The organism is Streptomyces sp. NPDC102451 (genome assembly GCF_044765485.1).
Lineage (GTDB): Bacteria > Actinomycetota > Actinomycetes > Streptomycetales > Streptomycetaceae > Streptomyces.
In genome coordinates, this window is sequence record NZ_JBIWKD010000017.1 from 57,284 (window position 1) to 114,954 (window position 57,671).

46 protein-coding genes and 3 pseudogenes (2 of these 49 running past the window's edge) are annotated in these 57,671 nt (G+C 70.8%); 38 read left to right on the top strand and 11 right to left on the bottom strand.

Going from position 1 to position 57,671, the window contains the following annotated elements:
• A protein-coding gene (locus ACIRD8_RS29710; protein WP_403998173.1) for a TetR/AcrR family transcriptional regulator crosses the window boundary here: on the top strand, window positions 1–437 show its 3' portion. 130 nt of this gene lie to the left of the window's left edge; 437 of the gene's 567 nt are visible here — the last part of the coding sequence; its start codon lies off the left edge, out of view; its stop codon occupies window positions 435–437.
• A 175-nt stretch (window positions 438–612) separates the two neighbouring features.
• Here ACIRD8_RS29710 and ACIRD8_RS29715 read toward each other — a convergent pair whose 3' ends face one another.
• Complete coding sequence (locus ACIRD8_RS29715) at window positions 613–834, bottom strand: hypothetical protein (RefSeq protein ID WP_403998176.1); 222 nt, start codon at window positions 832–834, stop codon at window positions 613–615.
• Window positions 835–1,075: 241 nt separating this feature from the next.
• Between ACIRD8_RS29715 and ACIRD8_RS29720 the strand changes: the two genes are divergently transcribed.
• The 5 genes from ACIRD8_RS29720 (at window position 1,076) to hflX (ending at window position 7,990) form a co-directional block, all read left to right on the top strand.
• On the top strand, window positions 1,076–1,513 hold the full coding sequence (locus ACIRD8_RS29720) for a hypothetical protein (protein WP_403998421.1): 438 nt from the start codon (window positions 1,076–1,078) through the stop codon (window positions 1,511–1,513).
• A 68-nt stretch (window positions 1,514–1,581) separates the two neighbouring features.
• Window positions 1,582–2,454 (top strand): diaminopimelate epimerase, encoded by an 873-nt coding sequence (dapF, locus tag ACIRD8_RS29725; RefSeq protein WP_403998179.1) that lies wholly within the window; start codon window positions 1,582–1,584, stop codon window positions 2,452–2,454.
• 136 nt (window positions 2,455–2,590) lie between these two features.
• On the top strand, window positions 2,591–4,738 hold the full coding sequence (locus tag ACIRD8_RS29730) for a RelA/SpoT family protein (protein WP_403998182.1): 2,148 nt from the start codon (window positions 2,591–2,593) through the stop codon (window positions 4,736–4,738).
• Window positions 4,739–4,844: 106 nt separating this feature from the next.
• A complete protein-coding gene (locus ACIRD8_RS29735; RefSeq protein ID WP_403998185.1) occupies window positions 4,845–6,335 on the top strand; it encodes a M1 family metallopeptidase in 1,491 nt (496 codons plus the stop codon).
• A 134-nt stretch (window positions 6,336–6,469) separates the two neighbouring features.
• Window positions 6,470–7,990, top strand: a complete 1,521-nt coding sequence (hflX, locus tag ACIRD8_RS29740) for a GTPase HflX (RefSeq protein WP_403998188.1) — start codon at window positions 6,470–6,472, stop codon at window positions 7,988–7,990.
• 158 nt (window positions 7,991–8,148) lie between these two features.
• On the opposite strand, the gene ACIRD8_RS29745 is transcribed toward hflX, so the two are convergent.
• Window positions 8,149–9,360 (bottom strand): trypsin-like serine peptidase, encoded by a 1,212-nt coding sequence (locus ACIRD8_RS29745; RefSeq protein WP_403998191.1) that lies wholly within the window; start codon window positions 9,358–9,360, stop codon window positions 8,149–8,151.
• Between the two features lie 340 nt (window positions 9,361–9,700).
• Here ACIRD8_RS29745 and ACIRD8_RS29750 point away from each other — a divergent pair, with 340 nt between their 5' ends.
• From ACIRD8_RS29750 to ACIRD8_RS29770, 5 genes are read left to right on the top strand one after another with little or no spacing between them, the layout of a single operon-like run.
• The gene (locus ACIRD8_RS29750; protein WP_403998194.1) at window positions 9,701–11,092 is read left to right on the top strand and encodes a diaminobutyrate--2-oxoglutarate transaminase family protein; all 1,392 of its coding nucleotides are present in this window, start codon (window positions 9,701–9,703) and stop codon (window positions 11,090–11,092) included.
• Between the two features lie 28 nt (window positions 11,093–11,120).
• On the top strand, window positions 11,121–13,028 hold the full coding sequence (locus tag ACIRD8_RS29755; protein WP_403998197.1) for an IucA/IucC family protein: 1,908 nt from the start codon (window positions 11,121–11,123) through the stop codon (window positions 13,026–13,028).
• A 31-nt stretch (window positions 13,029–13,059) separates the two neighbouring features.
• Window positions 13,060–13,779 carry a GNAT family N-acetyltransferase gene (locus tag ACIRD8_RS29760; RefSeq protein WP_403998200.1) on the top strand — a complete coding sequence of 240 codons (720 nt, stop codon included), beginning with the start codon at window positions 13,060–13,062 and terminating at the stop codon, window positions 13,777–13,779.
• A 60-nt stretch (window positions 13,780–13,839) separates the two neighbouring features.
• A complete protein-coding gene (locus tag ACIRD8_RS29765) occupies window positions 13,840–15,699 on the top strand; it encodes an IucA/IucC family protein (RefSeq protein WP_403998202.1) in 1,860 nt (619 codons plus the stop codon).
• A gap of 50 nt (window positions 15,700–15,749) precedes the next feature.
• Window positions 15,750–17,717 (top strand): ATP-dependent DNA helicase, encoded by a 1,968-nt coding sequence (locus ACIRD8_RS29770; RefSeq protein ID WP_403998204.1) that lies wholly within the window; start codon window positions 15,750–15,752, stop codon window positions 17,715–17,717.
• 131 nt (window positions 17,718–17,848) lie between these two features.
• Here the strand turns inward: ACIRD8_RS29770 and lexA are convergent, their stop codons facing one another.
• Window positions 17,849–18,646, bottom strand: coding sequence for a transcriptional repressor LexA (gene lexA / locus ACIRD8_RS29775; RefSeq protein WP_362888740.1), 798 nt, complete (start codon window positions 18,644–18,646; stop codon window positions 17,849–17,851).
• 535 nt (window positions 18,647–19,181) lie between these two features.
• Here lexA and nrdR point away from each other — a divergent pair.
• Together nrdR and ACIRD8_RS29785 are read left to right on the top strand one after the other, a co-directional pair.
• Window positions 19,182–19,697 (top strand): transcriptional regulator NrdR, encoded by a 516-nt coding sequence (nrdR, locus tag ACIRD8_RS29780; RefSeq protein WP_329419658.1) that lies wholly within the window; start codon window positions 19,182–19,184, stop codon window positions 19,695–19,697.
• A gap of 156 nt (window positions 19,698–19,853) precedes the next feature.
• Window positions 19,854–22,763, top strand: a complete 2,910-nt coding sequence (locus ACIRD8_RS29785; RefSeq protein ID WP_403998209.1) for a vitamin B12-dependent ribonucleotide reductase — start codon at window positions 19,854–19,856, stop codon at window positions 22,761–22,763.
• Between the two features lie 91 nt (window positions 22,764–22,854).
• Here ACIRD8_RS29785 and ACIRD8_RS29790 read toward each other — a convergent pair whose 3' ends face one another.
• Both ACIRD8_RS29790 and ACIRD8_RS29795 read right to left on the bottom strand, forming a co-directional pair.
• Window positions 22,855–23,532, bottom strand: coding sequence for a response regulator (locus tag ACIRD8_RS29790; protein ID WP_403998212.1), 678 nt, complete (start codon window positions 23,530–23,532; stop codon window positions 22,855–22,857).
• On the bottom strand, window positions 23,529–24,686 hold the full coding sequence (locus ACIRD8_RS29795) for a sensor histidine kinase (protein ID WP_403998215.1): 1,158 nt from the start codon (window positions 24,684–24,686) through the stop codon (window positions 23,529–23,531). Before ACIRD8_RS29795 ends, ACIRD8_RS29790 begins: the two co-directional genes overlap by 4 nt.
• A 202-nt stretch (window positions 24,687–24,888) precedes the next feature.
• Between ACIRD8_RS29795 and ACIRD8_RS29800 the strand changes: the two genes are divergently transcribed.
• Together ACIRD8_RS29800 and ACIRD8_RS29805 are read left to right on the top strand one after the other, a co-directional pair.
• Window positions 24,889–25,104 carry a hypothetical protein gene (locus ACIRD8_RS29800; RefSeq protein ID WP_403998218.1) on the top strand — a complete coding sequence of 72 codons (216 nt, stop codon included), beginning with the start codon at window positions 24,889–24,891 and terminating at the stop codon, window positions 25,102–25,104.
• Window positions 25,105–25,109: 5 nt separating this feature from the next.
• Window positions 25,110–27,296 carry an MMPL family transporter gene (locus ACIRD8_RS29805; protein WP_403998222.1) on the top strand — a complete coding sequence of 729 codons (2,187 nt, stop codon included), beginning with the start codon at window positions 25,110–25,112 and terminating at the stop codon, window positions 27,294–27,296.
• A gap of 44 nt (window positions 27,297–27,340) precedes the next feature.
• On the opposite strand, the gene ACIRD8_RS29810 is transcribed toward ACIRD8_RS29805, so the two are convergent.
• Window positions 27,341–27,871 (bottom strand): TerD family protein, encoded by a 531-nt coding sequence (locus ACIRD8_RS29810; RefSeq protein WP_403998225.1) that lies wholly within the window; start codon window positions 27,869–27,871, stop codon window positions 27,341–27,343.
• Window positions 27,872–28,073: 202 nt separating this feature from the next.
• On the opposite strand from ACIRD8_RS29810, the gene ACIRD8_RS29815 reads away from it, so the two are divergent.
• The 6 genes from ACIRD8_RS29815 (at window position 28,074) to ACIRD8_RS29840 (ending at window position 34,016) form a co-directional block, all read left to right on the top strand.
• Window positions 28,074–28,679 carry a YdbC family protein gene (locus ACIRD8_RS29815; protein WP_403998228.1) on the top strand — a complete coding sequence of 202 codons (606 nt, stop codon included), beginning with the start codon at window positions 28,074–28,076 and terminating at the stop codon, window positions 28,677–28,679.
• 114 nt (window positions 28,680–28,793) lie between these two features.
• Window positions 28,794–29,453 carry a histidine phosphatase family protein gene (locus ACIRD8_RS29820; protein ID WP_403998231.1) on the top strand — a complete coding sequence of 220 codons (660 nt, stop codon included), beginning with the start codon at window positions 28,794–28,796 and terminating at the stop codon, window positions 29,451–29,453.
• Between the two features lie 12 nt (window positions 29,454–29,465).
• Window positions 29,466–30,377, top strand: coding sequence for an ADP-ribosylglycohydrolase family protein (locus ACIRD8_RS29825; protein ID WP_403998233.1), 912 nt, complete (start codon window positions 29,466–29,468; stop codon window positions 30,375–30,377).
• A 270-nt stretch (window positions 30,378–30,647) separates the two neighbouring features.
• Window positions 30,648–32,411: a DUF4153 domain-containing protein gene (locus ACIRD8_RS29830; RefSeq protein ID WP_403998236.1), complete on the top strand. Its 1,764-nt coding sequence runs from the start codon at window positions 30,648–30,650 to the stop codon at window positions 32,409–32,411.
• A gap of 182 nt (window positions 32,412–32,593) precedes the next feature.
• Complete coding sequence (locus ACIRD8_RS29835) at window positions 32,594–33,304, top strand: ribonuclease HII (protein ID WP_403998238.1); 711 nt, start codon at window positions 32,594–32,596, stop codon at window positions 33,302–33,304.
• Window positions 33,305–33,371: 67 nt separating this feature from the next.
• Window positions 33,372–34,016, top strand: a complete 645-nt coding sequence (locus ACIRD8_RS29840; RefSeq protein WP_403998424.1) for a hypothetical protein — start codon at window positions 33,372–33,374, stop codon at window positions 34,014–34,016.
• Window positions 34,017–34,086: 70 nt separating this feature from the next.
• Here the strand turns inward: ACIRD8_RS29840 and ACIRD8_RS29845 are convergent, their stop codons facing one another.
• Entirely contained in the window at window positions 34,087–34,719 is a 633-nt protein-coding gene (locus ACIRD8_RS29845; protein WP_403998241.1) for a hypothetical protein, read from the bottom strand.
• A gap of 453 nt (window positions 34,720–35,172) precedes the next feature.
• On the opposite strand from ACIRD8_RS29845, the gene ACIRD8_RS29850 reads away from it, so the two are divergent.
• The 10 genes and pseudogenes from ACIRD8_RS29850 (at window position 35,173) to ACIRD8_RS29895 (ending at window position 46,429) form a co-directional block, all read left to right on the top strand.
• On the top strand, window positions 35,173–37,332 hold the full coding sequence (locus ACIRD8_RS29850; protein ID WP_403998243.1) for a RecQ family ATP-dependent DNA helicase: 2,160 nt from the start codon (window positions 35,173–35,175) through the stop codon (window positions 37,330–37,332).
• Window positions 37,333–37,382: 50 nt separating this feature from the next.
• A pseudogene (locus tag ACIRD8_RS29855) lies at window positions 37,383–37,586 on the top strand (SMI1/KNR4 family protein); the annotation flags it as partial.
• 14 nt (window positions 37,587–37,600) lie between these two features.
• Entirely contained in the window at window positions 37,601–37,852 is a 252-nt protein-coding gene (locus ACIRD8_RS29860; protein ID WP_403998439.1) for a hypothetical protein, read from the top strand.
• Window positions 37,853–38,006: 154 nt separating this feature from the next.
• Entirely contained in the window at window positions 38,007–38,387 is a 381-nt protein-coding gene (locus ACIRD8_RS29865; protein ID WP_403998245.1) for an FKBP-type peptidyl-prolyl cis-trans isomerase, read from the top strand.
• Window positions 38,388–38,499: 112 nt separating this feature from the next.
• A complete protein-coding gene (locus ACIRD8_RS29870; RefSeq protein WP_403998248.1) occupies window positions 38,500–39,840 on the top strand; it encodes a DUF4192 domain-containing protein in 1,341 nt (446 codons plus the stop codon).
• Window positions 39,841–39,899: 59 nt separating this feature from the next.
• Window positions 39,900–40,664 carry an NUDIX domain-containing protein gene (locus ACIRD8_RS29875; protein ID WP_403998250.1) on the top strand — a complete coding sequence of 255 codons (765 nt, stop codon included), beginning with the start codon at window positions 39,900–39,902 and terminating at the stop codon, window positions 40,662–40,664.
• Between the two features lie 146 nt (window positions 40,665–40,810).
• Window positions 40,811–42,547: an ATP-binding cassette domain-containing protein gene (locus tag ACIRD8_RS29880; protein ID WP_403998252.1), complete on the top strand. Its 1,737-nt coding sequence runs from the start codon at window positions 40,811–40,813 to the stop codon at window positions 42,545–42,547.
• A gap of 181 nt (window positions 42,548–42,728) precedes the next feature.
• Entirely contained in the window at window positions 42,729–43,595 is an 867-nt protein-coding gene (locus ACIRD8_RS29885) for a FadR/GntR family transcriptional regulator (RefSeq protein ID WP_403998427.1), read from the top strand.
• A gap of 324 nt (window positions 43,596–43,919) precedes the next feature.
• Window positions 43,920–45,467 carry an RNA polymerase sigma factor gene (locus ACIRD8_RS29890; protein WP_403998254.1) on the top strand — a complete coding sequence of 516 codons (1,548 nt, stop codon included), beginning with the start codon at window positions 43,920–43,922 and terminating at the stop codon, window positions 45,465–45,467.
• A gap of 131 nt (window positions 45,468–45,598) precedes the next feature.
• Window positions 45,599–46,429: a S1 family peptidase gene (locus tag ACIRD8_RS29895; RefSeq protein ID WP_403998256.1), complete on the top strand. Its 831-nt coding sequence runs from the start codon at window positions 45,599–45,601 to the stop codon at window positions 46,427–46,429.
• A gap of 113 nt (window positions 46,430–46,542) precedes the next feature.
• On the opposite strand, the gene ACIRD8_RS29900 is transcribed toward ACIRD8_RS29895, so the two are convergent.
• On the bottom strand, window positions 46,543–46,776 hold the full coding sequence (locus ACIRD8_RS29900) for a hypothetical protein (protein ID WP_014153643.1): 234 nt from the start codon (window positions 46,774–46,776) through the stop codon (window positions 46,543–46,545).
• A gap of 432 nt (window positions 46,777–47,208) precedes the next feature.
• Here ACIRD8_RS29900 and ACIRD8_RS29905 point away from each other — a divergent pair, with 432 nt between their 5' ends.
• The 6 genes and pseudogenes from ACIRD8_RS29905 (at window position 47,209) to ACIRD8_RS29930 (ending at window position 53,572) form a co-directional block, all read left to right on the top strand.
• Complete coding sequence (locus ACIRD8_RS29905) at window positions 47,209–49,335, top strand: type IIA DNA topoisomerase subunit B (RefSeq protein ID WP_403998258.1); 2,127 nt, start codon at window positions 47,209–47,211, stop codon at window positions 49,333–49,335.
• 120 nt (window positions 49,336–49,455) lie between these two features.
• Window positions 49,456–49,995: a DUF1453 domain-containing protein gene (locus ACIRD8_RS29910; protein WP_403998261.1), complete on the top strand. Its 540-nt coding sequence runs from the start codon at window positions 49,456–49,458 to the stop codon at window positions 49,993–49,995.
• Window positions 49,992–51,156: pseudogene (locus tag ACIRD8_RS29915) on the top strand (sensor histidine kinase). Before ACIRD8_RS29910 ends, ACIRD8_RS29915 begins: the two are co-directional and overlap by 4 nt.
• 32 nt (window positions 51,157–51,188) lie before the next feature.
• Window positions 51,189–51,413, top strand: a pseudogene (locus ACIRD8_RS29920) (response regulator transcription factor); the annotation flags it as partial.
• Between the two features lie 96 nt (window positions 51,414–51,509).
• Window positions 51,510–51,983, top strand: coding sequence for a DUF485 domain-containing protein (locus tag ACIRD8_RS29925; RefSeq protein WP_403998264.1), 474 nt, complete (start codon window positions 51,510–51,512; stop codon window positions 51,981–51,983).
• Window positions 51,980–53,572, top strand: a complete 1,593-nt coding sequence (locus ACIRD8_RS29930) for a cation acetate symporter (protein WP_403998267.1) — start codon at window positions 51,980–51,982, stop codon at window positions 53,570–53,572. Before ACIRD8_RS29925 ends, ACIRD8_RS29930 begins: the two co-directional genes overlap by 4 nt.
• A 54-nt stretch (window positions 53,573–53,626) precedes the next feature.
• Here ACIRD8_RS29930 and ACIRD8_RS29935 read toward each other — a convergent pair whose 3' ends face one another.
• Window positions 53,627–54,304, bottom strand: coding sequence for a response regulator (locus tag ACIRD8_RS29935; protein WP_403998270.1), 678 nt, complete (start codon window positions 54,302–54,304; stop codon window positions 53,627–53,629).
• A complete protein-coding gene (locus ACIRD8_RS29940) occupies window positions 54,301–56,025 on the bottom strand; it encodes an ATP-binding protein (RefSeq protein ID WP_403998273.1) in 1,725 nt (574 codons plus the stop codon). The genes ACIRD8_RS29935 and ACIRD8_RS29940 overlap by 4 nt, the downstream gene beginning before the upstream one ends.
• Window positions 56,026–56,198: 173 nt before the next feature.
• Here ACIRD8_RS29940 and ACIRD8_RS29945 point away from each other — a divergent pair, with 173 nt between their 5' ends.
• Window positions 56,199–57,206: a LacI family DNA-binding transcriptional regulator gene (locus ACIRD8_RS29945; protein WP_403998276.1), complete on the top strand. Its 1,008-nt coding sequence runs from the start codon at window positions 56,199–56,201 to the stop codon at window positions 57,204–57,206.
• A 29-nt stretch (window positions 57,207–57,235) separates the two neighbouring features.
• Here the strand turns inward: ACIRD8_RS29945 and ACIRD8_RS29950 are convergent, their stop codons facing one another.
• On the bottom strand, window positions 57,236–57,671 hold the end of the coding sequence (locus tag ACIRD8_RS29950) for a citrate/2-methylcitrate synthase (RefSeq protein ID WP_403998279.1). 881 nt of this gene lie beyond the right edge of the window; the window shows 436 of its 1,317 coding nt (coding positions 882–1,317); its start codon lies off the right edge, out of view — the gene reads right to left on this strand; the stop codon is at window positions 57,236–57,238.

A 57,671-nucleotide genomic window follows, 5' to 3' on the forward strand; every position in this document is an offset into this window, starting at 1 on the left:
CCCGCGCGGGTGTGGCCGACAGCAGCATCTACCGCAGGTGGGGCGGCCTGGAAACCCTGCTCACCGACGTGGCCCTCACCCGCCTCAACACGCAGTCACCGATGCCCGACACGGGGAGCCTGGCCGGCGACCTGCGTACGTACGCAGCCCAAGTGGCCCGCGAGATCACCGGCCCCGACGGCCTGGCGGTGGTGACCCTGGCCGTCGCCCTGTCCAGGAGCGGCCCCCAGGGCCTGAAGGCGCGTGACGACCTCCTCGCCGAGCGCACCCGGCAACTGCAGTCCATGCTCGACCGCGCCACCGAACGCGGCGAGCGCGCACCCGACGCACTCGACGTGCTGGACCACGTCATGGCCCCGATGTACGTACGCGTCCTGCTCGGCGTCGGACCGCCCACCCCGGACTACGTCGACGGGCTGGTCGACCGATTGCTGTGACCTCACCCGGTCCCCCGGGATCAGCCCTCGGCCGCGATGTCAGGGCTCCGTAAGGTGCGAGTGCGCCCCGGAGCCGGAGACGTCGCCCGGTCGCCGCTCACGTGCTGCCGGTGGGGCCGCGCTCACGCGCGAACCATGCCTTCGCGTACTCCTCGAAGGCCATCTCGCCGAGGGTTTACCGCTGTTCGGTGATGGTCCACGGTGTGGTCCTGCGGGCCGTGCAGAGCCCGGTCAGGCGTTCGATGGCGGCGTCCTGGGTGGGGAAGCCGGACTCCTCGGACTGCTCGCCCCGGGTGTTGCGGAAGCGGATCGTGCAGAGGTGCGCGCAGCCCGATGGCCGGCGGCATTCGCAGGGCTTGAAGAAGCTCCCCCTACCCCGCGCAAGCTTGTTCGGCACGGTTCCTTTTCTGGCTGGTCGCGAGCGGTCAATCCGCCGCTGACCTGCGGCTATTGCTGACCTCTTGCTGACTCGCCGACGAGCAGCAGGTGCCTGACCTGCATAGACCTTCAAGGGGGGCTATAACAGCCTGATCACGTGATGGCATCGGGAAGCTCCGCCCGTCATTTCGGCGGCCGGGGCCGTGCCATCATCGAGCATCGATCGACCAGTGGAGTCCGAGTTGGGAGGGCGCGTGGCGATGGAGGCCGGCCCTCGCGACACAGACAGAGACGCACCGGACACGCAGCACCTGGCAGGACGCCTGAGCCCTGACGGGCCGGACGAGCTCGATGTGGCCCCCGAGGTCGAGGTCGAGCTCCGCCCCGCCCGGCGGCTGCGGATCTGGCAGCTCGCACCCATCGTGGTGCTGGCGGCGGTCGGCTCCCTGATGTTCGCCTTCCCGCTCGCCTTCGAGTTCGGCGGCGGCGGCGCCGTCGTGGCGATGCTGGGACTGCTGATCAGCTGCTGCGCCGCGGGCTGGGGCATGATGGCCGCGCGTCGTGTCGGCCACACCTGGCCCGGCCTCCCGGCCAGGGGGTCCAGCGAACGCCCCGACTGGCGCGTGGCCACGCTGTACGTGGCCGTCTGCGTCGTCCTGGTGGCCCTGGCCGTCTGGCGCGTGGCCCGCCTCCGCTGACCGGCGCCCCGGGCCCAGGACATGGCCCGGCCCCGCCGGCTGTCGGCGGAGCCTCGTACAGTTGCCTCGTGAGCACTTCGCGGATCACCTTCCTCAAGGGTCATGGCACCGAGAACGACTTCGTGATCGTTCCCGACCCGGACAACGCCCTCGACCTGCCGGTCCCCGTCGTCGCCCGGCTCTGCGACCGCCGGGCGGGCATCGGCGGCGACGGGCTGCTGCACGTCGTGCGGTCCGCCGCGCACCCCGAGGCGCGGGCGATGGCCGAGCAGGCCGAATGGTTCATGGACTACCGCAACGCGGACGGCTCGGTCGCCGAGATGTGCGGCAACGGGGTGCGTGTCTTCGCCCGCTACCTGCAGCGCGCCGGATTCGTCGCCGAAGGCGATCTGGCCGTCGCCACCCGGGGCGGTGTCAAGCTGGTGCACATCGCCAAGGACGGCGCCATCACGGTCTCCATGGGGCGCGCCCTGCTGCCCGAGGACGGCGTCACCGTCACCGTGGACGGCCGCAGCTGGGAGGCCCGCAACGTGAACATGGGCAATCCGCACGCCGTCGCGTTCGTCGAGGACCTGGCCCACGCCGGAGAGCTCCGCTCCGTACCGCCGTTCGGCCCGCAGTCCGTCTATCCCGACGGGGTCAACATCGAATTCGTCGCGGACCGCGGGCCCCGCCACGTCGCGATGCGCGTCCACGAGCGCGGTTCCGGCGAGACCAGGTCCTGCGGCACCGGCGCCTGCGCGGTCGCCGTCGCCGCCGCCCGCAGGGACGGTGTGGACCCGGCCCGGACCGGCTCCCCGGTGTCGTACACGGTGGACCTGCCCGGCGGCACCCTGGTGATCACCGAACACCCCGACGGTGGGATCGACATGACCGGGCCCGCCGAGATCGTCGCGGAAGGCGTGATCGACCCCGACTGGCTCGAAACGATGATCGGTTAGAGCTTCGCTCGAATGGGTGATCCGTTTCACGCTGGGCGAGAGCTGGACTGTGCCACGTGGTGGGGTCGATAGCATCAAGCACCGGCTCGGGGGTGTATCCGCACTCACCGCCGGTCGACGTTGCCGGAGGTGCCCCATGAGCGCAGAGGCCACCAATCCAGGTGCTCCCCTTCGCAAGCGCGGTCGTCCACGGATCGACCTGCGCAGGCTGGGCCGTGTCGCCCTGCTCGGGCCGGTCTCCCGTGACCGGCTGCCCGACGCCATCGGGCATGTCGCCGAGGCCCATCGGGCGCACTACCCGGACGCCGACCTCGCCATTCTGCACAAGGCGTACGTCCTCGCCGAGACCTCCCACCGCGGCCAGATGCGCAAGAGCGGCGAGCCGTACATCACCCATCCCCTGGCGGTGACCCTGATCCTCGCCGAACTAGGCGCGGAGACGACGACCCTGACGGCCTCGCTCCTCCACGACACGGTCGAGGACACCGAGGTGACCCTCGATCAGGTGCGGGAGGAGTTCGGCGACGAGGTCTGTTACCTCGTCGACGGAGTCACCAAGCTGGAGAAGGTCGACTACGGGGCCGCCGCCGAGCCCGAGACCTTCCGCAAGATGCTCGTCGCCACCGGGAACGACGTGCGGGTCATGTCGATCAAACTGGCCGACCGGCTGCACAACATGCGGACACTCGGCGTCATGCGTCCCGAGAAGCAGGCCAGGATCGCCAAGGTCACCCGGGACGTGCTCATCCCGCTCGCCGAACGCCTCGGCGTGCAGGCCCTCAAGACGGAGCTCGAGGATCTCGTCTTCGCGATTCTGCACCCCGACGAGTACGCGCGCACCGAGGCCCTGATCTCGTCCTGGAGCGGCGCGCAGGACCCGCTCACCGACATCGCGGACAGCGTCAGATCGACCCTGCGGGAAGCCGGCATCAGCGCCGAGGTGCTCATCAGACCGCGCCACTTCGTCTCGGTGCACCGGGTGCGGATCAAACGCGGAGAGATGCGCGGCACCGACTTCGGACGGCTGCTGGTGCTGGTCGGGGAGGACGCCGACTGTTACGGGGTCCTGGGGGAGCTGCACACCTGTTTCACCCCGGTCATCTCCGAGTTCAAGGACTTCATCGCGGCCCCCAAGTTCAACCTCTACCAGTCGCTGCACACGGCGGTCGTCGGGCCCGAGGGCGCCGTCGCCGAAGTGCTGATCCGTACGCACCGGATGCACAAGGTCGCCGAAGCGGGTGTCGTCGCACTCGGCAACCCGTACACCCAGGACGGCACCACCGCCGTGCACCAGGCCGAGCCCGCGGACGGTGAGCGCGCCGACCCGACCAGGCCCGGCTGGCTCTCCCGACTCCTGGACTGGCAGGAGTCGGCCACCGACTCCGACCAGTTCTGGGCCACGCTCCGCGCCGACCTCGCGCAGGACCGGGAGATCACCGTCTTCCGCACCGACGGCGGGACGCTCGGCCTCCCCGCGGGCGCCAGCTGCGTCGACGCCGCCTACGCGCAGTACGGCGACGAGGCGCACGGCTGCATCGGAGCCCGGGTCAACGGCCGGCTGGCCACCCTGAGCACCGTGCTGAACGACGGCGACACCGTACAGCTGCTGCTCGCCCAGGACGCCTCGTCCGGGCCCTCCCCGGAGTGGCTGGACCACGTGCGTACCCCTGCCGCCCGGATCGCGATCACGGCATGGCTCGACACCCATCCGGACGGCACACAGGGGCCCCACAAGAGCCGGCCGGACGCACCGAGACCGCAGACCCAGCCCGTCGACGACGCGTCGGGCAGCCGGGGCAGGACGGCCGGGCGGCCGCCCATCGTGGCGGTGGACACGCCGGGCGCCCCCGTCCGGCTCGCCGGCTGCTGCACCCCCGTCCCGCCGGACGGCATCATCGGCTTCACGGTGCGCGGCGGGGCGGTCACGGTGCACCGCGAGGAGTGCCCGGCGGTGGCCCGGATGCGGGCGATCGGCCGCGAGGCCGTCGGGGCACGCTGGAACGACCCGGGAGACCGGAGCGGCACCCCCGACTACCGGGTCACCCTCGTCGCCGAGTCCTTCGGGCGCCCCCGGCTCCTCGCCGACCTCACCGAAGCCATCGCGACCGCGGACGCCGCCATCGTCTCGGCGACCGTCGAGCCGCCCAGCGAACAGCGCGTCCGGCACACCTACACACTGCAGCTGCCGGACGCGGCGGGGCTGCCGAGCCTCATGCGGGCGATGCGTGACGTACCCGGCGTGTACGACGTGAGCCGCGCCCAGCAGCCCGCCGCCACGGGCTGACCGGCCGCCCCTCCCGGGCCGCTCCCTGCCGCTCCCCGGCGACCCGTTCGGGTGGTGCGGCGCGCGCCACCCCCGCGTGGACGGGACGCGCTGGTAGCCGTAGTCCATGCCGCTCACCTCCCGCCGACTGCGTGCCGCACTGCTGGCCACCGCGTCGGTCACCCTCGTCGCCGCCACGCTGCCCGCCCCCGGACCGCTCGGCATCGGCGACCGTCTCTTCCCTCACCTCGGCAACCCGGGCTACGACGTCCTCTCGTACGACATCTCGCTCACCTACAAGGGCCGTAACACCGAGCCCCTCGACGCCGTCACCACGATCGACGCGCGCACCACCGCGCCGCTGGAGCGGATCAACCTCGACTTCGCGCGTGGCGCCGTCCGCTCGGTCGAAGTCGACGGTCTGACGTCGCGCTTCGCCACCGCGGGCGAGGACCTGATCGTCGACGCGCCCTTCCGGCTCCCGGCCGGGGTGCCCGTGCGCATCACCGTCCGGCACACGAGCGACCCCTCGGGCGACACGGCCGTCGGGGGCTGGGTACCGACCGCAGACGGTCTCGCGATGGCGAACCAGGCCGATGCCGCGCACCGGGTCTTCCCCGGCAACGACCACCCTGCAGACAAGGCGTTCTTCACCTTCCGGGTGACCGCGCCGAAGGACCTCACGGTCGTGGCGGGCGGCCTTCCCGCAGGGAAGCGGAACCATGCGGGCACGACCACCTGGACCTACCGCACCGAGCACCCCATGGCGACGGAGCTGGCCCAGGTGTCCATCGGCCGTTCCGCCGTCCTCCACCGCACCGGACCGCGTGGACTGCCCGTACGCGACGTGGTGCCCGCGGCCGACCGCGAGAAGCTGGAGCCCTGGCTGAAGAAGACCCCGGCGCAGCTGGACTGGATGGAGAAGCAGGTCGGCCCATACCCGTTCGAGACGTACGGACTCCTGGTCGCGGACACCGAGACGGGCTTCGAACTGGAGACACAGACCCTCTCGCTCTTCGAACGCTCCCTGTTCACCGGGACCGGGTACCCCGAGTGGTACGTCGACTCGGTCATGGTGCACGAGCTCGCCCACCAGTGGTTCGGCAACAGCGTCTCCCCGGGGTCCTGGTCCGACCTCTGGCTCAACGAGGGACACGCCACCTGGTACGAGGCCCGTTACGCCGAGGAGCACGCGCAGAAGCCGATGGAGCGGCGGATGCGCGAGGCGTACGCCCGCTCCGACACCTGGCGCGCCGCGGGCGGCCCGCCCGCCCACCCGGACCCGCCCACCCCCGACCACAAGATCAGCCTGTTCAGGCCGGTCGTGTACGACGGGAGCGCGCTCGTCCTGTACGCGCTGCGCGCGGAGATCGGACAGGCCGCCTTCGACCGCCTGGAGCGGACCTGGGTCCGTGTCCACCGGAACGGCTCCGCGACCACCCGGCAGTTCACGGACCTGGCGTCGAGGATCGCGGGCCGGGACCTGACGGCGTTCTTCGACGGGTGGCTGTACGGGAAGAAGACCCCGCCGATGCCGGGCCACCCGGACTGGCGCACCGAGACACCCCGGAACGCGGTGCCCGCGCAGGGGCCTGCGCGGGCACCGAAACCCGAGTGACGATCCGGGCGGGGACATGCCACTATCGACGCGTCGGCACGGCGGCCGGCCGGTGGACCCCCTTCCCCGGGAATCTTCCGGCGGGATCACGCGTTGTGACTGACGTATCGGACTTCTATCGACGTAAGGATCCAATGACCTCCTCTTCTTCCCTTCCCCAGGACGCGCAGGACGCGCAGAGTGCCACGGAAGCCACCTCCGAGAGCCTCACCGAGAGCCTTCGGGCCGACGCCCTGATGGAAGAGGACGTCGCCTGGAGCCACGAGATCGACGGAGAGCGGGACGGCGAGCAGTTCGACCGCTCCGAGCGTGCTGCGCTGCGCCGCGTGGCAGGTCTCTCCACCGAGCTCGAGGACGTCACCGAGGTCGAGTACCGGCAGCTGCGCCTGGAGCGCGTGGTTCTCGTCGGTGTCTGGACATCGGGGACCGTCCACGACGCGGAGATCTCCCTCGCGGAGCTCGCGGCCCTCGCCGAGACGGCGGGTGCCCAGGTGCTCGACGCCGTGTTCCAGCGGCGCGACAAGCCCGACCCGGCCACCTACATCGGTTCGGGCAAGGCGCTGGAGCTGCGCGACATCGTTCTCGAGTCCGGGGCCGACACCGTCGTCTGTGACGGAGAGCTCAGCCCCGGCCAGCTGATCCACCTGGAGGACGTCGTCAAGGTCAAGGTGGTCGACCGGACCGCCCTGATCCTCGACATCTTCGCCCAGCACGCCAAGTCCCGGGAGGGCAAGGCGCAGGTCTCGCTGGCACAGATGCAGTACATGCTCCCGCGCCTGCGTGGCTGGGGTCAGTCGCTCTCCCGCCAGATGGGCGGCGGCGGTTCCAGCGGCGGTGGCGGCATGGCCACCCGTGGTCCCGGTGAGACCAAGATCGAGACCGACCGGCGACGGATCCGCGAGAAGATGGCGAAGATGCGCCGGGAGATCGCGGAGATGAAGACCGGCCGGGAGATCAAGCGCCAGGAACGCAAGCGCAACAAGGTGCCCTCGGTGGCGATCGCCGGATACACCAACGCCGGGAAGTCCTCGCTGCTCAACCGGCTCACCGGTGCGGGTGTCCTCGTGGAGAACTCCCTGTTCGCGACCCTCGACCCGACCGTGCGCCGGGCCGAGACGCCGAGCGGCCGGATCTACACCCTGGCCGACACCGTCGGGTTCGTGCGGCACCTGCCGCACCACCTGGTCGAGGCGTTCCGCTCCACCATGGAGGAGGTCGGCGAGTCCGACCTGATCCTCCACGTGGTGGACGGCTCCCACCCGGTGCCGGAGGAGCAGCTCGCCGCCGTACGCCAGGTGATCCGTGAGGTCGGCGCCGTCGACGTACCCGAGGTCGTCGTGATCAACAAGGCGGACGCGGCGGATCCGCTCGTGCTGCAGCGCCTGCTGCGCACCGAGAAGCACGCGATCGCGGTGTCGGCGCGGACCGGCGCCGGTATCGACGAGCTGCTCGCGCTCATCGACGCCGAACTGCCGCGGCCGTCCGTGGAGATCGAGGCGCTCGTGCCCTACATCCAGGGCGCGCTCGTCTCCCGGGTGCACGCCGAGGGCGAGGTGATCTCCGAGGAGCACACCCCGGAGGGCACGCTGCTCAAGGCGCGGGTCCACGAGGAGCTCGCCGCGGAGCTCGCGGTCTTCGTGCCGGTGGCCCACTGACGCCGTAGACGTACAGGAGGCCGGGCACCCCTCACGGGGAGCCCGGCCTCCTGCGCGTGGCAACGCGACGCGCGTGGCACCACGACATGTGTGCCACCACGACACCCGAGGGCCCCGGGTGCGGCGATCGCCGCACCCGGGGCCCTCGGCGCGTGCTCCTACTGCCCCGCGTACTTCTTGCTGACGGCCTCGTAGATGCCCTTGGCCTCCTTGCCCAGACGGGGGCCGGCCAGCCAGCCCGCCGTCACCGGGCCGATGGAGGTGTTGGAGACCAGGGCCGGCTTACCGTCCCGGCCCTTCGCGACCCAGCCGCCGCCGGAGGAACCACCGGTCATCGTGCACCCGATGCGGTACATCGTCGGCTGCTGCTCGAAGACGGCGAGGCGGCCCGGCTTGTCGGTGCACTGGAGCGCCTTCTGGCCGTCGAACGGCGGGGCCGCCGGGTAGCCGGTCGCCGTCATGCTGTCGATCTCGGGGACGGCCGGGGCGTCGAACTCGACCGGGAGCGCCGAACCGACGGTCTCCTCCAGGGACTTGCCCGTCGATCCCTTCTCCGGGGCGACCTGCAGCACCGCGAAGTCGTACGGGGCGCCCTGGCCGCCGGTCGCGGCGCCCTGGTCGATCCACTGCTCGGAGGTCTGCGCCCACTGGCCCCACCACACGCCGTACGGAGCGACCTCCTCCTTGGACGCGTTCTGCAGTTCGGCCGTCGACATGCCGCTGTCGTTGTACGAGGGGACGAACGCGATGTTGCGGTACCAGCCGCCGCTCTTGCCCGCGTGCACACAGTGTCCGGCGGTCCAGACCATGTTGGACTTGCCCGGGTGGGCCGGGTCCTGCACCACGGTCGCCGAGCAGACCATCGAACCGTCGGGACCGTCGAACAGGAGCTTGCCCGACTCCGGCGCGCTGTCGTTGTACGGCGTCTGCAGGTTCGCCGCCTCCACCGGTGCGGGGGTCGGGTCCGTCACGCCCTCGTCGCCCGATATGTCGTTGTCGACCGGGTTCTCCGGAGGCTTCTCGGCCTCCCGCATCCGGTCCGGGTCCCAGAGGTCCTCGATGATGGGATTGACGTAGTCCTTGGCCTCACGCAGCCATGTGTCCTTGTCCCAGTTCTTCCACTCGCCGTCCCTCCACTTGTCGAGGTCGATCCCGTGCTCCTTGAGCCGGTCCTTGAGATCGTCCGGGATCGCGACCTTCCCGTCGGCGGACTGGCCGGTGGAACTGCTGGGCTCGCTGATCGCGCCGTCCTCCTCCGGCCCGCAGGCCGTGGCGGTGAGCGTGAGAACAGCGGCGAGGGCGGCTGCGGCGAACACCCGAGGGGCGCGGCGGACGCTCCCCCCGCGGTGTGCGGTATCGATCGGGCGCATGGGTCGCATCTGGTGATCCCCCTGGGACTTCGTCACTGACTTCGGTACCGCACTGCGGACTTGGTGGTGCGCGACACGGTCCACGGGCCATGACGCACACCTTCGGAGCGGCGGCTCCTTCCCGAGTGCGGCCCCTACTATGCCGGTGCCGATGGGGACGGTGCGCGGCAGGGCCACGGTTCCGGCTGCGCAAGGATCTTCCGATTTACCCGTGATCTTCCGCCTTCCGCGTCGTTGGTACGTACGGGGGACACCCGGACAGTGTTCATCGGCGCAGTCCGCCCCCAGGGGGACGCACCGATGCGCGACGCAACCGTGACAGCAGGAGGACCGAACAGCCGTGGCCGTGACCGAACCAGCTCCGGTGGCACTTCCCCCTGCGCACGAGGGGATTCTGCGGCGCCAGGCGCTCCGTGAATCGGCCGCCCGCACCTATGCGCGGTCCCTGCCGATCGTGCCGGTGCGCGCGCGGGGCATGACCATCGAGGGCGCGGACGGCAGGCGATATCTCGACTGTCTGTCAGGCGCGGGAACTCTGGCCCTCGGGCACAACCATCCGGTGGTGCTCGAAGCCATCAGGAAGGTCATCGACTCCGGCGCACCGCTGCACGTACTCGATCTCGCCACGCCCGTGAAGGACGCGTTCACGACCGAGCTGTTCGCCACCCTCCCCCGGGAGTTGGCCGACAACGCCCGGATCCAGTTCTGCGGCCCGGCGGGCACGGACGCCGTCGAGGCGGCGTTCAAGCTGGTCCGGGCGGCGAGCGGCCGCAGCGAACTCCTCGCCTTCACCGGCGCGTACCACGGGATGACCGCCGGTGCCCTGGCCGCTTCGGGCGGCGCCCCGGACGTCCGGGTGACGCGGCTCCCCTTCCCGCACAACTACCGCTGCCCCTTCGGAGCCGGCGGGGAGCGGGGCGCGGACATCGCCGCGCGCTGGACGGAGTACCTCCTGGACGACCCCAAGGGCGGGGTGCCCGCTCCGGCCGCCATGATCCTGGAGCCGGTCCAGGGCGAGGGCGGGGTGAATCCCGCCCCGGACGGCTGGATGCGCCGGATGCGGGAGATCACTCAGGAGCGGTCCATCGCCCTGATCGCGGACGAGGTGCAGACCGGCGTCGGCAGGACCGGTACTTTCTGGGCGGTCGAGCACAGCGGTATCGTGCCCGACGTGATGGTGCTCTCGAAAGCCATCGGCGGCTCGCTGCCCCTCGCGGTGATCGTCTACCGCGCCGAGCTCGACCTCTGGCAGCCGGGTGCCCACGCGGGCACCTTCCGGGGCAACCAGCTCGCCATGGCGGCCGGCGCCGCGACTCTCGCGTACGTACGGGAGAACCGGCTCGCCGAACGTGCGGGGACGCTGGGCGCACGCATGCTCGCCAGGCTGCAGGCGCTCGGCGCGGACCACCCCAGCATCGGTGACGTCCGCGGGCGCGGCCTGATGATCGGCATCGAGCTCGTCGATCCCGAGGCCGAGCCGCTCACCGTCACCACCGAGAACGGCTCCGCCCCGCCGCCCGATCCCGCCCTCGCCGCGGCGGTGCAGCAGGAATGCCTGCACCGCGGCCTCATCGTCGAACTCGGCGGACGCCACAACGCCGTGGTCCGGCTGCTCCCTCCCCTCACACTCACCGACGAACAGGCGACGGCGGTCGTCGACCGCCTCGCCGACGCGCTGAGAGCGGCGGAGCGCTCTCCGTACCGCCGGGCCGCTGCCGGGCCGACCCGCTGATCCCGGACCCCTCACAAGGAAGACCGCCGTGAACCCCACCCCTGCGCCCGAGGCCGACGGCCCCCTCACCAGCCAGCAGCGAGGACATGACCTGCCGGAGGGCCCCCTGGCCGTCGAGTCGACGACCGTGCCGCGCCAGAAGGCCGGCCCGCACGGAACCCCGCGTGCCGCGGACGCCGCCCCGGTGGACCGCCCCGGTCCCACGGAGCAGGACCCGCTGGACCATCCGGACCCGCTCCGCGCCGCGGACTCCGCCGGTACGGAGAATCTGCTGCGCTGCTGGACCAGGGAGAACGACCTGCCCCGCCCGCAGGGAGACACCCTGCGCATCCCGCTCCCGGCGAGCGGCACCGCCCTGCTCGTCCCGGTCGCCCACTGGTCCGCGACGGGCTGGCACCGCTTCGGGACGCCGGCCCTGGAGAACGCCCCCGACGGCGCCCCGGGCGCCGACGCCGTCACCGTCGCCTCGCTGCTGAGCCGCGAGAGCGAGCGCGACTCCGCAGTCGACCTGGTGGCCAGGGTGGCCGACTCCGTACGGCACACCGCGGCCTTCATCGGGGCCCGGCGGCGCACCCCCACCGCGCCGCCCGAGGCCGATCTCTTCCTCACCGCCGAGCAGTCCCTCGTCCTCGGACACCCCCTGCACCCCACACCCAAGAGCCGCGAAGGCCTCTCCGAGTCCGAAACGCTCCTCTACTCACCCGAGTTGCGGGGCTCCTTCCCGCTCCACTGGGTGGCGGTGGACCGTTCCGTCCTGGCCACGGACTCGGCGTGGACGAAGGCCGGCAGGCCGGTCGCCGCGGAGGCACTCCTCGCACCCCACGCCGAGGGCCTGAGCCTCCCCGAAGGGACCGCGGCCCTGCCGCTGCACCCCTGGCAGGCCGCGGAGGTCCTGCGCCGTCCCGAGGTCGTCGCCCTGTGCGAGAAGGGACTCCTGCACGACCTCGGACCGTACGGCAGGCACTGGCACCCCACCTCCTCCGTGCGCACCGTGCACCGCCCCGGCTCCGACCTCATGCTGAAGCTGTCCCTGGGCGTCCGCATCACCAACTCCCGCCGGGAGAACCTCCGCAAGGAACTCCACCGCGGCGCCGAGGTCCACCGCCTGCTGCGCACCGGCCTCGCCGACCGGTGGCAGGAGGCACACCCGGGCTTCGACATCGTCCGGGACCCCGCCTGGCTGGCCGTCGACCAACCCGACGGCAGCCCCGTCCCCGGCCTCGACGTGATGCTCCGCCACAATCCGTTCGGCCCGGCCGACGACGCGGTGTGCATCGCCGGACTCACCGCCCCCCGCCCGTGGCCCGGCCGGCCCGGCACGCACTCGCGCCTCGCCGACACGGTCTCCTCGCTGGCGGCCCGCACCGGCAGGGCGATCGGGGCGGTGTGCGCCGAGTGGTTCCTGCGCTACCTCGACCGCGTGGTCCTCCCCGTCCTCTGGCTCGACGCCCACGCGGGCGTCGCCCTGGAGGCCCACCAGCAGAACACGCTCGTACTCCTCGACCCGGACGGCTGGCCCGTCGGCGGCAGGTACCGCGACAACCAGGGCTACTACTTCAGGGAGTCCCACCGGGACGCGCTCGAACGCCGTCTCCCGGGCATCGGCGCCGTGAGTGACACCTTCGTCTCCGACGCCGTCACGGACGAACGGCTCGCCTACTACCTCGGCATCAACAACGTGTTCGGGCTGATCGGCGCCTTCGGCTCCCAGCGGCTCGCCGACGAACAGCTGCTCCTCGCCGCGTTCCGCCGCTTCCTCGAAGGCGCCGTCGGGCTGGGCTCCTCCCTGCCCGCCTACCTCCTGGAGACCGGCCAGCTCCGCTGCAAGGCCAACCTGCTGACCCGCATGCACGGCCTCGACGAACTCGTCGGACCGGTCGACACCCAGTCCGTGTACGTCACCATCGCCAACCCGCTCCGCAGCGACAAGGCATGATCGCCTGAACCCACGAGAGGAGAGCGTCACGGTGCATCAAGCCGATGCCCACACCGGGACCGGTGCCGTACAGTCCGGCGCCGCCGGCACCGAGGACACCCTGGAGCTACGGCTCACCGAGGAGCTCCTCGCCCTGCTCGGTGACGGCCCCGCGGTGACCGCCTCGGAGGCCGACGCCTCCGCCCTCGTGGGCGACCCCGGCGCGTGGCACCCGGTCACCACGCCCGCCGGGGTGTTCCAACTCGTCGCGGTGGAACCCGATCGCGACCTGGCGGTGATCAGCCGCTGGATGAACGATCCCGCGGTCGCCGCCTTCTGGGAGCTCGCAGGACCGGAGCAGATCACCGCGGAACACCTCCGCCGGCAGCTCGCGGGGGACGGCCGCAGCGTCCCCTGCCTCGGAGTGCTCGGCGGTACGCCCATGAGCTACTGGGAGATCTACCGTGCGGATCTGGACCCGCTCGCCCGCCACTACCCGGCGCGGCCCCACGACATGGGGCTCCACCTCCTCATCGGCGGTGTGGGCAACCGGGGGCGGGGCATCGGCACCGTACTGCTCAGGGCGGTCGCCGACCTCGTACTCGACAACCGGCCGCTCTGCGGACGTGTCGTCGCGGAGCCGGACCTGCGCAACACGCCGTCCGTGTCCGCCTTCCTGAGCGCCGGTTTCCGCTTCTGCGCGGAAGTGGACCTTCCCGACAAGCGGGCCGCCCTGATGGTCCGCGACCGAGCACACCGTGACCGCCTGTGAACCACGCGCCGCACCGCACAGCCCGCTCGAACCCCATCGGTCCCACCCGGAGGAGTCCCCGTGCCGACATATCCTGCGAGCCACCATCCGGCGAAGCCTCATACGCCGCTCGACACCCCGGAACTCAACCGGACCGTGTGGGACCGGGTGGCGGCGAGGCTCCTCGCCAAGATGCTCGGTGAGTTCGCCTACGAGGAAGTCATCGAGCCGGTGCCCCGGGCGGACGGCGGCGCCGGGCGGACCGGTGACTACACCCTGCCGCTCGACGACGGCGCGACCCTGAGCTTCCACGCCCGGCGCGGTGTCTACGGCAGCTGGCGCGTCGACCCCGCGACGATCCATGAGGCCGCCGTCGGAGACAGCGGGGACGCGAGCGCCGACGGCACACCCTTCCGTGACCCGCTGCGGTTCCTCGCCCGCGGCCGCCGCCTCCTCGGGCTCGACGGGGCCACGCTCGGCCACCTCATCCGTGAGCTCACCGCCACACTCACCGCCGACGCCCGCCTCGATCACACCGCACTCACCGCGGCGCAGCTCGCCGAACTCCCGTACGCCGAGCTCGAAGGCCACCAGACAGGGCACCCCTGGCTCGTGGCGAACAAGGGCCGCCTCGGGTTCTCCGCCGCCGACGCCGCACGCTTCACACCGGAAGCCCGGTCGGCCGCACCACTGCCCTGGATCGCCGTCAGCACCCGCATAGCGGGGTACCGGGGAGTGGGCCGTGTCTCCACCCCCGGGGACCTCTACGACCATGAGCTCGACCCGGGCGTCCGCGCGTCCTTCAACGCCGTCCTGCGCGGACGAGGTCTCGAACCCGCGGACTACCTGTTCCTTCCCGTGCACCCGTGGCAGTGGGACGAGTGGATCGTCCCGCTCTTCGCCCCGGCGATCGCGGACGGCGAGATCGTGCCCCTGCACGCCGACGACGACCTCCGGTTGCCGCAGCAGTCCATCCGCACCTTCACCAACGTCGGCCGGCCCGACCGGCACACGGTCAAGCTGCCGCTGTCGATCCTCAACACCCTCGTCTGGCGCGGCCTGCCGACCGAGCGCACGCTCGCCGCCCCGGCCGTCACCGCATGGGTCCAGGGGCTGTGCGACGGAGATCCCTTCCTCCGGGACATCTGCGGCGTGATCCTGCTCGGCGAGGTCGCCTCGGTGGCCGTCGAGCACCCGCTCTACGACCACCTCCCGGAGTCGCCGTACCAGTTCAAGGAGATCCTCGGGGCGATCTGGAGGGAGCCCCTCCAGCCGCGGCTCGCGCCCGGTGAACGCGCCCGTACGCTGGCCTCGCTGCTGCACACGGACCCCGAGGGCCGCTCCTTCACCGCCGAGCTCGTCGCCCGCTCCGGGCTGACTCCGACGGCCTGGCTGACCCGGCTCTTCACCGCGCTGCTGCCGCCCCTGCTGCACTTCCTGTACCGCTACGGCACCGTGTTCTCCCCGCACGGCGAGAACGCCATCGTCGTCTTCGACGAGAACGACGTGCCGGTGCGGCTCGCGATCAAGGACTTCGTCGACGACGTGAACGTCAGCGCCAGGCCGCTGCCCGAGCACGACACGATGCCCCAGGACGTCCGCGACATCCTGCTCACGGAGGAGCCCTCCTTCCTCACCCAGTTCATCCACTCCGGGCTCTTCGTGGGTGTGTTCCGCTATCTGTCCCCACTCTGCGAGGAACAACTGGACGTACCGGAGGGTGAATTCTGGTCACTCGTCCGTGCCGAGATCCTGAGGCACCACGCACGGTTCCCCGACCTCAAGGAGCGGTTCGAGATCTTCGACATGCTGACGCCGAGGATCGAGCGCCTGTGTCTCAACCGCAACCGTCTGCATCTGGACGGCTACCGCGACCGGCCGAACCGCCCGCACGCGGCCGTCCACGGCACCGTCCCGAACCCGCTGCACCCCTCCGAGTGAGTCCGGGACCGATCGATGCTGTCAGTGGGGCGCCGTAGGGTGGTCGGGCTATGACGAAGCCATCTCTCCCCGAGCTCCTCCACGCCGCCGTCACCGCCGTCGGCGGTACGGAGCGCCCCGGCCAGGTCTCCATGGCCGAGGCCGTCGCCGAGGCCGTCGACGACAACGCCCATCTGCTCGTCCAGGCCGGCACCGGCACGGGCAAGTCCCTCGGCTACCTGGTGCCGGCGCTGGCCCACGGCGAGCGGGTCGTGGTGGCCACGGCGACGCTGGCCCTCCAGCGCCAGCTGGTCGAGCGGGACCTCCCGCGTACGGTCGACGCGCTGCATCCGCTGCTGCGCCGACGGCCGCAGTTCGCGATGCTCAAGGGCCGGTCGAACTACCTCTGTCTGCACCGGCTCCACGAAGGGGCGCCGCAGGACGAGGAGGAGGGGCTCTTCGACCAGTTCGAGGCAGCGGCACCGTCGAGCAAGCTGGGCCAGGACCTGCTGCGTCTGCGCGACTGGTCGGACGAGACGGAGACCGGCGACCGGGACGACCTGACGCCGGGCGTCTCGGACCGGGCCTGGTCCCAGATCTCCGTCTCCTCGCGGGAGTGCCTCGGCGCCACGAAGTGCGCGTACGGCGCCGAGTGCTTCGCGGAGGCGGCCCGGGAGAGGGCCAAGCTCGCCGATGTCGTCGTCACCAACCACGCCCTGCTCGCGATCGACGCGATCGAGGGCGCCCCGGTGCTTCCCAAGCACGAGGTGCTCATCGTCGACGAGGCCCATGAGCTGGTCTCCCGGGTCACCGGGGTGGCCACCGGGGAGCTCACCCCAGGCCAGGTGAACCGCGCGGTGCGCCGTGCCGCGAAGCTGGTCTACGAGAAGGCGGCCGACGCCCTGCTCACCGCGTCGGAGGGGTTCGAGCGGGTCATGGAGCTGGCGCTCCCCGGCCGCCTCGAAGAGGTCCCGGAGGACCTCGGCTACGCACTGATGGCGCTGCGCGACGCCGCGCGTACGGTGATCTCCGCGCTCGGCTCCACCCGTGACAAGAACGTCCAGGACGAGGACGCGGTGCGCAAGCAGGCCATGGCCTCGGTCGAGTCCATCCACGGTGTCGCGGAGCGCATCACCCAGGGCTCCGAGTACGACGTTGTCTGGTACGAGCGGCACGACCGCTTCGGGGCGTCGGTCCGGGTGGCTCCGCTGTCCGTGTCCGGGCTGCTGCGCGAGAAGCTCTTCGCCGACCGCTCGGTGGTGCTGACCTCGGCGACGCTCAAGCTCGGCGGCGATTTCAACGGGGTGGGGGCGTCCCTGGGGCTCGCGCCCGAGGGCACGGCGGGCGACGACATCCCGCAGTGGAAGGGCCTCGACGTCGGCTCGCCGTTCGACTACCCGAGGCAGGGCATCCTGTACGTCGCCCGGCACCTGGCCACGCCCGGCCGGGAAGGGTCCCGCACGGACATGCTCGACGAGCTCGCCGAGCTGGTGGACGCGGCGGGCGGGCGCACCCTGGGCCTGTTCTCGTCGATGCGGGCCGCCCAGGCGGCGGCCGAGGAACTGCGCGGACGACAGGACAAGCCGATCCTGCTGCAGGGCGAGGAGACGCTCGGGGAGCTGATCAAGAACTTCGCGGCGGACCCCGAGACCTGTCTGTTCGGGACGCTGTCCCTCTGGCAGGGCGTCGATGTCCCCGGCCCGAGCTGCCAGCTCGTGGTCATGGACCGGATCCCGTTCCCCCGGCCGGACGACCCGCTGATGAGTGCCCGGCAGAAGGCCGTCGAGGAGGCCGGTGGCAACGGGTTCATGGCAGTGGCGGCGACCCATGCGGCGCTGCTGATGGCACAGGGCGCGGGCCGGCTCGTCCGGGCCATGGGCGACAAGGGCGTGGTCGCGGTGCTCGACCCCCGGCTGGCCAACGCCAGGTACGGCAGCTACCTCCGCGCCTCGCTGCCCGACTTCTGGTACACCACGGACCGTAATCAGGCACGGCGCTCACTCGCGGCCATCGACGCGGCGGCCAAGGCCGCGCAGTGAGCACGAGCGGGCCGCCGGGTGACACGGGCGGCCCGCTGGAGGAGCTGCCTGCCGCCACCGGAGAGCGGCGGACGCGTCAGGGCCCCGGGATCGGCGCAGAGATCCCGGGGCCCAGTCCGAACCGGCGGAGCTCACACCCGCCGCAGCACCGCCACGACCTTGCCCAGGATCGTCGCCTCGTCGCCGGGGATCGGCTGGTAGGCGGAGTTGTGCGGGAGGAGCCACACATGGCCGTCCTCGCGCTTGAACCGCTTGACGGTGGCCTCGCCGTCCAGCATGGCCGCCACGATGTCGCCGTTCTCCGCGACCGGCTGGCGCCGGACCGTGACCCAGTCGCCGTCCATGATCGCTGCCTCGATCATCGAGTCACCGACGACCTTCAGCACGAAGAGCTCGCCGTCACCGACGAGCTGACGGGGGAGCGGGAAGACGTCCTCGACGGACTCCTCGGCGAGGATCGGCCCGCCGGCGGCGATCCGGCCGACCAGCGGCACGTACGAGGCCGCGGGCTTCCCGGTGGTGTCGGTCGGCTGCGTGCTGGGCTGGTCCGAGCCCCGGACCTCGTAGGCCCGCGGCCGGTGGGGGTCGCGGCGCAGGAAGCCCTTGCGCTCCAGAGCCATCAGCTGGTGGGCGACGGACGAGGTGCTGGAGAGTCCCACCGCCTGGCCGATCTCGCGCATCGACGGGGGATAACCCCGCCGCTGCACGGAGTCCCGGATCACCTCGATCACACGCCGCTGCCTGTCCGTGAGCCCGGAGCTGTCCGCCCGGATTCCTGGAGGTCGTCCGGGCAAGGAGCGTGCGGCTCGCGTGGGCTCGGGCCCCTCCGCGTTCATGACTGAGTCATTCATGGCATGCACCGGCTCAAGTCGGCTCTGGGAGCGGTGGTCCTGGGCAGTGATGGTGGCACTGTCTGCGGTGGTGGTCACGTCGGCCCCTCTCGAATGGTCTCCCTAGTTAGGCAACGGTAGTAGCTTTCGAAAGGTTGCGCCAAACACACGTTCGAGTGAAAAACAAATAAAGGCCCCTCGCGCGCCTGGTGAGAGGTGTATGTGCTGAAGGCCGGCGGGCCGGAACCGGGTGCCGCGGCCGGGGTCCACGCTAGCGTTCCGCCGGCCCGTTCCCGAGCGTGGGGGTGCGTCCGCGGCGGGCCGGTGCGGGCCCCCGGGGAGCCGCACCGGGCGGCTCCGCCCGGGGCGGCCCGGCTCCGGCGGTCACGCGTTTCCCGTACCCTCGTGCCGGGCCGTAGGCTGCCTTCCGGCCCCCCGGGGGAGCGCGACACGCGCGAGGGTACGGGCGGAGCGAAACCCTAGATGTAGTGGTTGTCCTGCTGTCGCTGCCCATAAGTAGTGGTACCCGGTCCCTCAGGGCCGAGTTCATCGCCTATGCTGGTGACCGTCCTCAGGGGCCCTGAACAGGGCACGGAGGGCTATTCAGTCGTGCTGTGAGGGAGGGTTCGGAGAGATGCACTGCCCCTTCTGCAGGCACCCCGACAGTCGGGTCGTGGACAGTCGCACGACGGACGACGGGACGTCGATCCGACGGCGCCGCCAGTGCCCCGACTGCTCCCGTCGCTTCACGACGGTGGAGACCTGCTCGCTGATGGTGGTCAAGCGCAGCGGCGTGACCGAACCCTTCAGTCGCACCAAGGTCATCTCGGGGGTCCGCAAGGCGTGCCAGGGCCGCCCCGTCACCGAGGACGCCCTGGCGAAGCTCGGCCAACGGGTCGAGGAGGCCGTGCGGGCCACGGGGAGCGCCGAACTGACGACGCACGACGTGGGTCTGGCCATACTCGGCCCCTTGCAGGAGCTCGACCTCGTCGCGTACCTGCGTTTCGCGTCGGTGTACCGGGCGTTCAACTCCCTCGAAGACTTCGAGACCGCCATCGCGGAGCTCCGCGAGCAGCGGTCCCGCGAAGAGCAATGCGGGAGCGGCGAGACCCTCGAGGTTCCCGCCCCCGCCGCAGTCGCCGCTGATTGATCACCGAGCCGGCCGGCAGGGACGGCGGAGCCGGCGGCAGGCGGCACCAGACCTGCTCCGAGACGCTGTGCGCGGCGTCCGGAGCATCAGACACACACTGTGCCCTGGGAAGAACTGGGCACTTCAGGGCGTTTTTGCCCACATATGGGAGGCGGCATGACAGAGACGGCGAGCGGCCCGGCACGGGGTTCCCGCACCAAGGGAGCCAAGTCGACTGCGACCAAGCAGGGCCTGCGCATCGAGCGCATCCACACGACTCCCGGCGTGCATCCGTACGACGAGGTCGCGTGGGAGCGCCGTGACGTCGTCATGACCAACTGGCGCGACGGCTCGATCAACTTCGAGCAGCGTGGCGTCGAGTTCCCCGACTTCTGGTCGGTGAACGCGGTCAACATCGTCACCAGCAAGTACTTCCGGGGGGCTGTCGGCACCCCGCAGCGCGAGACCGGTCTGCGACAGCTGATCGACCGGATCGTCAAGACGTACCGGAAGGCCGGCGAGGACTACAACTACTTCGCTTCCCCCGCCGACGCCGAGATCTTCGAGCACGAGCTGGCGTACGCCCTCCTGCACCAGATCTTCAGCTTCAACTCGCCGGTGTGGTTCAACGTCGGAACGCCCCAGCCGCAGCAGGTCTCGGCCTGCTTCATCCTGGCCGTCGACGACTCCATGGAGTCGATCCTCGACTGGTACAAGGAAGAGGGCATGATCTTCAAGGGCGGCTCCGGCGCCGGCCTGAACCTGTCCCGCATCCGCTCCTCCAAGGAGCTGCTCTCCTCCGGCGGCAACGCCTCCGGCCCGGTCTCCTTCATGCGGGGCGCCGACGCCTCCGCGGGAACCATCAAGTCCGGCGGCGCCACGCGCCGTGCGGCCAAGATGGTCATCCTCGACGTCGACCACCCCGACATCGAGAACTTCATCGAGACCAAGGTGAAGGAGGAGGAGAAGATCCGCGCCCTGCGCGACGCGGGCTTCGACATGGACCTGGGCGGCGACGACATCACGTCCGTCCAGTACCAGAACGCCAACAACTCGGTCCGGGTCAACGACGAGTTCATGAAGGCCGTCGAGGCCGGCGGGAAGTTCGGGCTGCGCGCCCGGATGACCGGTGACGTCATCGAAGAGGTCGAGGCCAAGTCCCTCTTCCGCAAGATGGCCGAGGCGGCCTGGGCCTGCGCCGACCCGGGCATCCAGTACGACGACACGATCAACGCCTGGCACACCTGCCCGGAGTCCGGCCGGATCAACGGCTCGAACCCGTGCAGCGAGTACATGCACCTGGACAACACCTCGTGCAACCTCGCCTCGCTGAACCTGATGAAGTTCCTCAAGGACGACGGCGAGGGCCACCAGTCCTTCCAGGCCGAGCGCTTCTCGAAGGTCGTCGAGCTGGTCATCACCGCGATGGACATCTCGATCTGCTTCGCGGACTTCCCGACTCAGAAGATCGGCGAGAACACCCGGGCCTACCGTCAGCTGGGCATCGGCTACGCCAACCTGGGCGCCCTGCTGATGGCCACCGGGCACGCGTACGACAGCGACGGCGGCCGTGCGCTCGCCGGCGCCATCACCTCGCTGATGACCGGTACGTCCTACCGGCGCTCCGCCGAACTCGCCGCGGTCGTCGGCCCGTACGACGGCTACGCCCGCAACGCCGAGCCGCACCAGCGCGTCATGAAGCAGCACTCGGACGCCAACGCCGTGGCCGTCCACGCCGACGACCTGGACTCGCCGGTCTGGGCCGCCGCCACGGAGGCCTGGCAGGACGTGATCCGCCTCGGCGCGAAGAACGGCTTCCGCAACGCCCAGGCGTCGGTCATCGCCCCGACCGGCACCATCGGTCTCGCGATGTCCTGCGACACGACGGGCCTCGAGCCCGACCTCGCCCTGGTCAAGTTCAAGAAGCTCGTCGGCGGCGGCTCGATGCAGATCGTCAACGGCACGGTGCCGCAGGCCCTGCGCCGTCTCGGCTACCAGCCGGAGCAGATCGAGGCGATCGTCGCCCACATCGCCGACAACGGCAATGTGATCGACGCCCCCGGCCTCAAGACCGAGCACTACGAGGTCTTCGACTGCGCCATGGGCGAGCGTTCCATCTCGGCCATGGGCCACGTCCGGATGATGGCGGCCATCCAGCCGTGGATCTCCGGCGCGCTGTCCAAGACGGTGAACCTGCCGGAGACGGCCACCGTCGAGGACGTCGAGGAGGTCTACTTCGAGGCGTGGAAGATGGGCGTCAAGGCGCTCGCGATCTACCGCGACAACTGCAAGGTCGGCCAGCCCCTCTCCACCAAGAAGTGGGAGGAGAAGAAGGACGAGGTCACGGCCAAGACCGAGGACACCATCCGTGCCGCGGTCGAGAAGGTCGTCGAGTACCGCCCGGTCCGCAAGCGTCTGCCCAAGGGCCGTCCCGGCATCACCACCTCCTTCACGGTCGGCGGCGCCGAGGGTTACATGACCGCCAACTCCTACCCGGACGACGGTCTCGGTGAGGTCTTCCTGAAGATGTCCAAGCAGGGTTCCACCCTCGCGGGCATGATGGACGCCTTCTCGATCGCGGTCTCCGTCGGTCTGCAGTACGGCGTGCCGCTGGAGACGTACGTCTCCAAGTTCACCAACATGCGCTTCGAGCCGGCCGGTATGACGGACGACCCGGACGTGCGGATGGCGCAGTCGATCGTCGACTACATCTTCCGCCGCCTGGCGCTCGACTTCCTGCCGTTCGAGACGCGCTCCGCGCTCGGCATCCACTCGGCCGAGGAGCGTCAGCGTCACCTCGACACCGGTTCGTACGAGCCCGACTTCGGGGACGAGGAGCTCCACTCCGAGAGTCTGGCGCAGTCCGCTCCCGTGCAGGCCCAGCCGCTGAAGGCGGTCGAGGCGCCCCTGGAGAGCGCAGCGGAGAAGCCGGCCCCCAAGGCCGCGCACACCTCGGCCGAGCTGGTCGAGATGCAGCTCGGTATCAGCGCGGACGCGCCGCTGTGCTTCTCGTGCGGTACGAAGATGCAGCGCGCCGGGTCCTGCTACATCTGCGAGGGCTGCGGCTCGACCAGCGGGTGCAGCTGACGGCTGTGCACCGTTCGGCGTAGCTGAACACGAGGCGTGATCAGGAAGGGAGGGGCACCGGCCGAGGCCGGCGCCCCTCCCTTCCGTCGGATCACGTTCCGGACGCGGGCGGCCGGCCGGGGCTCACCAGTCCGCACTCGTAGGCGAGGACCACAACCTGGGACCTGTCCCGGGCCCCGAGCTTCGCCATGATGCGGCTGACGTGAGTCTTCGCCGTGAGGGGGGACAGCACCAGGCGTGCGGCGATCTCGTCGTTGGTGCATCCGGCGGCGACCAGCTCCATCACCTCACGTTCGCGGTTGGTGAGCACGTCGAGGCGCGAGTCCGGTGCACGGGGTCTCTCACGGTTCGCGAACTCCGCGATGAGCCTCCGGGTGACCGAGGGGCTGATGAGCGCGTCTCCCCGGACGGCCACCCGCACGGCATGCAGAAGTTCCTCCGGTTCGGTGTCCTTGACCAGGAAGCCCGTTGCTCCGGCGCGCAGCGCCCCGTACACGTAGTCGTCGAGATCGAAGGTCGTCAGCATGACCACCTTCACCGTCGCCAGCCGTCCGTCCGCGGCGATGATCCGAGCGGCCTCGAGTCCGTCCGTACCCGGCATGCGGATGTCCATCAGCACCACATCGGGCCGCAGCGCCCGGCACGCGGAGACCGCGGCCTGCCCGTCGGCGGCCTCCGCGACGACTTCGAGGTCGTCCTCGTCATCGAGGATCGAGCGGATCCCCGCGCGGACGAGTCGCTGGTCGTCCGCCAGCACGATCCTGATCATCGATCGCTCCGTTCATCGGCTGAGGGTGGGTCCGCGAACGGTAGCCGGGCGTGTACGACGAAACCGCCCTCCTGCCGCTTCCGCGCGGTCAGGGTGCCGCCGAGCGCCCGCGCCCGCTCCGTCATGCCGGCGATGCCGCTGCCACCCGTTCCGGCGCGGCCGGAGGACGTTCCCGTGCCGTCGTCCTCGACCACCACGGTGAGCTGCGTGTCCTCGTAGGAGAGCCGGACGGTGACGTGGCGGGCGCGGCCGTGCCTGGCGGCGTTGGTCAGTGACTCCTGCACGATGCGGTAGGCGGCCAGATCGACCGCGGCGGGCGGCCGGACCTCGGTCCCGTTCCTCTCGATCCGTACCTCCGGTCCCGCCGGACCGGCCGCGGCGGCCAGGTCGTCGATGCCGGCGAGCCCCGGCGCGGGCGCGGTCGGTGCTTCCTCGTCGACCTGACGCAGTACGCCGAGGGTGGTGCGCAGCTCCCTCAAGCCGGCCTTGCTGCCGTCCTTGATGGCGGCCAAGGCCTCTGCAGCCTGGCCCGGGTCCTTCTCCAGCCGGTGGAGAGCGGCAGACGCCTGCACGTTGATCATCGACATGGTGTGGCCGATCACGTCGTGCAGTTCACGGGCGATACGCAGTCGCTCCTGTGTGGCCCGCAGCTGCGCCTCCTCCTCGGCGTAGGCGACCCTGCCGTGGCGCATGGTCCCCAGGGCCACGATGGCGATCAGCCACCCGGTGAGCATGAACACGGCCGTGCCGTTGACGTCGCCGGTGCCCGCCAGGGCCCCCGCGCCGACGCCGATGACCATCACCGCGGCCATGGCGACTGCTGCCCGGAGGCGCCCTTGCGACGCGAGCGCGTACAACGCCACGACCGGCACCAGGACCAAGGGGCCGTCCACGGTGCTCAGGAGGTAGTAGACGCCGGTCCCCACCACGGTGCACCAGCCCGCCGCCACCGGGTACCGGCGCCGCATCAGCAGCGCCGTGCACACCGCCATGACGAGCAGCCAGGACACGACCAGCGAGTCCGGCGCGCGGCCGCCGGGGCCCAGCCGCTGCCCCTCCGCCACGCCCACCAGCACCAGGACGGCCAGGACCAGCACCAGGTCGGCGCGGGGACCGCCGGGCACGCGGAATCGGGACAGATCGAGACGGGGCACGCCCTCATTCTCCTGCGGCGCGGCCACGGACACGGCCGTGTGGCCGTCGTGCGGCCAGGGTGTCTGCCCGGGGAGGACATGCTCCGCTCCTGGTCCACATCCGCTGGTGTACGGCGCGGCCGCTCGTACTCCGGCTGGGGTAGGCCAGGTGTCAGCCGTGGGCCGACGCCCACGGCCGGGGCACACGGGCACGATCGAGGCCATGTCATCGCCCCTCACCTCCACCCGGATCAGTGCCGCCTTCGTCGGCGCGCTGGTGGGGACCGCTGCGGGAATCCTGCTGGTCACCGCCGCCGGAACCTTCTCGATCACGGTCAGCGGCCTTTCCGCCGCTCTGGCGATCGGGATTCCGGCGCTGACCGGCGCGGTGGTGGGCGCGGCTGTGACGCCAGGCAACACTCGCTCGAATCCGAGGTAGGCATCGTGTCTTCCCCCCGCGGCCCGGTCGCGCCCCTTGTCCCACCCCCGTCGGACCCGCCGGCCGGTTCCGTGCCCATCGGCCGGTTCGGTGCGCTGGCCGGCTGGGCGCAGCGCCACCGCTGGGCCGCCCTCGCGCTCTGGGTGGCCGTCCTGGCCGCCATCACCCTGGGCTCCACAGTCGCAGGGTCCGCGTACCGTAACGACTTCTCGCTGCCGGGCACCGACTCCCAGGCCGCGACCGACCTGTTCAGGGAGCACGGCTCCGACCAGGCCGGCGACAGCGTCGAGATCGTGTTCAAGGACACGGACGGCATCGGCAGCCGTAAGGACGCCGTCCTGCCGATGCTGGCCGAGGTGAAGGGGATGGCGGGCGTCGCCGACGTGCGGAGCCCGTTCACCGATGCCTCCGCCGTGTCCGAGGACGGCACGATCGCCTATGCCTCCGTGACCCTGGACGGCAAGACGGAGGACGTACCCAAGGAGGACGTCGCCGAGATCATCGACACCGCCCGGGGCATCGAATCCGACGGGCTCCAGGTCGAGGTCGGCGGCGAGGCCGCCCGCAACGCGGAGGACAAGGCAGGCCCGACCGCCGAACTCGCCGGGATCGTGGCCGCCCTGGTCATCCTCGTACTGCTCTTCGGTTCCGTGCTGGCGGCATCCCTGCCCCTGATCACCGCGCTCTTCGCGGTCGGCGGCGCGATCGGCCTGATCGCTCTCGCCTCGCACGTCTTCACCGTCGCCGACTTCACTCCGCCCATCCTGATGCTCGTAGGGCTCGGTGTCGGCGTCGACTACGCCCTGCTGATCTTCTACCGCTACCGGCAGGAGCTGCTCGACGGTGTCCAGCCGGCCGAGGCCTGCCGCAAGGCCCTGGACTCCGCCGGACGCACTGTCTTCTTCGCGGGCTGCACCGTGATCGTCGCCCTGCTGGGACTCGTCGCGCTCGGACTCGGCTCACTGCAGGGCATCGCCCTCGCGGTGGCGGTGACCGTCCTGATCACCATGGCCGCGTCCCTCGTGCTGCTGCCCGCCCTGCTGGCACTCTTCGGCAGGCGCATCCAGCGTCACGTCATCGAGCGAGCAGCCAGGGCAACCGCCAAGGGCAGGACCGAAGGCGACCGCTGGCGCGCCATGGCCCGAGTCGTGCAGCGCCGCCCGATCCCGACCCTGCTGATCGGAGCCATCGCTCTGCTGGCCCTCTCGGCACCGGCGCTGAGCATGCGCCTGGGCTTCGCCGACTCCGGCAACGACCCTGTGGAGACCACCTCACGGCAGGCGTACGACCTGCTCGCAGAGGGCTTCGGTCCTGGCTTCAACGGCCCGCTGATCGTGCTGGTCAAGGGCGACGAGGGCGCCGGGCGGACCGTTCAGGCCACGTTGTCCGGGACCGCCGGGGTCGCCGAGGCGGCCCCGGCGATGCCCTCCGAGGACGGCGCCCTGTCCACCGTGTTCGTCTACCCGGCGACGTCCCCGCAGGACGAAGGCACCGTCGACCTCGTGCACCGGCTGCGCGACGACGTCGTTCCTGAACTGGAGCGGGACACCGGCGCCGACATCCTGGTCGGCGGAGCCACCGCCGCCTCCCAGGACGTCTCCGAGACACTCGCCGACCGGATGCCGCTGTTCGTCGCCGTCGTCGTCGGCCTGTCCTCACTCCTGCTGCTGCTGGTCTTCCGCTCCCTCTGGATCCCCGTCAAGGCCGCGGTTCTGAACCTGCTGTCGATCTCCGCCGCCCTGGGGGTGATCACACTGGTGTTCCAGCACGGGTGGTTCGGAGCGGAGCCGGGTCCCATCGAAGCCTTCATCCCCGCGCTGATCTTCGCCATCGTCTTCGGTCTGTCCATGGACTACGAGGTCTTCCTCGTCTCACGCATCCATGAGGAGTGGACGCGCACCAAGGACCCCTCGCGCTCCGTGAGGGAGGGGCTGGCCTCCACCGGCAAGGTGATCACGGCGGCCGCGGCCATCATGATCGTGGTCTTCGGCGCGTTCGTGCTCAGCTCCGACCGGATGCTCCAGCAGTTCGGGCTCGGGCTGGCGGTGGCCATCCTGCTGGACGCCGTGGTCATCCGCTGCCTCATCGTCCCGGCGGTCATGCAGATGCTCGGCAGCCGGGCCTGGTGGCTGCCCGCACCCCTCGCCAGAAGACTGCCCAAGGTGTCCATCGAAGGCCCCGGCCACAGCTGAGAACGTCCTGCTGGAAACGTCCTGTGCGGGGTCGACGGACGACATCAGTCCGACCGGTTCCCCATCACCGCGGCGAACGAACCAGGGTCGCCGTCGAACCCGCGGACGGACCCGAGGAAGCCCCACGAGCCCGTGGAGTCCCGGACGAACTCCGCGACGACCGCGGCCGTGGCGGCCGCCACCCCGGAGAAGTCGTCCTCCGCCAGATTCGTGTAGCCCTCGCGGATCTGCACGGCCGTGTGCTCTATCTGTCCGAACGTCTTGTGGCCGTCACGCTGCTGGATGGCCACACCGACCACGACCCTGGAGTACGCGTCCGACAACCGGTCCAGTTCGAGCGTCATGACCTCGTCGAAGCCGAAGCCCTGCCCCGTCCGGCTGTCCCGGTTCAGGGTGATCGTCCCGTCCGGTGACCTGCTGTCGAAGTGCACGAGATAGACGGGGGCGCCGTAGGGCGCCTCCGTCCCGTACGTGGCCGCGATGATGTCGAGGTCGTTGGCGGGCTCCCCGACGTCGCTGGGGTCCCACTTGACACTCACTTCGACCTTCTCGATGTCCTTGTTGGGAGTGCTCATCGGACGTGCCTCCTCGCTGCTGGACCGACGGACCGCTTACATCCTCAGATCATGTCCGTAACTGTCCGTGGATCCAACCGCGTTGGAATCGGACGTCGTGTTCGGGCCATCGTGTGGCCGGAGTTGTACGTTGTCGGCGCCTCCAGGTCCCGGACCGTCCGGAGCGTGACCCGCGCCACGCCGGGCGCCGTACGATGGCGCGGTGCTGGTCAAGTGGATTCGCTGCACCGTGGTGGACCGCCGCGGTTTCGAGCGGGGGCAGCGGAAGTGGGCGGCGCTGCTCGGTGAGCCCGGGTTCCGGAGTCAGAGCGGCGGGTGGAGCCGGGGGCAGCCCGATGTCGCCCATGTGTTCGCGTTCTGGGAGAACCGGGTCTTCTACGACTCCTTCATGGCCCGCGGGCACGACCCGCTGGCCGCCGGGCAGTCCGGCACGTACAAGGACATGCAGGTCAAGCTCTTCGAGTACCGCTTCGACGTGAAGACCGGGTTCGAGCCGCACTTCGCCGACGCGGACGTGGTCAGGGTCGCGCACAGCCAGGTGTACGAGGACCGGGTCGACCACTACGCGCTCATGCAGCAACGGGTGTGGAACCCGGCCATGGCCGGTTCCCCCGGGATGCTGCGCGGGGTCTTCGGGGAAGCCCCGGGGCATGAGTTCCTGGTGCTGTCCATGTGGCGGTCGAGCGCCGAACGCGGCAAGTACCGGCCCGAGGGTGTCGCCCGGCTCTCGGCGCGTGCGGAGACCGAGAAGGATGTCGCGGCGCTCACGGGGGACGTGGTGGAGCTCGAACCGTCGTGGACGGTCTGACCCCCCGCGAACCGCTCGTACGGCCGTGCCCCTACGGCGTTTCCTTGGTCACATACGCCCGATGGGGCCCGCACAATCGCTCGATCGGGCCTGACGGCATCTAGGGTCGGGTGCATGGCACGACCGCAACGCATCGTTCTCGTCCGGCACGGTGAGTCCGAGGGCAATGCCGATGACACGGTCTACGAACGAGAGCCCGACCATGCGCTCCGGCTCACGGCGAAGGGCCTGCGTCAGGCCCAGGCGGCGGGCTCACGGCTGCGTGAGACGTTCGGCGACGAGCGTGTCAGCGTCTACATCTCGCCCTACCGGCGCACCCACGAGACGTTCAGGGCCTTCGGCCTCGATCTGGAACACGTGCGTGTCAGGGAGGAGCCCCGGCTGCGCGAGCAGGACTGGGGCAATTGGCAGGACCGTGACGACGTGAGGCTGCAGAAGGCCTACCGGGACGCGTACGGACACTTCTTCTACCGCTTCGCACAGGGCGAGTCCGGGGCCGATGTGTACGACCGGGTCGACGCGTTCCTGGAGAGCCTCCACCGCAGCTTCGAGGACTCCGACCATCCGCCGAACGTCCTGCTGGTCACCCATGGGCTGACCATGAGGCTCTTCTGCATGCGCTGGTTCCACTGGTCGGTGGCGGAGTTCGAGTCGCTGTCCAATCCCGGGAACGGCGAATCCAGGACGCTGCTGCTCGGTGAGGACGGCCGCTATACGCTCGACCGGCCCTTCGAGCAGTGGCGCACCCCTGAGCCGTACGGCATCACCGGATAGAGTGGCAGAGCGATGACCGCTGACTCCGCTTCCGACCGTTTCGAACGGGCACTGGCCAGCCTGCGTGGACTGTCCGTGGGAGATGCCCTCGGCTCCCAGTTCTTCGTCCCCGCCCATTACCCCCTGCTCAAGAGCCGGGACCTGCCGCCCTCCGACTGGCAGTGGACCGACGACACCGAGATGGCGTGCTCCGTACTCGCCGTCCTGGCCGTGCACGAGCGCATCGACCAGGACGCCCTCGCGCTGTCCTTCGCCTCGCACCACGACTTCGACCGGGGGTACGGGCCCGCGGTGAACCGGCTGCTCAGGCTGGTCCGTGAGGGCGGGGACTGGCGGGAGCTGGCCTCGGCCCTCTTCCAGGGCCAGGGCTCCTGGGGGAACGGCTCGGCGATGCGCATCGCGCCGCTGGGCGCCTGGTACGCGCACGACCCGGAGCAGGCCACCCACCAGGCCGAGATCTCCTCGTACACCACCCACCAGCACCGCGAAGCCGTCGTGGGCGCCATGGCCGTCGCGGCGGCCGCCGCCCTCGTCGCGGCACCTGGAGGTCCGCCGACGCCCGAGGGCCTGATCGACGGAGTCGTCGCCCTCGTCCCGCGCAGCGCCGTCGGTGCCGGGCTGCGCAGGGCACGCGACATGCTCGACTACCGGGATGCGGGGACGGTCGCGGCGGTGCTCGGCAACGGCCGCCGTACGAGCGCGCACGACACGGTGCCGTTCGCCCTCTGGTCGGCGGCGCGGAACCTCGGCGACTTCGAACAGGCGTTCTGGTCGACGGCGCAGGCCGGCGGAGACGTGGACACCACCTGCGCCATCGTCGGCGGAATCGTCGCCGCGGCGCCGGCCGGTGCGCCTCCGGCCGACTGGCTGGCGCGGACGGAAGAACTGCCCGACTGGGTCCCCCTGGCTCCGGCGCGCCGCTGACCGTCCGCCGGGGGAGGGGACGGGCGGAGCTGCGCCGGTGTTCCGGCGGGCCATGACCTCGGTTCCGGCGCCCCTATGACCCCGGTGTGCCAGTTCTACTGTCACGGTCCTGCCACAGCGACGACCCCGACCGGCCGAACCGCTCGCGCGGGACTTACTCTTTCGGCCACGCCGCCCTCATCGATCTTGGTGGGCGTGCGCCTAGAGACGCCGGGGCCTTCGCGCCGCGATGTGGCCGTGCGAGCGGACCCCGGTGGGGGGAGGGGTCCCATGTCCGATCAGTCGTCCGACGCGTCCAGCAGGCCCGAGGCGTCACCGGAGTCCGGCGAGGACGCGGTCGTCACCGCTTCCGGCGCCGCGCCCGGGAGCGCCGGCCGGGCGAAGGCGGCGGGGAGGCCGGCGCGGGCCTCCACCCCGCCGGTTCCGCCGCAGAACGACGGCCCGGATGTGCCGACGGTGCCCTCCTACCTCAAGGCGCCGCCCGGGACGGATGTCTGGCAGCGCCCCGGACGGCACCAGCCGGTCGGCCTGCTGACACGGCTCCGGCCTCCGGCCCCGCCCGCCATCGGGCCGGCGACGCTCGGGGCGGTCCTCGCCACGGCCCTGCTCAGCGCCCTGCTGCTCGGCGACGGCCTGGGGCCCAATCTGCTGATCGTGGCCGTGCCCGCCGCCCTGGGGGCGTTCTTCGCCGCGCGCTCGGCGGGGCGAAGGCTGCGGCCCTGGACCGCCGTCTGGGCGGTGGGCGGCCTGGCGCTCCTGGCGATTCCCGCGCTCCGGGAAGCGGGGTGGCCGGTGTTCCTCGCCGTGGTGTCGGCCCTCGCCCTGGGCTCGCTCGCCCTGCACGGAAGCCGCAGCTGGCCGGGCGTGCTGCTGGGGTCGCTCGGGCTGTTCCCCTCGGTCGCGGCGGGTGTGCGCTGGGGATGGCGCGGGGTGCGCGACCGCGCGGACGACTCCCGGGGGCGGGTACGCACCGTGGTGCGGAGCACGGCGGTGGCCGTCGTGCTGCTCGTCGTGTTCGGCGCCCTCTTCGCCTCCGCGGACGCCGCCTTCGCCGACCTGCTGGGAAGCCTCACCCCCGATGTGTCGGTCGGTGACAGCCCCTGGCGCGTCTTCCTCTTCGCACTCGGACTCGTCGGAGCGCTTGCCGCCGCGTACAGCGCAGCCGCGCCGGTGCGCTGGGACGGCATCACCGTCCGGCCGGGCAAGGCCAGGAACAGGGCCGAGTGGGCCCTCCCGCTGATCGTGCTCAACCTGCTCTTCGCCGCCTTCATCGCGCTGCAGCTCGTCGTTCTCCTCGGCGGGTACGACAAGGTGCTGGAAGAGACCGGCCTGCTGCCCGCCGAGTACGCCCGGCAGGGCTTCTGGCAGCTCCTCTGGGCCACCGTGCTGACGCTGATCGTCATCGCTCTCGCGCTGCGCTGGGCCCCGCGCGGCGGACCTCGCGACCGGGTCCTGGTCCGAAGCGTCCTCGGCGCCCTGTGCGTCCTCACGCTCGTCGTCGTGGCCTCCGCGCTGCGCCGCATGGACCTCTACGTCGATGCCTTCGGGCTGACCCGGCTGCGGATCTCCGTGGCCGCCGTGGAGCTCTGGCTCGGTGTGGTGCTGGTCCTCATCCTCGCGGCCGGCGTCTTCGGCGCCAGGCTTCTGCCGCGTGCGATCGCCGTGAGCGCGGCCGTCGGTGTGCTCGCCTTCGGTCTGATCTCGCCCGACGGACTGATCGCCCAGCAGAACGTCGAGCGGTACCGCAGCGACAGGACGATCGACATCGACTATCTCAAGGGGCTCTCCGCGGACGCCGTACCGGCTCTGCACGAACTGCCGGAACCGCTGCGGTCCTGTGCGCTGGAGAACTTCCAGCGCGAACTCACCGCCCTGGACGCTCCGTGGTACGCCTCCAGCTGGGGTGAGGTCAGGGCCCGGGACATCCTGGAGAAGCACCCTGCGCAGAGCCACGAGGTCGATTGCTACCGCCTCGGAACGAAGTCGGACGGGCGGGAAGGGCACGAGGGCGAGAACTCCTACGACCCGTACTGAGCAGGCCGTCCGCCACCTCCGATGGGGCCGCGCGGTGGACTCACCTCCGCCTCCGGCCCCTCCGGCGGCCCTCCCGGCGCACCGGACGGTGGGGTTCCGGATATGGCCGGACACGTCCGGGGGCGCTGCACGGTGCCCCGGGGTGTTCTTGCCGTATCCATCGGCGTAACCTGGCAGGCGCCATGCCGTACGAACCACCCACGCACACCGTCGAGCGCTCGCTGCGCGCCACATCCGGTGCCAGAACAGTCGCAGGTGTCGACGAGGTCGGACGCGGAGCGTGGGCCGGCCCCGTCACCGTGTGCGCGGCCGTCACCGGACTCCGCCGACCCCCTGAGGGCCTCACCGACTCCAAGCTGATCAGCCCGAAGCGCCGGGCGGAGCTCGCACCCATGCTCGAAAAGTGGGTCACGGCCTACGGGCTGGGGCATGCGTCACCCCTGGAGATCGACGACCTCGGCATGACCGCGGCGCTCCGTCTGGCGGCCGTCAGGGCGCTCGACGCGCTGCCCGTGCGACCGGACGCCGTGATCCTCGACGGCAAGCACGACTACCTCGGAACGCCCTGGAACGTCCGTACCGTGATCAAAGGCGACCAGTCCTGCATCGCCGTCGCCGCGGCCTCGGTGATCGCCAAGGTCCGCCGCGACACGATGATGGCCGAACTGGGCGCGGACACGGGGCAGTACGCAGACTTCGCCTTCGGCGCGAACGCCGGTTATCCGTCACCGGTACACCGGGCCGCGCTGGAGGAGCGGGGACCTACGCCTCACCATCGCCTCAGCTGGGCCTACCTCGACGCGCTGCCCAAGTGGCAGCACCTGAAGAAGGTCCGATTCTCCGCCGAGGCGGCGGCACTGGAAAGCGGGGGTCAGCTCGGCTTCGACTTCTGATCGCACAGGCGCCCCAACCGCCGGCGTGTTCGCGTCGGCTGTCAAAGACAACCATTCATGCCTCTCAATCCCCGAGGAGCCTCAGATTCCCGAGAGCGCCCAGGGTCCCCGCGTCACGCCGGCCGCCGGCCGCACCGCGCCGACCCCCCGTCCCGTACCCGGCCCGCGTTCCGCGGCCACACCGCGTCCCGGAAGCCCGGGCCGCGGCCCCGCGAGGCCCGCGCCCCCGGCGCCGCGCCCGCACCCCGCTGCCGCCTCTCCCGCTGCTCCGGCTCCGGCCGTTCCTGCTGCTGCCGGGCGGAAGCTGCCGGAAGACCGTTCCGCAGCACAGTTCCAGCTGATCCCGGCTCCGGCCGGCGGTGCGGTCGACGCCGCCGACGAAGCCGTCGACCTGCTGCTCGACTCCGGGCGGGCACCCGGCGACATCCTGGTGCTCACCACCGGCGAACAGCACGTCTGGGCCGCTCACGAGCTCTCCTTCGGAGAGGCCGCGTACTGGGCCCAGCACGACGCGGGTGACGACGTCTTCTTCGCCCGCACGGCGAACGCCGACCGCTGCGCGACCCGCGCCGTGGTCGTTGTCGCGGTCAACGGTGACCTCGACGAGGCGGCTGCCCGCGCGCTGTCCGGTGTGCGGGAGCGCGCCGGTGCGCTGCTGATCGTGTGCGGGGACCCGCAGACGGTCAACTCGGCTCTCGGCGCGGGAGTCTGAGCTCTCCGTCGGTGGGTCCCGTCCGTGGGTCCCGGCCGTCCACGAGGACGGCCGGGACCCACGGCCCGTTTCACCGGGCGGCGGTCCGCCGCAGGGCTTCGGCCGCCCCGCCCCCGGTGCTCAGCGGAACGGGGTCATGGTCGGTGGAGGTGTCCGCCAGGGCCGACGGTGTGGACAGCAGCGTCGGCCTGCGGCCACCCCGGCCCTCGCCGAGCACCTGCCAGCCTCCACGGGTCAAGGTGATGTAGGCCCCGCAGCGCAGGCCGTGCAGTGTGCAGGCGTCCCTCAGCCCCCACATCCACGCCCCGTCCTCCTCCGTCCAACGCTCGTCGCCCTCGCGGCAGTAGAGCAGGACGGCGGTACGCACCGGAGTGCGGCGGCGCAGATCGTGCGGGATCACCCGGCGCAGATGCGCCAGGAGGGCATTGCGGAACTCCCAGCCGTCCGTGGCCACGGTGGACCGCCGGGCGAACGAGGCGCTGGCCGTGAGCCGTTCCTCATGGTCGAGGACGGCGACGACCGCGGTCGCCGGGGTCGGCCGGTGCCGTGCGTGGAGCCCGCTGACGACCTCACGCGGACTGCGCAGCAGTGGTATGCCGGCCGCAGCCCACTCGGCCGGTTCGAGCATCCTGGCGACGTGGTTGACGGAGCCCGCGGACGCCGACAGTGAAGTGGCTGCGGACGGAGCGAATCCGAAGGTCACGGTCCTCCCTTCGCTACGCGCCCACGGTGCGGGCAGGGTCGAGTGAGGGCGCGCCGCGGCACAGCCCTTCCGGGCCCGCGAAGAGACCGTGCGGGGAGCGACTCCAATTCTTCCTGTCGTATCGGCAGGCGGCAACGAGCAATTGGCGCGGCTGACGGGTATCTGACGGAATGACACGGATATCCCTGCCCGTATCCCTTCCCGTTCGACGGCGAACGAAGCCATGCGTCCTGCCCGGACTGCGAGGACCAGCGGAAACACCCCCTCCGCTCGCGCGCGTCGGAGCTGGGGCATGCGCCGCCCGGCCCGGGCGAGGACATCGGGAGTCCGGCGGACCTGATCCCCCGGCTGATCCGGGGCCACGGTTCGTGTGGGGCGGATCCACTCTTCGTGACCCCTCCGCCACGGTGGGTGGATTCGCTGATTGTCAGTGCCATCGGGTTGCATGGGGGCATGGACACCCTGGAGCTCCGCACTGAAGCCGACACCGTCCTCGCTGAGCTGGTCGGCGCCCCCGCGGGGTCGGCGCGGCTGCGGGAGGACCAGTGGCAGGCCGTGGCGGCCCTCGTCGAGGAGCGCCGCCGCGCGCTCGTGGTGCAGCGCACCGGGTGGGGGAAGTCGGCAGTCTATTTCGTGGCCACCGCGCTGCTGCGGCGGCGTGGAGCCGGCCCCACGGTGATCATTTCGCCGCTGCTGGCGTTGATGCGCAACCAGGTCGAGGCGGCGGCGCGCGCAGGAATCCAGGCGCGCACGATCAACTCCGCCAATCCCGAGGAGTGGGAAACGATCTACGGGGAGGTGGAGCGCGGGGAGACCGACGTTCTTCTCGTGAGCCCGGAGCGTCTCAATTCCGTGGACTTTCGTGATCAGGTGCTGCCGAAGCTTGCGGCGACGACCGGTCTGCTGGTGGTGGACGAGGCGCACTGCATTTCCGACTGGGGCCACGATTTCCGGCCTGACTACCGGCGGCTGCGCACCATGCTGGCGGAGCTGCCGGCGGGAGTTCCCGTGCTCGCCACGACGGCCACCGCCAACGCCCGCGTGACCGCGGATGTCGCGGAGCAATTGGGCACCGGCGGCAAGGACGCCTTGGTGCTGCGGGGGCCGCTGGACCGGGAAAGCCTTCGCCTGGGGGTGCTGGAGCTGCCGAATGCGGCGCACCGGCTCGCGTGGCTGGGGGAGCGGCTCGGGGATCTGCAGGGTTCCGGGATCATTTACACGCTGACGGTGGCGGCGGCTGAGGAGGTCGCAGCGTTTCTGCGGCAGCGTGGATATCCGGTGGCTTCCTACACGGGGAAGACGGAGAACGCCGACCGGCTGCAGGCGGAGGAGGATCTGCTGGCGAACCGGGTCAAGGCCCTGGTCGCCACGTCCGCGCTCGGAATGGGCTTCGACAAGCCCGACCTCGGCTTCGTGGTGCACCTGGGGTCGCCCTCGTCCCCGATTGCCTATTACCAGCAGGTCGGGCGTGCGGGGCGTGGTGTCGATCATGCCGATGTCCTGCTGCTGCCGGGGCGGGAGGACGAGGCGATCTGGGCGTACTTCGCTTCGGTGGGTTTCCCGCCCGAGGAGCAGGTGCGGCGCACCCTGGACGTCCTGGAGAGCGCGGGTCGTCCGTTGTCGCTGCCGGCGCTGGAGCCATTGGTGGATCTTCGGCGTTCGCGTCTGGAGACGATGCTGAAGGTCCTGGACGTGGACGGGGCGGTCAAGCGCGTGAAGGGCGGCTGGACCGCCACAGGTCAGCCGTGGGCGTACGACGCGGAGCGGTACGCCTGGGTCGCGAAGCAGCGGGCCACGGAGCAGCAGGCCATGCGGGACTACGTGGCGACCACCGGCTGCCGCATGGAGTTCCTGCAACGGCAGCTCGATGACGAGAAGGCGGTCCCCTGCGGTCGCTGCGACAACTGCGCCGGCCCCTGGCTCGATCCCGCCGTCTCTTCCGCGGCCCTCGCGGCGGCGACGGGCGAGCTGGACCGGCCGGGCGTCGAGGTCGAGCCCCGCAAGATGTGGCCGACCGGCCTCGCCGCGGTCGGCCTTGACCTCAAGGGCCGCATCCCCGCAGGACAGCAGGCCGTCACCGGGCGCGCGTTGGGCAGGTTGTCGGACATCGGCTGGGGCAACCGCCTGCGCCCACTCCTGTCGGCGCAGGCGGCGGACGGGCCGGTCCCGGACGACGTACTGAACGCCGTCGTGACGGTGCTGGCGGACTGGGCCCGCTCGCCCGGCGGCTGGGCCAGTGGCTCTCCTGACGCGGTGACCCGGCCCGTCGGCGTCGTGGCCATGCCCTCCCGCACCCGCCCCCAGCTGGTCGGCTCCCTGGCCGAGGGAGTGGCCAGGGTCGGCCGTCTCCCGCTCCTGGGCAGCCTGGCCCACACCCCGCACGCCGACGAGTACACGGCGCACCGAAGCAACTCCGCCCAACGGCTGCGCGCCTTGGCTGACTCGTTCACCGTGCCCGACGAACTCGCCGCTGCCTTGGCCGGCACGCCTGGCCCGGTGCTGCTCGTCGATGACTACACCGACTCCGGATGGACCCTGGCTGTGGGCGCACGCCTCCTGCGCCAGGCCGGAGCCGATCAAGTGCTCCCGCTCGTCCTGGCGCTCGCCGGGTAGCCGCTCCGGGGCCTCGGAGAGTCCGACGGACAGCCCTTGGCCTCACCCTTATGACGACCGACTGGATAGCGGAAGCACAACGCGTTGCCCGGGGGCGGCGGGGCTTTGACGAGCTCAGCTCTCCCACCTCGCGGCAGAGCGCCGGCCCGGCGGTGCCGCTGTCCGAAGCGGAGATCAGCGAAGCGGAGGTGGAGCTGGGCATCGTGTTCCCGGCCCAGTACCGCGCGTGCTTGCTCCGTCAGGACGCCGGCGGCGCGGTGAACCGTCTGTGCCGATCCGCGACGGGCCGGGGCTGGCACGCGAGGTGTTCCAGGAGCGCAAGACGTCCGGCGCTGTATTCCTCCAGGACAACGGCTGTGGCTTCTCGACCCTGCTCGTTGTCACCGGTCCGCACCACGGCTCACTGTGGTTCGACGGCCGGGCAACCTGCGACCAGATCCTGCCTCTGAACCTGGATGATCAGCCCGTGTCCTTCACGGACTGGCTCGCGCGAAGGTCCATGGACCTGGTCGGCTGGTGAACGCTCTCGCCCACCGATCAGAACGCAGGGCCAATCCTGGGGCGGGTCAGGACGTCGAGGCGTTCACGGCAGCATGATGATCTACTGCACGGAGTGACCATGCGCCTGGCTGGTCTGTACGAGGGCTTCCGGCGGCGAGCGAATGAAGGTTGCAATGAGTGAACTGACGAAGCCCGAGATCGGCCTTCCGGAGGGTGACGCTCCCACCGAGCTGACGATCCGTGACCTCGTCGTCGGGGACGGGCTCGAGGCGAAGCCGGGCAGGGTCGTCCAGGTTCACTACGTCGGGGTCACCTTCGAGTCAGGTAAGGAATTCGACGCCTCCTGGGACCGGGGCCGGACGTTCAAGTTCGCTGTGGGCGGTGGCAAGGTCATCAAGGGCTGGGACCGTGGGGTCAGAGGGATGAAGGCCGGCGGCCGACGGGAGATCATCGTTCCTCCGCGCCTCGGCTACGGCAACCAGTCACCCTCGCCGTTGATCCCGGCGGGCTCGACACTCGTCTTCGTGGTGGACCTGCTCTCCGTCGCGGTCTGATGCCCCCATGCAAGCCGATGCCTACGACAAACCGCGAACGGCGACCCCGCCCCTGTGGATAAGTTATCCACAGGGGGTCGCGGAAATCGGCGGACCGCGGGACGGTCATGCCATGAACAAGCACGACGAAAACACCGAACCGTCCGAAACGCAGCAGGTCACACTGCGAGGTCCCGCCGAACTCGCCGATGCCCTTCCGTACCTGATGGGTTTCCATCCGAACGACAGCGTGGTCATGGTGGCCCTGCACGGCGGCCGGGGCCGTTTCGGCGGCAGGCTCAGGCTGGGGATTCCGCCCGAGCCGGAGGAGTGGGCGCCGGTCGCCGACCACCTGGCGCGCAGCCTGATCACGGGGAGCGAGAGGCGCGATGCGCGACCTGACGCGATCGTCGTCTACCTCTGCCAGGACCCGGCCGAGGGGGAGAGTGCTCCCCGGACCATGGAGCGCCTGAGGCCGCTCGCGCAGCATCTCCGTACGGCCTGCGGGGCGCTGGACGTTCCCGTGCTCGAGGCGCTCTGCATCTCCGACGGCCGTTACTGGTCCTACTGCTGCCCGGATGAACGCTGCTGTCCACCCGAGGGCAACCCGCTGGCGCTCCCGGGGACCACGGTGATGGCGGCCGCCGCCGCGTACGCCGGGGTCCAGGTGCGGGGGTCGCTGCGTGACATGGAGGCGCGGCTCATGCCGTGGGGCTCCTCCGCGGTGGCACAGGAGCAGGAGCGGGCTCTGGACTCGGCGGGTGCCGTGCTGGTGTCCCGGATCCTCGACGTCGACGGGCGCGGTGCGGTGTCGGAAGAGACCCTGACGCTCGCACGTGACCTCATGGAACGCCTCGGTGACGCGCCCGCTCCCGGGTCCGCCGGGACGGACGGCGGGGACGACGGCCTGATCACACCCGATGAGGCGGCGGCTGTGATTCTGGGCCTTCAGGACCGCGAGACCAGGGACCGGGCCGCCGAGTGGATGGAGGGCCCCGAGGCCGGGACCGCGCTCCGGCTGTGGAGCGCGCTCGCCCGTCGGTGTGTCGGCCCGTACGTGGAACACGCCGCGGCGCCGCTCACGCTGGCTGCCTGGGTCTCCTGGTCCACCGGCGACGAGTCGGGTGCCCGGGTGGCACTGGGGCTTGCCCTGCGGGCCGATCCCGACTACACGTTCGCCCAGCTGCTCCACCAGGCGTGCAATCAAGGCCTGGATCCGGAAACGCTGCGCCGCTGTCTCCGTGGGGAGCGCACCCTGCGTGAGGGCGGAGGCGACGGGGGGCCTCGGGAGCGCGGTGCGCCGAGTGCAGAGCGACGGAGCGGGCCACGCGCTCCGCGTACTCCGGCCGCCAGGCGCAAACGAGGAACGGCGGACCGGCCGGGCGCCGCCTCTCGTCCGGGCAACGCTGCGAGCCGGGGCCGGGGCCGGGACATCCCGCGGCTGGGCCACCGTGGCGCCAGGAGCCGCGACTGACGTGGAACCGGTGTGACGAAGGGAGTGTTTATCGTCAGGAAGACGACTATGATTTCGGCATGCCGCCCTACGACCCGTCGACCTTCCCGCCCTTCGCTGTCACCGTCGACCTGGTTGTCCTGACGGTGCGACGTCACGCCCTCTGCGCGTTGGTGGTCCGCCGTGGTGAAACGCCTTTCCAGGGGCGGTGGGCGCTACCGGGCGGATTCGTCAGGGCCGATGAGGATCTCGGTGCGGCGGCTGCGCGTGAACTCGTCGAGGAGACCGGGCTCTGCGCGCACGACCCGGCGGTCCCGTCCGTCGGGAACGGGGCCCATCTCGAACAGTTGGCCACCTACGGTGATCCGGGGCGCGATCCCCGGATGAGGGTCGTCAGCGTCGCGCACCTCGCGCTGGCGCCCGACCTGCCGGCCCCGCGGGCGGGCGGGGACGCGAACAGTGCCCGCTGGGCATCGGTCGAGGACCTGCTCGGGCCGGGGGGTGGCTTCGCCCGCGACGGTGAGCAGTCCGCGCCGCTGGCCTTCGATCACGCGAGGATCCTCGACGACGGGGTGGAGCGCGCCCGCTCCAAGATCGAATACTCCTCGCTGGCCACGGCGTTCTGCCCGCCGGAGTTCACGGTCGGCGAGCTGCGGAGGGTGTACGAGGCGGTGTGGGGTGTGGTCCTCGACCCCCGGAATTTCCACCGCAAGGTCACGGGCACGCCCGGCTTCCTGGTGCCGTCCGGAGGGACGACCACGCGGCAGGGAGGCCGTCCCGCACAGCTGTTCCGGGCCGGGGCGGCGACCGTGCTGAACCCTCCCATGCTGAGGCCGGAAGTCTGAGCGGGGTCCGTTCCGCGGGCTCACGACGAGCGCACCCGCGGAACGCCCACAGAAGCACCGTTGCGCAAAAAGTCTGAAATGTCGCGTTATCTTGCTGAGGTACTCCACCCTGCCGCCGAGCGGTCTCACCCTCAGCGAGAGAAGCGATGCTCCAGGCCATCGGACTCACCAGCACCCCCCGCCGCGACCGTCCGCCCGCCGTGGGCGACCTGACCTTCGAAGCTCCGCCCGGCAGCGTCACCGCGCTCCTCGGCGCTCCCGGCTCCGGCAAGACCACGGCCCTCCGTCTGATGCTCGAACTCGAAGGGGGCAGGGGCGTCACCTACTTCAAGGGCCGCCCACTGCACCGCATCGGCCACCCCGCCCGTGAGGTCGGGGTGCTGCTCGGGGACGTGCCGGGGCACCCCGCACGCACCGCGCGCGGTCAGCTCCGCATGTTGTGCGCCGCAGCGGGAGTCCCCGCGTCGCGAGCCGACGAACTGCTCGAGGTCGTCGGCCTCGCGGGGCTGGGGGACCAGCGCATCGGAACCCTCTCGGCGGGGATGGACCGGCGGCTCGGCCTCGCCTCGGCGCTGCTCGGTGACCCCCATACGCTCGTGCTCGACGAGCCCACCCAGGGTCTCTCGCCACGTGAGAGGAGCTGGCTCCACGGTCTGCTCCGCGCACACGCGGCCGAGGGCGGCACGGTCCTGCACACGACCGGCGACCCCAAGGAGGCCGCTCGCGCGGCCGACCGTGTCGTGACCATCGACGAGGGGCGACTCGTCGCCGACCAGGATGTCGCGGACTTCTCCCGCACCCGCCTGCGGCCCCGGGTCGCCGTGCGGACCCCGCACGCGGCACGGCTGGCCGCCGTGATGAGCCGTGAGGCCCGAGCCGCCCAGCGCTCCGTCGAGGTGGTCGCCGAGGGCGGCAGCCGGCTGTCGGTGTACGGCAGCAGTTGTGCGGAGGTCGGGGACACGGCGTACCGGCACGGCCTTCCCGTCCATCAACTCGCCGACGAGACGGGGGACGCGGGCCCGGTGGCCGCTCCGGTGAGGACCGTCCTGCCGGGGCCCGCCTCGGCGGTGGCGATCTCGAAGCTGCCCCCGCCGATCCCCGTACGTCCGGCGCGTGGCCCGCTCCGCCCCCTGCGGTACGAACTGCGCCGGCTCTTCGGTGTCAGGACAACCACCCTGATCATGGCGGCCGTTCTGGTCGTCTCGGCTGTCCTCTCCGTGCTGCTGGCCCGTTCCGGCAGGGCGCCCCTGCCGGAACTGCTCGTGGCCTGGCCCGATCTGCTGCCGCTGCCGCCCGCCGCGTTCGCCGCCGGGCTGCTGGGTGCCCTCTCCTTCGGCGACGAGTTCCGCTACCCCGCGCTCGCCGCGGGCAGGGGGACGGTCCCGCGCCGTCTCGGTCTCCTGCTGGCCAAACTGGTGGTGTCCGCGGGCGTCGCGCTGCTCCTCGCCCTGCTCTCCGTGCTGGCGGACGCCGAAGCGCTGCACCTCGTCTACGGCGCAGACTTGGTGACCGTCCCGGCGAACGCGCCGCAGCTCGCCGCCAGTTGGGCAGGCCTGTCGGTCGGGTGCGCCTGGGCCGGGCTGCTGGGGGCCGGTGTGTTCCGGCTGGCCGCTGCCGGCGTCGCGGCCGTACTGGCGGTTCCCGTCCTCGTCGTACCGCTGATGCAGAAGCTCCTCACGGGGCCGTCCGCCCGTTCGGTCACCGGTCTGCCGGGCCGGCTGCGTGAACTGGGGTGGGCGCAGTGGCCGTACGAGACGGACCGCTGGGCCATGGCCGCGGTGCGGGTCGTGGCCCAACCCGTGGGGCTGGCGCTTTCCTTGTCGTTGTCTGCCTTGATCTGCGCGTATGTGTTCACCAGTCTTCGAGGGAGAGCCCGTTGGTGACCGTTTCACCGGGACTCGTCAGCTGCATACGGACAACTCCCCTGAAAAGGCGTGATTTCTACCGATAACGCGTCAATTGAGGGGCGGGTGCCGATCACCCTTTCGTGTGCTTTTCAGCAAAGACCTCAAGGGCCGGGTGAGCCGCGCCGACAAAGGATGCGTGAGTACCCTTGCGCACACCATGATGACCGCCGCCCGCTCCGCCGACTCCGGCCTCGCCGGCCCGGGCGAAATCGACCGTTACCCGTACACGGAGACTCCGGCCGGCGAGCGCGCCGCGCTCCGTTCCTGGGGCGGCACCGAATCCGAACTGGGGCGGGCGGGCCGACGCGGCACGGCCAGCCGTGGCCGTGGACTTCACGGCCAGCTGGTCCAGCAGCTCGGCCAGATGATCGTTTCCGGTGACCTCGGCGCCGACCGGCCGCTCGTCCCGGAGGAGATCGGCCAGCGATTCGAGGTCTCCCGTACCGTTGTGAGGGAGTCCCTGCGCGTTCTCGAGGCCAAGGGCCTGGTCAGTGCCCGGCCCAATGTGGGCACCCGGGTGCGCCCGGTGAGTGACTGGAATCTGCTGGACCCCGACATCATCGAATGGCGGGCCTTCGGTCCGCAGCGCGATGACCAGCGCCGCGAACTGGACGACCTCCGGTGGACCATCGAGCCGCTCGCCGCCAGGCTGGCCGCCGGTCACGGGCGCGAGGACATTCAGCAGCGCCTCGGCGACATGATCGAGATCATGGGGCACGCGATGGGCCAGGGGGACGCCATCACGTTCTCCCGTGCCGATGCAGAGTTCCACGCCCTGCTGATTCAGGCGGCGGGCAACCGCATGCTCGAGCACCTCTCCGGGATCGTGTCGGCGGCCCTGCATGTTTCGGGCGGGCCCGTCACCGGCTGTGACCGTCCCGCCGAGGCGTCCCTCGGGCACCACGCGCGGATCGCGGAGGCCCTCGCCTCGGGTGACTCCGCCGGAGCCGAGGCCGCCATGCGGCAGCTGCTGGTCGGTCCCGCCGACAGCGAGCGCGTGGTTCCCGCGCCTCGCGAGCACTGAACGCCGCAAGGCCGGGGTATGCGGACCGTGTGCCGCCGGACCTTCGCGGTTCGGCGGCGTGTTTATACGGAGATGTGACCTCTGCGCCTGTTTGTCGCGGATGGGGTGTGACTGGGGCCACGCGAATTGGGCGTAACACTCCTCGAAACAGTGCGATGACTTAAGAGGTGACCGCCGCGGAAGGAATACAGCAGCCACACAGTGCGCTGTGCAGTTCTGAGGCCAAGCCCGCGCCGTCGGCGACATCCCCAGCCGGCGGTCGTCGGTTCCAGCCCTCTCCAGGGCCGGGCCGGAAGCCGTTTCCATCGTTCCGAGAGGTTGTTCGTGTCGGCCAGCACATCCCGTACGCTCCCGCCGGAGATCGCCGAGTCCGAGTCTGTGATGGCGCTCATCGAGCGGGGAAAGGCTGATGGGCAGATCGCCGGCGATGACGTGCGTCGGGCCTTCGAGGCTGACCAGATTCCGCCAACCCAGTGGAAGAATGTTCTGCGCAGCCTCAACCAGATCCTCGAGGAAGAGGGTGTGACGCTGATGGTCAGTGCCGCGGAGTCGCCTAAGCGCGCCCGCAAGAGCGTCGCAGCGAAGAGCCCGGTCAAGCGCACCGCCACCAAGACCGTCGCGGCCAAGACGGCCGTGACGCGGACCGTCGCGGCATCTGCCGCCCCGGCGGCCGAGAGCGCGGACGTGGCGGCCGACGACGCTGCCGTTGCCGCTCCTGCGAAGAAGACGGCAGCCAAGAAGACGGTTGCCAAGAAGACCGCCGCCAAGAAGACCGCGGTCAAGAAGACGGCCGCGAAGAAGTCCGGCAAGCAGGACGACGAGCTGCTCGACGGCGACGAGGCGGTCGAGGAAGTAAAGGCCGGTAAGGGCGAGGAGGAGGAGGGCGAGGGCGAGAACAAGGGCTTCGTCCTCTCCGACGACGACGAGGACGACGCGCCTGCGCAGCAGGTGGCGGTCGCCGGCGCCACGGCCGACCCGGTCAAGGACTACCTGAAGCAGATCGGCAAGGTCCCCCTCCTCAACGCCGAGCAGGAGGTCGAGCTCGCCAAGCGCATCGAGGCCGGCCTCTTCGCCGAGGACAAGCTCGCGAACGCGGACAAGCTCGCACCGAAGCTCAAGCGCGAGCTGGAGATCATCGCCGAGGACGGCCGCCGGGCCAAGAACCACTTGCTGGAGGCCAACCTCCGCCTCGTGGTCTCACTGGCCAAGCGCTACACCGGTCGCGGCATGCTGTTCCTGGACCTCATCCAGGAGGGCAACCTCGGTCTGATCCGCGCGGTCGAGAAGTTCGACTACACCAAGGGCTACAAGTTCTCCACGTACGCCACGTGGTGGATCCGCCAGGCGATCACCCGCGCCATGGCCGACCAGGCCCGCACCATCCGTATCCCGGTGCACATGGTCGAGGTCATCAACAAGCTCGCGCGGGTGCAGCGCCAGATGCTCCAGGACCTGGGCCGTGAGCCCACCCCGGAGGAGCTGGCCAAGGAGCTCGACATGACCCCTGAGAAGGTCATCGAGGTCCAGAAGTACGGGCGCGAGCCGATTTCGCTCCACACCCCGCTGGGTGAGGACGGGGACAGCGAGTTCGGAGACCTGATCGAGGACTCCGAGGCAGTCGTGCCGGCGGACGCGGTGAGCTTCACCCTGCTCCAGGAGCAGCTGCACTCCGTGCTCGACACCCTCTCCGAGCGTGAGGCGGGCGTCGTCTCGATGCGCTTCGGTCTCACCGACGGCCAGCCGAAGACGCTGGACGAGATCGGCAAGGTCTACGGGGTGACGCGTGAGCGCATCCGGCAGATCGAATCCAAGACGATGTCGAAGCTGCGCCACCCGTCGCGTTCGCAGGTTCTGCGCGACTACCTCGACTAGATCGCGGACAGACACATGGGCCGGGGCCCGGAACCGAACAGGTTCCGGGCCCCGGCCCATGTCCGCATGCGGCGGGCACCGGGGCGGATGACGCTGAGTGGGCACTGTTCACCTCGGCGTCAGGAGCCTCCATGCCCCGCGTTCTCGCCCGTGTCCTTCCCGCAGCGCTCACCCTCGCGGTCGCCGGGGCGGTGATACCCCTCGGTCCTCCCGGCCTCGCGGCGGCGGACAGCATCGTCGTCGGTGGGAGGCCGGTGGCCGTCGCGGACAGCCCGTGGGCCGTGGCCCTGTCGAGCCGTGACCGGTTCGGGGGAACCCGTGCGGGCCAGTTCTGCGGCGGAGTGGCGATCGCCCCCACCAAGGTGCTCACGGCCGCACACTGCCTCAGGGAGGACGTTCTGGGGGCATCCGTCGTGGAGGTCCGGGACCTGCGGATCATTGCCGGACGGGACGAGCTGAGCGGGCCCGGCGGTCAGGAGATCGCTGTGCGGTCGTCGTGGGTGAATCCGGGTTACGACCCGCACACGAACGCCGCCGACCTCGCGGTCCTCACCCTGGCCCGGGCGCTGCCGAAGAACAGCGTCATCCCGATGGCCGGGGCCGGGGAGGCGGCGTACGAACCGGGCACCGCGGCCACGGTGTACGGCTGGGGGGACACGACCGGTTACGGCGCCTACGCGTCGGGGCTGCACGCCGCCACGGTGCGGGTGCTGCCGGACAGCGACTGCGCCCGGGCGTACCCCGGTGGCGCACAGGGCGCGTACGACGCCTCATCGATGCTCTGCGCCGGTACCACCGCTGGCGGGCGGGATGCCTGCCAGGGGGACAGCGGAGGCCCGCTGGTGGCCCGTGGGCGCCTCATCGGGCTCGTCTCATGGGGCAGCGGCTGCGGTAGCCCGGGCAGCCCCGGGGTGTACACACGCGTGTCCGCGGCGATCCGGTGGATGGCGGACCGGAACTGACCGCGTACGCACCGTCGCGTCCGCGCCTACGAGAACGGGCGGCTTTCCCCGAGGGGAGGCCGCCCGTCGGCCGGTCCTGGACCGTGCCCATGGCTCGTCGTGGATGCGAGGTGTCAGTGTTGTTCCTCGTCGGCGGCACTGGCCTGCACGGCAGTGAGCCGATCTGTCTCATCCTGTATTTCCGCGGCGATCTTCTTGAGTTCCGGCTCGAACTTGCGCCCGTGGTGGGCACAGAAGAGCAGTTCACCGCCGCTGATCAGGACGACGCGCAGATATGCCTGGGCGCCGCAACGGTCACAGCGGTCTGCTGCGGTCAGCGGGCTCGCGGGGGTCAGAACAGTAGTCACGTCGCCTCTTCTCTAGCTCGACGAGCTGTCGTACCAGGGTCAACATCCAACCAGGCCGAAAACGTTCCCGCTCGTGGCATTTCTTCGAAACTTCTTCTCAGGATGGCTGTCTGTTGCCGGTTGGCGGCGAATGTGCCGTATTGCGTAGCGCTACGGTTTCGCGTTGCTTGTGTGGGCCGGTCCGCCGGCTGGCTTGCCGGTTGTTCATGAGGACGTGCCCGGAGCCTAAATGGTTCATGCCTCGATGGGAACGTGATGTGCACGTCACTCCGACGAGTGATCGAACGTGTATGCGAGGCTGCACTAGCATAAGGATTCCCCCTGGGTGGCGTTACAACCGCTCTACCAGGCCTCTGTAGGCTCTCAGCGGCTACCGAGGCCGAACCCGATACCCACAGGGCCCCAAATGAAATTCAGCGAGGAGCGAACCGCGTGACCGCCGATTCCGTGCCGTCCACTGCGCTGCTGACCGGAGCAGGCGGCGCAGACAGGGACAGCTCCAACTACACCGCGCGGCACCTCCTCGTCCTCGAGGGGCTCGAAGCGGTCCGCAAGCGCCCCGGGATGTACATCGGGTCCACCGACAGCCGCGGACTCATGCACTGCCTCTGGGAGATCATCGACAACTCGGTCGACGAAGCTCTCGGCGGGTACTGCGACGCCATCGAGGTCATCCTCCACGACGACTCCTCCGTCGAGGTCCGGGACAACGGCCGGGGCATCCCGGTCGACGTGGAGCCCAAGACCGGGCTCTCCGGCATCGAGGTCGTCATGACGAAGCTGCACGCCGGCGGAAAGTTCGGCGGCGGCTCGTACGCGGCGTCGGGCGGCCTGCACGGCGTCGGCGCCTCCGTGGTGAACGCGCTGTCCGCCCGGCTGGACGTCGAGGTCGACCGCAACAGCGCCACCCACTCCATCAGCTTCCGGCGTGGTGTCCCGGGCATGTTCACCGAGCAGGGACCCGACAGCCCCTTCGATCCCGCCAACGGCCTCCGCAAGGGCAAGCGCGTCCCCAAGACGCGCACGGGTACCCGGGTGCGGTACTGGGCGGACCGCCAGATCTTCCTCAAGGACGCGAAGCTCAACCTGGAGACGCTGTACCAGCGGGCACGCCAGACAGCGTTCCTGGTGCCGGGGCTGACCATCGTCGTACGCGACGAGCGCGGCATCGACGGCGAGGGCAAGACGGAAGAGACGTTCCGCTTCGACGGCGGGATCAGCGAGTTCTGCGAGTACCTGGCGCAGGACAAGGCCGTCTGCGACGTCCAGCGCCTGAGCGGAACGGGAACGTTCAAGGAGACCGTGCCGGTCCTGGACGACCGCGGGCACATGACGGCGACCGAGGTCACCCGTGAGCTGGGGGTCGACATCGCCCTCCGGTGGGGCACCGGCTACGACACCAACCTCAAGTCCTTCGTCAACATCATCGCCACCCCCAAGGGCGGCACCCATGTCAGTGGCTTCGAGCGCTCCCTCACCAAGACGGTGAACGAGGTCCTGCGCTCCGCCAAGCTGCTGCGGGTCGCCGAGGACGACATCGTCAAGGACGACGCCCTGGAGGGCCTGACCGCGGTCGTCACCGTACGGCTCGCGGAGCCGCAGTTCGAAGGGCAGACCAAGGAGGTGCTGGGCACCTCGGCGGCCAACCGGATCGTGGCCAATGTGGTCGCCAAGGAGCTCAAGGCATTCCTGACGTCCTCGAAGCGCGATGCCAAGGCCCAGGCCAGGGCGGTGCTGGACAAGGCCGTGGCCGCGGCCCGCACCCGCATCGCCGCCCGTCAGCACAAGGACGCGCAGCGCCGCAAGACCGCGCTGGAGTCCTCCTCGCTGCCCGCGAAGCTCGCGGACTGCCGGAGCGACGACGTGGAGCGCAGCGAGCTCTTCATCGTGGAGGGCGACTCGGCCCTCGGTACCGCGAAGCTGGCCCGCAACAGCGAGTTCCAGGCGCTGCTGCCGATCCGCGGCAAGATCCTCAACGTCCAGAAGTCGTCCGTCTCGGACATGCTCAAGAACGCCGAGTGCGGAGCCATCATCCAGGTCATAGGAGCCGGGTCCGGGCGCACCTTCGACATCGACGCCGCGCGCTACGGCAAGGTCATCATGATGACGGACGCCGACGTCGACGGTTCGCACATCCGCACCCTGCTGCTCACGCTCTTCCAGCGCTACATGCGGCCGATGGTCGAGGCGGGGCGGGTCTTCGCGGCAGTGCCCCCGCTGCACCGGATCGAGCTCGTCCAGCCGAAGAAGGGCCAGGACAAGTACATCTACACCTACTCCGACAACGAGCTCCGGCAGACCCTGCTGGAGCTGCAGCGGAAGAACGTCCGGTTCAAGGACTCGATCCAGCGGTACAAGGGCCTCGGTGAGATGGACGCGGACCAGCTCGCGGAGACCACGATGGACCCGCGCCACCGCACCCTGCGCCGGATCAACATCGGCGACCTGGAATCCTCCGAGCAGGTCTTCGACCTGCTGATGGGCAACGAGGTCGCCCCGCGCAAGGAGTTCATCACCAGCTCCGCCGCCACCCTGGACCGCTCGCGCATCGACGTCTGAGGCTCTCCACCCGTGGGTGGAGATCTTTTTCCACCCACGGTCAGCCCCTGAGCCGATCCCGGGATCCCCGCGCCTCCGTAGCGTCGAGGACATCGGATCCTCGCGCCTTCGGAGGCTGGCATGGCAGGGCTTTTCAACGTTCTGGTGATCACCGCTGTGGTCGCACTCGTGGTCGTTCGTCAGTTCTCGGCCCAGCGGGTCGGCGAGCAGAAGCGGTGGTGGGTGCTGCCGGTGATCCTCTTCATCGTCGCCCTGCGCAGTGACGGAGCCCTCGACCCCCGTCACGGCGCACTGTCCGCCGTGCTGCTCGGTGCCGGCCTCGTGGTGGGGCTGGTCACCGGCGCGGGGTGGGGCTGGACGGCCCGGTTGTGGCAGGGGCCGGAGCGAACACTCTGGAGCCGGGGGACCAGGGCCACCGCCTTCATATGGGCGGGTGGGATCGCGCTGCGCGTCGCGCTGGCCGTGGCCGCTCTTCTGCTCGGCGTACACCAGGGGACAGCGGCTCTGCTCATATCGCTCGCGGCGATGCTGTTCGCACGCAGCGGTGTGCTGGCCCTGCGGGTGGCAGGCATGCGCGAGCAGTACGGTGTCACCGCGGCTTCTCCGGCCGGCGACGCGCCGTCGGCGGCCGCACCGGCCATGGCGAAGGGCGGGGCGTGAACCGCGGTACGTGGACGAGCTGGCCCTCCAAGGAGGCACTCGCCCCGGTGCCCCACACCCGGCCCCGGGGCCATGATCAGCCGGCTCGTCTGGGCCGCGGTTTTCGTCGGCTTCCTCTGGAAGGCCCTGGGAGACGGGCGGTTCGCCCTCTGGCAGGTGGCGGTCGGCCTGGTGGTGACAGTGGGCTGCGCGGCAGTCGGCAGAGCGTTCTTCCTGACCACCAGGGAACACCGTCTCGGGCCGTCCGTCGGGCTGCTGGCCCTGCTCGTCGCCGTGGCGTTCGGGGCCCTGGGGGCGGGCGCGGGGGCAGTCGCGGTCGTGCTGTGGTGCGGGTGCGCCGTGGTGGCCCTGGAACGGCTCCCGTTGTTCGCCGCTGTTCCCCTCACGGCGGTGACGCTCATCGCCTACGCGGTCGTCAAGGGCGACGGCTGGCTGACGAGCGTGCTCACCACGGGCGGGCTGTGCCTGGGCGGATACGTGCTGCGGCTCGATGCCGAGGCCCGGGGCAACTCCCGGCGCCTCCTGGCCCAGGAGCGCGCAGCGAGGGAGGCGGAGGCCGGGGTGGCCGCCCTGGCGGAGAGGTCCAGGATCGCCCGCGAGATCCACGATGTGCTCGCCCACAGCCTCTCCGCCCAGCTGGTGCACCTGGAAGCGGCCCGCCTGCTGATCGAGCGGGAGCCGTCCGCGGAGTTCCGCGACCAGGTGCTGGAGAGAGTGGTGGCGGCGCGCTCCATGGCGCGTGAGGGCCTCGCGGAGACGCGTCAGGCGCTCTCCGCGCTGCGCGGGGAGATGACCCCGGTGGAGGACTTCCTGCGTCAGCTGGTGGCCGGTGAGCCGGCCGAGGTGTCCGTGGCGGGGGAGCGGAGGCAGCTGACGGCGGAAGCGTCGCAGACGGTCCGGAGGGTGGCGCAGGAAGCACTGACCAACACCAGGAAACACGCGCCGGGGGCGGCCGTCACCGTACGGCTGGAGTACCAGCGGGACGCGGTGGCGCTGGAGGTACGGGATTCCGGCGGTCACCGTCCGGCGGGCGAGCTCGCTGTCAGTGGCTCCGGATACGGTCTGGTGGGGATGCGGGAACGTGCCGAACTGCTCGGCGGGACGCTGGAGGCAGGGCCGGACGAGGAGGGATTCGTGGTGAATCTGCGGGTGCCCGCGTGAGCGCGCGGGTGGTGGTCGCCGATGACCAGTCGGAGCTGCCCGACGGGCTCACCCCCCGGGAGGCCGAGGTGCTGGCACTCATCGCGGACGGGCTGTCCAATACGGAGATCGCACGCACGCTGCACATCTCCCGGGCCACGGTGAAGACGCACATCAACAACCTCTTCGCCAAGACGGGCGCACGCGACAGGACCGGAGCCGTGCGCTATGCGTACGGCCGGGGTCTCGCACACCCGCCCGGCACTTCCGTCACCTGAAATGGTGAAGCACGGCGAATGAAGTGCCCGGGATCTTCCCGGTCTGCCCATTCTTGGCTACGCGGCCGAAAAGGTTCGTGGACAAGGGAGTTGTCGGTGGAGAAGGAAGCAGGGCCGGTCGCCGCAGCGACGCGGCTCGACGACCCGTGGGACGGGGTGCCGGCCACGGCGTGGGGCGGGCCGGACGGTACGGGGGCCGTTGTGCCCGACGGGCGTTCCCGGCCGGTGGAGCAGCCCGGCCACAGCGCGGCCGAGGTCTATCTGGAGGTGCAGAACAGCCCGGCATTCCGCGAGGTGCGCCGTCGTTACCGACGCTTCGTGGTTCCCGCGTCCGTCGCCTTCCTGCTCTGGTACCTCGCCTATGTCATCGCGGCCACCACCGCGCACGATCTGATGGCGCGTCCCGTCGTCGGCGTGCTCAACGTCGCCATGGTGGCGGGGCTCGGACAGTTCCTCACCACCTTTCTGCTCACCTGGGCGTACGCCCGCCATGCGCGTCTGCACCGGGACCGTGCCGCGCTGGAACTGCGCTGGGAGACCCAGGAGATGACAAGAGGGGCCAGCCGGTGAGGGGGGACCATCAGACGCTGGCACTGCTGCTGTTCAGCGTGTTCATCGCCGTGACGCTCGGCATCACCACCTGGGTCAGCCGCAACAGGCAGGGGTCGGCCGAGGAGTTCTACGCCGGCGGGCGGCTGTTCTCACCCATGGAGAACGGCTTCGCCATCGCCGGTGACTACATGTCAGCCGCCTCCTTCCTCGGCATCTCGGGGCTGATCGCCCTGTTCGGCTACGACGGCATGCTCTACTCCGTCGGCTTCCTCGTCGCCTGGCTCGTCGTCCTGCTCCTCGTCGCCGAACTCGTACGCAACTGCGGGCGGTTCACCCTCGCCGATGTGGTCGCCGCCCGGATGGCGGAGCGCCCGGTGCGTACGGCGGTGGGCACCTCGTCCGTCACCGTCTCCGTGCTGTACCTGGTGGCCCAGATGGTGGGTGCGGGGAGCCTTGTCGCGCTGCTGCTCGGTGGGACGAGCGACACCGCCCGGTCATGGACCGTGGTCGGGGTCGGAGCGCTCATGGTGATCTACGTGTCGCTCGGCGGCATGCGTGCCACCACCTGGATCCAGATCGTCAAGGCGGTCCTGCTGATGTCCGGCGCCGTGGCGCTCACGGTGCTCGTCCTCCTCCGCTTCCATGGCGACATCAACGCCCTGCTCACCTCGGCCGCCGAACGCAGCGGCCACGGCCGGGACTTCCTCTCGCCCGGGCTGAGGTACGGCGGGAGCTGGACGGCGCGGTTCGACTTCATCAGCCTCGGTCTGGCGCTCGTCCTCGGCACGGCGGGCCTGCCGCACATCCTGTCGCGCTTCTACACCGTGCCCACGGCCCGGGCGGCCCGGCGCTCGGTCGTCTGGTCCATCGGGCTCATCGGCAGCTTCTACCTGATGACCATCGTGCTCGGGTTCGGAGCGGCCGCGCTCGTCGGATCCGCGGACGTCCGGGCGTCCAACGCCTCCGGGAACACAGCGGTACCGCTCCTGGCGCTCGTCCTCGGGGGCGGTGAGGGCTCCACCGGCGGCACGGTGCTCTTCGCCGTCGTGGCCGCCATCGCCTTCGCCACGATCCTCGCCGTCGTCGCCGGGATCACCCTCGCCTCCTCCGCCTCCGTCGCGCACGACCTCTACGCCTCGTTCCGGAGGCCGGGCGCCAAGCAGCGGAGCGAGGTCGGTGTGGCCCGGGCGGCCGCGGCGGGCATCGGGGTGGTGGCCATCGCCCTCGGTCTCCTCGCCCAGAATCTGAACGTCGCGTTCCTGGTGGGGCTGGCCTTCGCGGTCGCCGCCTCAGCCAATCTCCCGGTGCTGCTCTACTCGTTGTTCTGGCGGAACTTCACCACCCGGGGAGCGGTCTGGGCCGTCTACGGCGGGCTGGTCCCCGCCGTGCTGCTCGTCCTGCTCTCACCGGTGGTCTCGGGCAGCCCCACCTCGCTCTTCCCCGGCGTGGACCTCGCGCTCTTCCCCCTGGAGAACCCGGGGCTCGTGTCGATCCCGGCAGGCTTCCTGGCCGGCTGGATCGGCACGGTCACCTCACCGGAGCCGCCGGACCCGGCCAAGCACGCGGAGACGGAGGTCCGGTCGCTCACCGGGGCGGGAGCGGCGTAGACGGTTGCTTGAGGCGCGTCCCAGCGGCGGCTTCGGGCGCGCCCCACGGCGGTTTCAGGAGCCGGTGGCCCAGATGTACCGGTGTTCCGGACGTCCCGTCTCGCCGTACTTGAGGGAGAGCCGCACGCGGCCCGTGCGCTCCAGCAGCTTCAGATAGCGCTGGGCCGTCTGCCGGCTCATCCCGGCGCTCTCCGCGATCTCCTGCGCGGAGAGCGGCCCGTCGGCGGACCGCAGCGCCTGGCGGACCAGTTCCGCGGTCGTCGTCGAATGCCCCTTGGGGAGGTCGGAACCGCCGGTGGCCCACAAGGCCCCGAACAGCCGGTCCACCTCCGTCTGCTCGGCCTCGCCGCCGCTCTCGAAGGTGTGGCGCAGTGCCGCGTACGCCTCCAGTTTGGTGCGGAGCCCGGCGTAGGCGAACGGCTTCACCAGGTACTGGAGGGCGCCGTGGCGCATCGCTGCCTGGACGGTCGCGACGTCGCGGGCGGCCGTCACCATGATCACGTCGGTGTGATGGCCGAGTGCGCGGAGCTCCCGCACGACGGCCAGACCGTTGCGGTCCGGCAGATAGTGATCGAGAAGGATCAGATCGATGGGCGCCTCGCCGATCCTCGTGAGCGCCTCCGCCGCGGAGTGGGCCATGGCGGCCACCCGGAATCCGGGCACCTTGGCGACATAGGCCGCGTTGATCCGTGCGACGCGTACGTCGTCGTCCACGACCAGAACCTCGATCACTGGGCGCCTCCTGACGTCGCGGGCCGTACGGGAGCCGGCGGGCCGCCCGGGGCGGGGAGGCCGAGCGGGTCCGGGCCGCCGGGGGCGGGTGCACCGAGCCGTTCCGGTTCGCCCAGGGCCTCCGGCAGGACGACGGTGAACACCGCGCCGCCCTCGGCGGCGTCGGACACGGACACGCTGCCGCCCTGTCGCTCGGCGAGCCGCCGTACCAACGGCAGTCCCAGGCCGCGCTTGCCGTGGGCCGGGAGTTCCTTGGTCGACCAGCCCTCCATGAAAATGGATTCGTGGTCACCCGCAGGCACTCCGGGGCCGCTGTCACGCACTCGCAGTTCCACCGTACGGCCCTCGGCCCGCAGCCCGACCTCGATGCGTGCGTCGGCCGACCCGGCGGCCGCGTCCAGTGCGTTGTCGACCAGGTTGCCGAGGACCGTGACGAGCCCGCGTGGATCCACCAGCCGGTCGGGCAGCAGGGTTCCCGCTGCCATGCGCAGGGCGACCCCGCGCTCGGCGGCCACGGTCGCCTTGCCGACCAGGAGCGAGGCCAGCAGCGGGTCCTGCACCTTCTCGGTGACCTGCTCGGCGGTCGCCCGGTGGACACCGACGACCTCCGTGACGAACTCCACCGCTTCCTCGTGCATCTCCAGTTCCAGCAGCCCCAGGAGGGTGTGCAGCCGGTTGGCGTGCTCGTGGTCCTGCGCGCGGAGCGCGTCGATCAGGCCGTGGGTGGAGTCGAGTTCGCGGCCGAGGTACTCCAGCTCCGTACGGTCGCGCAGGGTGACCACGGCGCCGCCGTCGTCGGTCGGCATCCGGTTGGCGAGGAGCACGCGGCTGCCGCGGACCGTCACCAGGTCGTCGCCGACCACCCGCCCGGCCAGTACGTCCGTGGTGCGTCCCTCGCCCAGGGCCTCGTCGAGCTGCCGGCCCGCGGCGTCGGGGCCGAGGCCGAGCAGCCGCTGGGCCTCGTCGTTCAGAAGCCTGATGCGCCCGGTGCGGTCGAGCGCCACGACGCCCTCACGGATGCTGTGCAGCATCGCCTCGCGCTCGGTCAGCAGCGCCGAGATGTCGGAGAACGCCAGGTCGTGGGTCTGCCGCTGGAGACGGCGGGAGATCAGATAGGCGGCCAGAGCTCCCACCGCCAGGGCCCCGCCCGCATAGGCGAGCAGGCCGGGGATCGTGGCGAGCAGCCGGGCGCGGACACTGTCGTACGCGATGCCGACCGAGACCGCGCCGACGACCCGGTCCGATTCGTCCAGCAGCGGCACCTTGCCGCGGGCCGAGCGTCCGAGGGTGCCGCTGTCGATCTCCATCACGGACCTGCCGGCGAGCGCCGTACTGGGGTCGGTGGAGACGACGTCGCCGATGCGGGAGGAGTCCGTGTGAGACCAGCGCACCCCCTGCTTGTCCATGATCACCACGTACTCGGCGCCGGTCGCCCGTCTGATCCGCTCCGCCGCGGTCTGCACGGCGCCGTCCGGCCGGGGCTCGGTGCTCTGCAGCGCGGCCGAGATCTGCGGCTGCGCCGCCGTGCTCTGCGCGATCGCCAGGGCGCGTCGCATCGCCTGGTCGTCGAGCTGGGCGCTGAGCGGTGCCAGGAAGAGGCCCGTGACGAGGACCGTGACGCCGGTGATGATGGCCAGCTGCATCAGCAGGACCTGCGAGAAGACCCGCCGCGGCCAGCCGAACCGGCGCGGTCCCCGTGAGGTGGTCGGTGGGGCGCTCATCGTACGAACGGTAAAGGGCGAACCGTACTTACCGAAATCTCCGCCCCCGGCGCCAAGCGGGCGCCGGTCGATCAGGGCCCGGGCCCTTGTCCTCCCGCCCTTCATCTGTGAGCGTTCTACGGGTATCCGCATCAGCGCAATCTTCTTGCGTTTCTTGCGCTAATCTTGCGTTCATGACGCGACGACTTGCTCAGGTTGCCCAGAAAGTAGGAGTCAGCGAGGCCACGGTCAGCCGCGTGCTGAACGGCAAGCCGGGCGTCTCGGACGCCACGCGGCAAGCCGTCCTCTCGGCTCTGGACGTGCTCGGCTACGAGCGTCCGACGCAGCTCCGCGGCGAGCGTGCCCGGCTGGTCGGACTGGTCCTCCCGGAGCTGCAGAACCCGATCTTCCCGGCCTTCGCCGAAGTGGTCGGGGGCGCGCTCGCCCAGCAGGGGCTGACCCCCGTGCTCTGCACGCAGACCAAGGGCGGGGTCTCCGAGGCCGACTACGTCGAGCTCCTCCTGCAGCAGCAGGTCTCCGGAGTGGTGTTCGCCGGCGGTCTGTACGCCCAGGCCGACGCCCCCCACGACCACTACAAGGTGCTCGCCGACCGCAAGATCCCGGTCGTCCTGATCAACGCCGCCATCGCCCATCTCGGATTCCCCGCCGTCTCGTGCGACGACTCGGTGGCCGTGGAGCAGGCCTGGCGGCATCTCGTCTCGCTCGGCCACGAAAGGATCGGGTTCGTCCTCGGCCCGGCCGACCACATGCCCTCGCAGCGCAAGCTCGCCGCCGCCCGCACGCTGGCCGCCGGGGCCGGGGCCACCGTGCCGGACGAGTGGGTCGCGCGGGCCATGTTCTCGCTGGAGGGCGGTCAGGCGGCCGCCACGCGACTGCTCGACCAAGGGGTCACCGGCATCATCTGCGCGAGCGACCCGCTGGCCCTCGGCGCGGTGCGCGCGGCGCGCCGCCGCGGCCTGTCCGTGCCCGGTGACGTCTCCGTCGTCGGCTACGACGACTCCGCGTTCATGAACTGCACCGAGCCGCCGCTGACCACGGTGCGCCAGCCGATCGAAGCGATGGGCAGGGCCGCGGTCGAGCTGCTCTCGGTGCAGATCGGCGGGCATGCGGTGCCGTCCGACGAGCTCCTCTTCGAGCCGGAGCTGGTCGTCCGGGGCTCCACGGCGCGGCCGCCCCGATAGAGGACGGTGAGAATTTCCGCCGGCTGTAGCTAATTTGCGGAGCCGCCGGTGCTCTTCGGGGCGGGCAGCGGCTGGGGCGGGCGCGGGCCGGTGTACTGCCCGCTGGGCCGCATGCGCAGCGGACGTTCCGCGTACTCCTCCATCGCGTGGGCGATCCAGCCCGCCGTGCGGGACACGGCGAACACCGTCTCGCCCGTTTCCGCGGGCATGCCGTACGCGACCGAGAAGATGGCCAGAGCCAGGTCGACATTGGCGTGCAGGGGCGTGTGGCGAGCGGTGGTGGCGACCACGTCACGGGCCGCAGCCATCGCCGGGGCCGCCTGTGGCATCTCGTCCAGCAGGGCGAACAGTGCGCCCGCCCGGGGGTCCTCGGCCGTGTAGAGGCGGTGGCCCAGCCCCGGCACCCGCCGGCCGGTTCGCAGGTGATCCGCGATGACCGGAGCGGCTCCGCCACGGTCCACGACC

Coding starts and splice junctions, on each gene's coding strand:
- ACIRD8_RS29720 (WP_403998421.1), top strand. CDS start 1,076: ATGGAGGCCGGCCCTCGCGACACAGACAGAGACGCACCGGACACGCAG.
- ACIRD8_RS29730 (WP_403998182.1), top strand. CDS start 2,591: ATGAGCGCAGAGGCCACCAATCCAGGTGCTCCCCTTCGCAAGCGCGGT.
- ACIRD8_RS29735 (WP_403998185.1), top strand. CDS start 4,845: ATGCCGCTCACCTCCCGCCGACTGCGTGCCGCACTGCTGGCCACCGCG.
- hflX (WP_403998188.1), top strand. CDS start 6,470: ATGACCTCCTCTTCTTCCCTTCCCCAGGACGCGCAGGACGCGCAGAGT.
- ACIRD8_RS29745 (WP_403998191.1), bottom strand. CDS start 9,360: ATGCGCCCGATCGATACCGCACACCGCGGGGGGAGCGTCCGCCGCGCC.
- ACIRD8_RS29770 (WP_403998204.1), top strand. CDS start 15,750: ATGACGAAGCCATCTCTCCCCGAGCTCCTCCACGCCGCCGTCACCGCC.
- nrdR (WP_329419658.1), top strand. CDS start 19,182: ATGCACTGCCCCTTCTGCAGGCACCCCGACAGTCGGGTCGTGGACAGT.
- ACIRD8_RS29785 (WP_403998209.1), top strand. CDS start 19,854: ATGACAGAGACGGCGAGCGGCCCGGCACGGGGTTCCCGCACCAAGGGA.
- ACIRD8_RS29790 (WP_403998212.1), bottom strand. CDS start 23,532: ATGATCAGGATCGTGCTGGCGGACGACCAGCGACTCGTCCGCGCGGGG.
- ACIRD8_RS29800 (WP_403998218.1), top strand. CDS start 24,889: ATGTCATCGCCCCTCACCTCCACCCGGATCAGTGCCGCCTTCGTCGGC.
- ACIRD8_RS29810 (WP_403998225.1), bottom strand. CDS start 27,871: ATGAGCACTCCCAACAAGGACATCGAGAAGGTCGAAGTGAGTGTCAAG.
- ACIRD8_RS29820 (WP_403998231.1), top strand. CDS start 28,794: ATGGCACGACCGCAACGCATCGTTCTCGTCCGGCACGGTGAGTCCGAG.
- ACIRD8_RS29825 (WP_403998233.1), top strand. CDS start 29,466: ATGACCGCTGACTCCGCTTCCGACCGTTTCGAACGGGCACTGGCCAGC.
- ACIRD8_RS29830 (WP_403998236.1), top strand. CDS start 30,648: ATGTCCGATCAGTCGTCCGACGCGTCCAGCAGGCCCGAGGCGTCACCG.
- ACIRD8_RS29835 (WP_403998238.1), top strand. CDS start 32,594: ATGCCGTACGAACCACCCACGCACACCGTCGAGCGCTCGCTGCGCGCC.
- ACIRD8_RS29850 (WP_403998243.1), top strand. CDS start 35,173: ATGGACACCCTGGAGCTCCGCACTGAAGCCGACACCGTCCTCGCTGAG.
- ACIRD8_RS29865 (WP_403998245.1), top strand. CDS start 38,007: ATGAGTGAACTGACGAAGCCCGAGATCGGCCTTCCGGAGGGTGACGCT.
- ACIRD8_RS29870 (WP_403998248.1), top strand. CDS start 38,500: ATGAACAAGCACGACGAAAACACCGAACCGTCCGAAACGCAGCAGGTC.
- ACIRD8_RS29875 (WP_403998250.1), top strand. CDS start 39,900: ATGCCGCCCTACGACCCGTCGACCTTCCCGCCCTTCGCTGTCACCGTC.
- ACIRD8_RS29880 (WP_403998252.1), top strand. CDS start 40,811: ATGCTCCAGGCCATCGGACTCACCAGCACCCCCCGCCGCGACCGTCCG.
- ACIRD8_RS29885 (WP_403998427.1), top strand. CDS start 42,729: ATGATGACCGCCGCCCGCTCCGCCGACTCCGGCCTCGCCGGCCCGGGC.
- ACIRD8_RS29895 (WP_403998256.1), top strand. CDS start 45,599: ATGCCCCGCGTTCTCGCCCGTGTCCTTCCCGCAGCGCTCACCCTCGCG.
- ACIRD8_RS29910 (WP_403998261.1), top strand. CDS start 49,456: ATGGCAGGGCTTTTCAACGTTCTGGTGATCACCGCTGTGGTCGCACTC.
- ACIRD8_RS29940 (WP_403998273.1), bottom strand. CDS start 56,025: ATGAGCGCCCCACCGACCACCTCACGGGGACCGCGCCGGTTCGGCTGG.
- ACIRD8_RS29945 (WP_403998276.1), top strand. CDS start 56,199: ATGACGCGACGACTTGCTCAGGTTGCCCAGAAAGTAGGAGTCAGCGAG.